General features: G+C 35.5%; 49 protein-coding genes, 2 pseudogenes and 2 riboswitches (2 of these 53 running past the window's edge). Of the genes and pseudogenes, 9 read left to right on the forward strand and 42 right to left on the reverse strand.

Annotated features, from left to right (window positions below):
* The 5 genes from A5866_RS04255 to A5866_RS04275 all read right to left on the reverse strand — a co-directional run.
* Positions 1-53: the 5' portion of an aldo/keto reductase gene (locus A5866_RS04255; protein ID WP_086279179.1), read on the reverse strand. The gene continues 859 nt to the left of window position 1, outside the view; 53 of the gene's 912 nt are visible here — the first part of the coding sequence; it begins with the start codon at positions 51-53; its stop codon lies beyond the left edge, outside the window.
* Between the two features lie 60 nt (positions 54-113).
* Complete coding sequence (locus A5866_RS04260; protein ID WP_254907546.1) at positions 114-1,061, reverse strand: hypothetical protein; 948 nt, start codon at positions 1,059-1,061, stop codon at positions 114-116.
* The gene (locus A5866_RS04265) at positions 1,046-1,591 is read right to left on the reverse strand and encodes a helix-turn-helix domain-containing protein (protein WP_254907545.1); all 546 of its coding nucleotides are present in this window, start codon (positions 1,589-1,591) and stop codon (positions 1,046-1,048) included. The genes A5866_RS04260 and A5866_RS04265 overlap by 16 nt, the downstream gene beginning before the upstream one ends.
* Before the next feature lie 110 nt (positions 1,592-1,701).
* Positions 1,702-3,768 (reverse strand): heavy metal translocating P-type ATPase, encoded by a 2,067-nt coding sequence (locus A5866_RS04270; protein WP_086444287.1) that lies wholly within the window; start codon positions 3,766-3,768, stop codon positions 1,702-1,704.
* A 181-nt stretch (positions 3,769-3,949) separates the two neighbouring features.
* Entirely contained in the window at positions 3,950-4,513 is a 564-nt protein-coding gene (locus A5866_RS04275) for a hypothetical protein (RefSeq protein ID WP_086279176.1), read from the reverse strand.
* A 282-nt stretch (positions 4,514-4,795) separates the two neighbouring features.
* Here A5866_RS04275 and A5866_RS04280 point away from each other — a divergent pair, with 282 nt between their 5' ends.
* The 3 genes from A5866_RS04280 (at position 4,796) to A5866_RS04290 (ending at position 7,745) form a co-directional block, all read left to right on the forward strand.
* Positions 4,796-5,623, forward strand: a complete 828-nt coding sequence (locus tag A5866_RS04280; protein ID WP_086279175.1) for a helix-turn-helix domain-containing protein — start codon at positions 4,796-4,798, stop codon at positions 5,621-5,623.
* A 258-nt stretch (positions 5,624-5,881) separates the two neighbouring features.
* Positions 5,882-7,183 carry a murein hydrolase activator EnvC family protein gene (locus A5866_RS04285; protein ID WP_086279174.1) on the forward strand — a complete coding sequence of 434 codons (1,302 nt, stop codon included), beginning with the start codon at positions 5,882-5,884 and terminating at the stop codon, positions 7,181-7,183.
* A gap of 127 nt (positions 7,184-7,310) precedes the next feature.
* Positions 7,311-7,745: a universal stress protein gene (locus A5866_RS04290; RefSeq protein WP_086444286.1), complete on the forward strand. Its 435-nt coding sequence runs from the start codon at positions 7,311-7,313 to the stop codon at positions 7,743-7,745.
* Positions 7,746-7,831: 86 nt separating this feature from the next.
* Here A5866_RS04290 and A5866_RS04295 read toward each other — a convergent pair whose 3' ends face one another.
* The 17 genes from A5866_RS04295 to A5866_RS04375 all read right to left on the reverse strand — a co-directional run bounded on the left by A5866_RS04295 (position 7,832) and on the right by A5866_RS04375 (position 28,487).
* Positions 7,832-8,590, reverse strand: coding sequence for a class I SAM-dependent methyltransferase (locus A5866_RS04295; protein WP_086279172.1), 759 nt, complete (start codon positions 8,588-8,590; stop codon positions 7,832-7,834).
* A 156-nt stretch (positions 8,591-8,746) separates the two neighbouring features.
* Complete coding sequence (locus A5866_RS04300; RefSeq protein WP_086444285.1) at positions 8,747-9,109, reverse strand: hypothetical protein; 363 nt, start codon at positions 9,107-9,109, stop codon at positions 8,747-8,749.
* Between the two features lie 107 nt (positions 9,110-9,216).
* The gene (locus tag A5866_RS04305; protein ID WP_086279170.1) at positions 9,217-10,590 is read right to left on the reverse strand and encodes a glycoside hydrolase family 1 protein; all 1,374 of its coding nucleotides are present in this window, start codon (positions 10,588-10,590) and stop codon (positions 9,217-9,219) included.
* 11 nt (positions 10,591-10,601) lie between these two features.
* Positions 10,602-11,873: a glycoside hydrolase family 125 protein gene (locus tag A5866_RS04310; protein ID WP_086444284.1), complete on the reverse strand. Its 1,272-nt coding sequence runs from the start codon at positions 11,871-11,873 to the stop codon at positions 10,602-10,604.
* 14 nt (positions 11,874-11,887) lie between these two features.
* Positions 11,888-12,685 carry a MurR/RpiR family transcriptional regulator gene (locus A5866_RS04315; RefSeq protein WP_086444283.1) on the reverse strand — a complete coding sequence of 266 codons (798 nt, stop codon included), beginning with the start codon at positions 12,683-12,685 and terminating at the stop codon, positions 11,888-11,890.
* A 291-nt stretch (positions 12,686-12,976) separates the two neighbouring features.
* Positions 12,977-14,299 carry a PTS sugar transporter subunit IIC gene (locus A5866_RS04320; protein WP_086444282.1) on the reverse strand — a complete coding sequence of 441 codons (1,323 nt, stop codon included), beginning with the start codon at positions 14,297-14,299 and terminating at the stop codon, positions 12,977-12,979.
* A gap of 21 nt (positions 14,300-14,320) precedes the next feature.
* Positions 14,321-16,948: a glycoside hydrolase family 38 C-terminal domain-containing protein gene (locus A5866_RS04325; RefSeq protein ID WP_086444281.1), complete on the reverse strand. Its 2,628-nt coding sequence runs from the start codon at positions 16,946-16,948 to the stop codon at positions 14,321-14,323.
* A 241-nt stretch (positions 16,949-17,189) separates the two neighbouring features.
* A complete protein-coding gene (locus A5866_RS04330) occupies positions 17,190-17,525 on the reverse strand; it encodes an antibiotic biosynthesis monooxygenase (protein WP_086279164.1) in 336 nt (111 codons plus the stop codon).
* A gap of 13 nt (positions 17,526-17,538) precedes the next feature.
* The gene (locus A5866_RS04335; RefSeq protein ID WP_086444280.1) at positions 17,539-18,966 is read right to left on the reverse strand and encodes an ABC transporter ATP-binding protein; all 1,428 of its coding nucleotides are present in this window, start codon (positions 18,964-18,966) and stop codon (positions 17,539-17,541) included.
* Positions 18,966-19,661, reverse strand: a complete 696-nt coding sequence (locus tag A5866_RS04340) for an energy-coupling factor transporter transmembrane component T (RefSeq protein WP_086444279.1) — start codon at positions 19,659-19,661, stop codon at positions 18,966-18,968. The genes A5866_RS04335 and A5866_RS04340 overlap by 1 nt, the downstream gene beginning before the upstream one ends.
* Positions 19,636-20,253, reverse strand: coding sequence for an MptD family putative ECF transporter S component (locus A5866_RS04345; protein WP_086279161.1), 618 nt, complete (start codon positions 20,251-20,253; stop codon positions 19,636-19,638). Before A5866_RS04345 ends, A5866_RS04340 begins: the two co-directional genes overlap by 26 nt.
* Entirely contained in the window at positions 20,250-21,422 is a 1,173-nt protein-coding gene (locus A5866_RS04350; RefSeq protein WP_086444278.1) for a hypothetical protein, read from the reverse strand. The genes A5866_RS04345 and A5866_RS04350 overlap by 4 nt, the downstream gene beginning before the upstream one ends.
* 153 nt (positions 21,423-21,575) lie before the next feature.
* Complete coding sequence (gene pcp / locus A5866_RS04355; RefSeq protein ID WP_086279159.1) at positions 21,576-22,220, reverse strand: pyroglutamyl-peptidase I; 645 nt, start codon at positions 22,218-22,220, stop codon at positions 21,576-21,578.
* A gap of 403 nt (positions 22,221-22,623) precedes the next feature.
* Positions 22,624-23,568, reverse strand: a complete 945-nt coding sequence (locus tag A5866_RS04360; protein WP_086279158.1) for a DUF979 domain-containing protein — start codon at positions 23,566-23,568, stop codon at positions 22,624-22,626.
* Positions 23,565-24,266 carry a 5-oxoproline transporter, DUF969 family subunit gene (locus tag A5866_RS04365; protein ID WP_086279157.1) on the reverse strand — a complete coding sequence of 234 codons (702 nt, stop codon included), beginning with the start codon at positions 24,264-24,266 and terminating at the stop codon, positions 23,565-23,567. Before A5866_RS04365 ends, A5866_RS04360 begins: the two co-directional genes overlap by 4 nt.
* Before the next feature lie 311 nt (positions 24,267-24,577).
* Positions 24,578-26,656 (reverse strand): hypothetical protein, encoded by a 2,079-nt coding sequence (locus tag A5866_RS04370; RefSeq protein ID WP_086444277.1) that lies wholly within the window; start codon positions 26,654-26,656, stop codon positions 24,578-24,580.
* A 331-nt stretch (positions 26,657-26,987) separates the two neighbouring features.
* Positions 26,988-28,487, reverse strand: coding sequence for an Lsa family ABC-F type ribosomal protection protein (locus A5866_RS04375; protein ID WP_086279155.1), 1,500 nt, complete (start codon positions 28,485-28,487; stop codon positions 26,988-26,990).
* 615 nt (positions 28,488-29,102) lie between these two features.
* Here A5866_RS04375 and A5866_RS04380 point away from each other — a divergent pair.
* The 3 genes from A5866_RS04380 (at position 29,103) to A5866_RS04390 (ending at position 31,311) form a co-directional block, all read left to right on the forward strand.
* Complete coding sequence (locus A5866_RS04380; RefSeq protein WP_086444276.1) at positions 29,103-29,486, forward strand: VOC family protein; 384 nt, start codon at positions 29,103-29,105, stop codon at positions 29,484-29,486.
* Positions 29,487-29,512: 26 nt separating this feature from the next.
* A complete protein-coding gene (locus A5866_RS04385; protein WP_086279153.1) occupies positions 29,513-30,352 on the forward strand; it encodes a Cof-type HAD-IIB family hydrolase in 840 nt (279 codons plus the stop codon).
* Between the two features lie 107 nt (positions 30,353-30,459).
* Complete coding sequence (locus A5866_RS04390) at positions 30,460-31,311, forward strand: MurR/RpiR family transcriptional regulator (protein ID WP_086444275.1); 852 nt, start codon at positions 30,460-30,462, stop codon at positions 31,309-31,311.
* Between the two features lie 51 nt (positions 31,312-31,362).
* Here the strand turns inward: A5866_RS04390 and A5866_RS04395 are convergent, their stop codons facing one another.
* The 3 genes from A5866_RS04395 to A5866_RS04405 all read right to left on the reverse strand — a co-directional run bounded on the left by A5866_RS04395 (position 31,363) and on the right by A5866_RS04405 (position 35,113).
* Positions 31,363-32,136: a zinc ribbon domain-containing protein gene (locus A5866_RS04395; protein WP_086444274.1), complete on the reverse strand. Its 774-nt coding sequence runs from the start codon at positions 32,134-32,136 to the stop codon at positions 31,363-31,365.
* A gap of 10 nt (positions 32,137-32,146) precedes the next feature.
* Complete coding sequence (locus tag A5866_RS04400; protein ID WP_086444273.1) at positions 32,147-33,337, reverse strand: glycoside hydrolase family 3 N-terminal domain-containing protein; 1,191 nt, start codon at positions 33,335-33,337, stop codon at positions 32,147-32,149.
* Between the two features lie 237 nt (positions 33,338-33,574).
* Positions 33,575-35,113 carry a zinc ribbon domain-containing protein gene (locus A5866_RS04405; RefSeq protein ID WP_086444272.1) on the reverse strand — a complete coding sequence of 513 codons (1,539 nt, stop codon included), beginning with the start codon at positions 35,111-35,113 and terminating at the stop codon, positions 33,575-33,577.
* Positions 35,114-35,350: 237 nt separating this feature from the next.
* Between A5866_RS04405 and A5866_RS04410 the strand changes: the two genes are divergently transcribed.
* A complete protein-coding gene (locus A5866_RS04410; RefSeq protein ID WP_086444271.1) occupies positions 35,351-35,749 on the forward strand; it encodes a VOC family protein in 399 nt (132 codons plus the stop codon).
* Between the two features lie 78 nt (positions 35,750-35,827).
* Here the strand turns inward: A5866_RS04410 and A5866_RS04415 are convergent, their stop codons facing one another.
* The 6 genes and pseudogenes from A5866_RS04415 to thiT all read right to left on the reverse strand — a co-directional run bounded on the left by A5866_RS04415 (position 35,828) and on the right by thiT (position 41,920).
* The gene (locus tag A5866_RS04415) at positions 35,828-37,384 is read right to left on the reverse strand and encodes a hypothetical protein (protein WP_339099744.1); all 1,557 of its coding nucleotides are present in this window, start codon (positions 37,382-37,384) and stop codon (positions 35,828-35,830) included.
* Between the two features lie 106 nt (positions 37,385-37,490).
* A pseudogene (locus tag A5866_RS04420) lies at positions 37,491-38,779 on the reverse strand (MFS transporter).
* Between the two features lie 247 nt (positions 38,780-39,026).
* A complete protein-coding gene (locus A5866_RS04430) occupies positions 39,027-39,698 on the reverse strand; it encodes a hypothetical protein (RefSeq protein ID WP_086444268.1) in 672 nt (223 codons plus the stop codon).
* Between the two features lie 37 nt (positions 39,699-39,735).
* Positions 39,736-40,662: a hypothetical protein gene (locus A5866_RS04435; protein WP_086279146.1), complete on the reverse strand. Its 927-nt coding sequence runs from the start codon at positions 40,660-40,662 to the stop codon at positions 39,736-39,738.
* Complete coding sequence (locus A5866_RS04440; protein WP_086444267.1) at positions 40,655-41,194, reverse strand: sigma-70 family RNA polymerase sigma factor; 540 nt, start codon at positions 41,192-41,194, stop codon at positions 40,655-40,657. The genes A5866_RS04435 and A5866_RS04440 overlap by 8 nt, the downstream gene beginning before the upstream one ends.
* A 123-nt stretch (positions 41,195-41,317) precedes the next feature.
* Entirely contained in the window at positions 41,318-41,920 is a 603-nt protein-coding gene (gene thiT / locus A5866_RS04445) for an energy-coupled thiamine transporter ThiT (protein ID WP_086444266.1), read from the reverse strand.
* A gap of 53 nt (positions 41,921-41,973) precedes the next feature.
* Positions 41,974-42,072, reverse strand: a riboswitch (TPP riboswitch).
* A 150-nt stretch (positions 42,073-42,222) separates the two neighbouring features.
* Between thiT and A5866_RS04450 the strand changes: the two genes are divergently transcribed.
* Positions 42,223-43,332 carry a M50 family metallopeptidase gene (locus A5866_RS04450; RefSeq protein WP_086444265.1) on the forward strand — a complete coding sequence of 370 codons (1,110 nt, stop codon included), beginning with the start codon at positions 42,223-42,225 and terminating at the stop codon, positions 43,330-43,332.
* Positions 43,333-43,567: 235 nt separating this feature from the next.
* Here the strand turns inward: A5866_RS04450 and A5866_RS04455 are convergent.
* Positions 43,568-44,007, reverse strand: a pseudogene (locus A5866_RS04455) (phage tail protein).
* Between the two features lie 220 nt (positions 44,008-44,227).
* Between A5866_RS04455 and nrdI the strand changes: the two are divergent.
* Positions 44,228-44,680: a class Ib ribonucleoside-diphosphate reductase assembly flavoprotein NrdI gene (gene nrdI / locus A5866_RS04460; protein WP_086444264.1), complete on the forward strand. Its 453-nt coding sequence runs from the start codon at positions 44,228-44,230 to the stop codon at positions 44,678-44,680.
* Positions 44,681-44,917: 237 nt separating this feature from the next.
* Here nrdI and A5866_RS04465 read toward each other — a convergent pair whose 3' ends face one another.
* The 10 genes from A5866_RS04465 to A5866_RS04510 all read right to left on the reverse strand — a co-directional run.
* Entirely contained in the window at positions 44,918-45,889 is a 972-nt protein-coding gene (locus A5866_RS04465) for a diaminopimelate dehydrogenase (protein WP_086279141.1), read from the reverse strand.
* A 94-nt stretch (positions 45,890-45,983) separates the two neighbouring features.
* The gene (locus A5866_RS04470; RefSeq protein WP_086444263.1) at positions 45,984-47,564 is read right to left on the reverse strand and encodes a phosphatase PAP2/LCP family protein; all 1,581 of its coding nucleotides are present in this window, start codon (positions 47,562-47,564) and stop codon (positions 45,984-45,986) included.
* A 256-nt stretch (positions 47,565-47,820) separates the two neighbouring features.
* A riboswitch (M-box (ykoK) riboswitch) is annotated at positions 47,821-47,988 on the reverse strand.
* A gap of 270 nt (positions 47,989-48,258) precedes the next feature.
* Positions 48,259-50,100, reverse strand: a complete 1,842-nt coding sequence (locus tag A5866_RS04475) for an ABC transporter ATP-binding protein (RefSeq protein WP_086279139.1) — start codon at positions 50,098-50,100, stop codon at positions 48,259-48,261.
* 15 nt (positions 50,101-50,115) lie between these two features.
* Positions 50,116-52,497 carry an ABC transporter ATP-binding protein gene (locus A5866_RS04480; protein WP_086279138.1) on the reverse strand — a complete coding sequence of 794 codons (2,382 nt, stop codon included), beginning with the start codon at positions 52,495-52,497 and terminating at the stop codon, positions 50,116-50,118.
* A complete protein-coding gene (locus A5866_RS04485; protein ID WP_086279137.1) occupies positions 52,497-52,943 on the reverse strand; it encodes a MarR family winged helix-turn-helix transcriptional regulator in 447 nt (148 codons plus the stop codon). Before A5866_RS04485 ends, A5866_RS04480 begins: the two co-directional genes overlap by 1 nt.
* A gap of 236 nt (positions 52,944-53,179) precedes the next feature.
* Positions 53,180-53,614, reverse strand: coding sequence for an Lrp/AsnC family transcriptional regulator (locus A5866_RS04490; protein ID WP_254907544.1), 435 nt, complete (start codon positions 53,612-53,614; stop codon positions 53,180-53,182).
* A 394-nt stretch (positions 53,615-54,008) separates the two neighbouring features.
* Positions 54,009-55,001 (reverse strand): alpha/beta hydrolase, encoded by a 993-nt coding sequence (locus tag A5866_RS04495; protein WP_086444262.1) that lies wholly within the window; start codon positions 54,999-55,001, stop codon positions 54,009-54,011.
* A gap of 185 nt (positions 55,002-55,186) precedes the next feature.
* Complete coding sequence (locus A5866_RS04500) at positions 55,187-56,293, reverse strand: radical SAM/SPASM domain-containing protein (RefSeq protein ID WP_086444261.1); 1,107 nt, start codon at positions 56,291-56,293, stop codon at positions 55,187-55,189.
* A 29-nt stretch (positions 56,294-56,322) separates the two neighbouring features.
* Positions 56,323-57,162 carry a formylglycine-generating enzyme family protein gene (locus tag A5866_RS04505; protein ID WP_086444260.1) on the reverse strand — a complete coding sequence of 280 codons (840 nt, stop codon included), beginning with the start codon at positions 57,160-57,162 and terminating at the stop codon, positions 56,323-56,325.
* 100 nt (positions 57,163-57,262) lie between these two features.
* Positions 57,263-57,671 carry the 3' end of a sulfatase gene (locus A5866_RS04510; RefSeq protein WP_086444259.1) on the reverse strand. Its footprint extends 1,088 nt past the window's final position, so only the last 409 of its 1,497 coding nucleotides appear in the window; its start codon lies off the right edge, out of view; its stop codon occupies positions 57,263-57,265.

The raw sequence follows: 57,671 nt of genomic DNA on the forward strand, positions 1-57,671 counted from the left end.
AGAATCACTGATGCCGCTTGTAAATCACTTGTCCCAAATTGAATTTTTTTCACAGGAAACCCTCCTAAAATTGTATTCACTTATTTAGTTTAACACATTTTCTTGAAAGGGCTTCATTTCATCACTTTTTTTATTAGTTTTTCGACCTGGTAAAGTGTTTTTTCTGAAAAACCTGCTTCAATTAATAACGTAGGCTGAGGATATTTCCGATGTAAAGATTGATATACAACTGTGGTTAAAATAATATCCGCATATGAAATAGATTTCGAAGTTCTTGCGTAGATTATAGTTAAATTGAATTTATGCATAAAAAAGTGAGTGATTCTTTTCCCTAGTTTTGTTTCCATCTCAAGTGGTAAATCAGTCATTAAACAGATAAAAATTCTTTTTTCAAAAGAGACTGGAGAAATGAGCGAGCTTACAATCATAAAATAACGATACCATATTGTATCTTTGGGAATCCGCTGATAATAGTCGTTTTCTTGCATCAATTCATTTACAGCTAAACTAAGTTTACGAGTAAAATTAGGATAATTCTCTGTAAAAAGCATTTTTAAATATTTTTTTTCAAAAGGAAAACCTGAAAGTAATTCATAATATAAATGAAAGCTTAAAAATGCTACCAAGCTCTCTTTTGAGTGACTTAATTTTCCTCCGAAAGAGATGTGTCTCAATTTACTATTTGCTGTCAGCGTCCGTAAATAACAAGTTGTTTTCTTTAAATAATGTTCCCCAATAAGAAATATCTGGTTGTTTGATCCAAAATATGGTAAAAAATAGGCTTGGATCATTAAATACAAATAGACCAACTCTTCAAAATCTAAATTAGTAGCACTGCCTTCTGAATCCATAACAGCCATAAATTTAGAAAAAGTAGCGCTATTTTCGATATACTGCTTCCAACTCTTTTTGATCCAAACTTTATTGCCACCTTGATAACGCCAAAAAGCTATTTGAGTGATTCGAGTTATCGTTTCTTTTTGCAGATCATTGATTTTCATATTAAAAAAAGAAATAAATTTAATAGCAAGTTCGCGACTATTTTCTATTGTACATAACAAAGATTGTGGTTTCGTTTCTTGGTAAGCAAACCAATAAAATGGAAAACCAATGCTCTAATTTGTTCTTCTTCTCCTATAAGCTCCCAGGTTCCTCGCTTTAAATGTAAGTTAAATTTTTTCAACCAGCCATTTATTTTCTTTGCTCGCCTTCTAAGGCTAGACTCACTCACTAACATACTACCTATTAGTTGTTTTGTAGTAACATTTTTCTCTTCAATAATTGTTTTTAGAAAAATGATTTCGGGAAGATCATTTAAATATTGAACTAAAAAAAACTCCAAATATTGGTCATCCTGCCTTTTCAAATAGAATTGGTTTCTATCACGACAGCCAATGGCTAATTGCTGTTCTAATTGATAGCGTTTGAATAGCTTTTTCAATTTTTTTATTGCCCTTATTATTGTTTTTGAATTTATTCCTAATTCTTTTGACAGTGTATCTAGTGACTTGCTATTATCCGTATATCTTAACGCATTAAACAAGCCAAGTAATTTCTTTGATTCAACATCAAAAATTTCATTATAATCCATTCCAAACCTCCACCATAAAGATTAAAATAGTATTTTATTCATTAGCTGTACAAAAAAAGTAATGAGTTATGCATAGAAAATATACGCATAATTCATTACTTTTCATTTTTTTAATTATGAATTCTTAGTGTCATTGCATTAGCTGCCACAATCACTGTGCTTAGAGACATCAAAATCGCCCCTACTGCTGGGTTCAACAAAATTCCCCATGGAGCTAAAATACCTGCAGCAAGTGGAATCGCAATAATATTGTAGCCCGCTCCCCACCAAAGATTTTGAATCATTTTACGTCGTGTTTGCTTTGCTAAATCAAGGAATCGAAGAATATCTTTGGGATCACTATCCGTTAAAACAACATCAGCTGAATCAATGGCCACATCGGTTCCAGCTCCAATGGCAACACCAATTGTGGCTCTGACTAAGCTTGGTGCATCATTGATTCCATCACCGACCATCATTACTTTCTCACCTTTTGCTGTGTACGTTTGAATGATTTTTTCTTTATCTTCTGGTAATAGCTCGCCATGATAATCATCTATTCCTAAATAATGAGCGACCGATTCTGCAGCAACTTTATTATCACCAGTCAACATTACCGGCACGATTCCCTGCGCTTTTAAATCGGTTATGAATTGTTTTGCTTCTGGTTTCACTATATCGCCTAGGGCTATCATTGCTAGTAACTTCTTATCAATAATTAAGTAGCTTAATGTATTTCCCTGTTCTTGGTATTGTCGTTTCATTGATTCATCGAACGAAAACGCAAGATGTTCTACTTCTTTCTCATTTACAATTTTGACGTTTTTTCCGTTGACCACACCTGTCAAACCTATTCCAGCAAGACTTTGAAGATTTTCAGCTTTATAAGGTGAAATTTTTTTCTCCGTCAAATAGTTCATGATTCCGATTGCCAAGGGATGATTTGCATTACTTTCTAAAGCGCCGATCACTTTTAAGGCCTCTTCTTGAGTTGTATCTGGATCGATCATTTCAACTCCAGTAACTGTAAATTTCCCTTCTGTTAAGGTTCCAGTTTTATCTAACATTATATAGCGAATATCGTTGGCTTGTTCTAGTGCATTTCGGTTTTTTAACAATAAACCGTGTTTTGCTGCAATAGACGTAGAACGAGCTATAACTAGCGGGATTGCTAACCCCAATGCATGAGGACACGCAATAATGAAGACTGTTACCATACGCTCAAATGCAATACTGATATTTTTATCGACCATCCACCAAATAATAAAGGCTAAAAGCCCAGCACCAAGTGCAATATAAAATAACCATTTGGCCACTCGATCAGAAAGTGATTCAAGATTTGATTTTTCAGTCTGCGCCTTTTTAACCATCTCCATCACTTTGGAAAGATACCCAGTTTCTCCTGTACCTGTCACCAGTATCTCAATTGTTCCACTACCGTTGACGGCCCCACCGATCACCTTATCTTTTTCGTTTTTTTTGACTGTTTTTGATTCTCCCGTAACCATCGATTCATCTACAGAAGTGCTTCCTTTAATAATCACACCATCAGCCGGAATTTTATCACCAGCTCGTACAACTAGATGGTCATTTTCTTGGACTTGCTTTAAGGATACTTCTTCTTCCGTTCCATCTTTATTTAAGCGTTTCACTTTATCAGGTAGTAATTCCGCCATTTTTTGTAACGCATCACTAGCATTGGATACAGCATTCATTTCGATCCAATGTCCTAACAGCATAATAACGATCAAGGTTGCAAGCTCCCAGAAAAAGTCCATCACATGATTTTGCGGCATCAGTTTATTCATAATAAAAGCATAAATACTATAGAAATATGAAACAGAAATCCCCATCGCAATCAATGTCATCATCGCTGGACTTTTCTGCTTAAGCTCCATTTTAGCCCCATTTAAAAAAGGCTCTCCGCCATAAAAAAAGAGAATCGAAGCCAAGATCAATACTAACCAATCTGAACCTGGAAATGTGAACTGAAATGGAAGATCAACCCCCATCATCGGAGACAGAAAAATGATTGGAATGGCGAGAACTAGTGAAAACCAGAATTTTTGTTTAAAGTTTCCCATGTGCATACCATGATCCATCCCACTCATCTGATCGTCACCGTGCATTGTGCTATGATCCATCCCTTCCATTTGATGAGCTTGATGATTCATATGCTTTTCTTCATTATGATTCATTTGAATTCCTTCTTTCTCGAATTATAGAATGTTTAAAAATATGCTGACTTTCAAACAACGAAGTACAGAAGAAAGTGCTATCCTCATTCAAGCATAGCACAACAAATCTTTCGGTAAAAATAAAGTCTCTTAATTCATGGAAATAAGGAAATTTTGCGTATTTAACACTAAGCAGGCTGACTCAATGCCAAGTATAGCTCTTTAACAACCATAATGCGTGATTCTTTTTCTCTTTGATTCTATTCATTTTTCTTATACAAGAATCTTTAAAATATCTGTGTAGGCTCTTTTTTGACTCACGTTTTATTTCCAGATACATCTGCTGAATTGCTTTACGATTCGATTGGTATTTTTTTCGTTTGCCTCCAGTAAATTCATAGAAAATATCAATACCTCCTGACTCCTTAGTAATAGGTGACTGAAGAAATAATTCATTTTGTGTTTTCTTTAATCGCTTCAGTAATTCTTCTGTAACCTTTTTATCGAAATTTTGTTTGATAATCATTTTACAAAGTCTTGTATATTCGATTTTAGCAACATGATTGTACACTTTGCTTGCATAATCCACCCCTCTGTGTAAAACATTTGCGCTAAAAGACATATTTACTAGTAACTTATACTGATGAACACAGCTTTCTGCCATTTTTTGCTTATTTTCCTGATAAGGGATCTCGTTGTTCAACCTTGCTAAAAATTGATATAAAAAATCATTTTTTTGCTCTTCAATTCTAATTATCCTTTTCATTACTATTTCTCCTCCTTAAATAATGAATGAATTTCGGCATTTAAAAATTAAACAAAACAATACGAACGTCAAATCGAACATATTATAATGAATGTATTTCGGTAAACCTATAATATCATTTGGATCAAGAAAATACAATAACAAAAAGAATAAATAACAATACAATAATAATAATAAAAATGATATAGTAGAAGAAAGATAGTTAGACTATTAAGGATAAAGAGATCCATTAGCACTCAAACATCGTAAGCTCATCTATTGAAAAATTAGGAGGTAAATTTTTTGGAAATCAATTTAAAAGCTGTTGGACTGAGAGTCAAACAAATCAGAAAACAGCATAACTATTCAATGGCTCGTTTTGCCAAATTAGTTGGAAATTCGAGTGCTAGCACTGTCAATAATTGGGAAAAAGGCAATAATTTACCAAAACAAGATCGGTTAGAAAAAATAGCGATCCTAGGAAGTACAACAGCTGATTGGATACGCTATGGCGATTTTGAAGACTATGTAACTCAATTATTAAACGAAGCTAATTTACAGCATGAACTTAACATAGAACAACTGCAACAATTGATGCTCACCTTAAAAAAACAAAAAATCAGCTATACTCAAGATTTAAAAATATTGACTACTGCAAGCAAACTGTTTCCAGTTTATTTTGAAAAAAACTATCAGTTCGATCTTTCTAAACCTCATGCTTTACTTATTTCAGAAGACTCAACGACGTATAGCATTGAGCAAAATGATCGATACAGAACTAGCTTTTTGCCAATGATCGAAGCTTTGTTGCATGACTCTGACCAAAAAGAAGTCAATGCTTCTGTCTTGTTTTTAGTATTCGACTTATTGAAACGAACTGAATCAAACAAACATTATTTAAGCATTCTACCCCTCTTTAAAATGATCAGTGATATCGTCACAAATGATATTACTTATCGCAATAAACCAATAGCGAAAATAGTGAATTATGATGATCTCACAAAAAAATATACGGCTAATAAAGGAAAGCCTTTATCTGAGAAAACAGTACTAAAAAAATATTCACAAACAAAAAAAGAGTTGCTCGATATTTTAGATGAGTTTTATTCGGAGTTTAATAATCTTCAATAGTTCCCTGTCTATCCGCTCTTTATTTCCTGTTACAAACGTATTTTCTTATTAAAAGTAAGTTTCATATATTACAATTAGATGATACCTTTATTGCCAGATTTTAAATTTCGCCATTTTCCATTAATCTTGCTCTTTAAACATGATTATTCTTCTTAGACTATGGTATACTTTGTCTTGTGTTATTTAAGAATAGTAACGGTGCCTTTTTAACCAAAAGCCATCCGTTTAAAATGATAAATATAAAGCGAGGAACGTCACTTGAAGAAAAAACTACTCATTACACTTTCATTTGTTTTATTAGTAAATGCTGCGCCCTTGAGCGTATTAGCCGATGATATCGATCAAAAAATAGAAACTCAAACAAAAAAAATTGAAGATATCGTCAAAAATGAAAATGATGCGAAAGATTACTTAGCAACTCTAGAAACAGAAATTGCGACAATCGAAACGGAGTATCAGACAGTCCTTTCTGAGAAACAGAAACATGAAAAAGAAATGAACAAGCTAAATACTGACATTGCTAATTTAGAAGAAAAAATTGAAAAAAGAAATGAGCAATTACAAGCGCAAGCACGAGTTACACAAACGAATCATGAACAAGAATCCATGCTAGCTGTTTTGTTAAGTGCAGATTCGATCTCTGACGCTATTTCAAAAGCTTTAGCAGTTAATACATTAGTTACTGCAAATAATGATATTTTAACCGCTCAAAAAGAGGATAAAAAAGAACTTGATACGTTAAAAGTCAACTTAACCGCAACTCTAAAAGCACTTGAGAAGAAAACTGAGGAACTTGAAGAAAAGGAAGCTGCTTTGGCAGAAGCTAAACTTGAGCAGAATGTAAAAATCAACGAAATTGCTGCAAGTCTTGCAACTGAAAAAGCTGAAAAAGATAAATTTGTAAAACAAAAAGAAGAAGCAGCTAAAAGAAAAGAAGCACAATTAAAAGCAATTGCTGAAGAAAAGAAAAAAGAAGCTGAAGCAAAAGCTGCTGCTGAAAAACAGGCGAAAGAAGTGGCGAAAACAAAGCAAGCACAAGCTACTGCCGCTCCAACAAAAACAATAGAAAAAGAACAAGCCACACCTGTCCCTGATACAAATACAGGTACTAATAATAACGAGGTTCCTGCAAATGCCTCAACACCTACTCCACCAGCATCATCTGGAGGTTGGTCTGCTCCTGTAGCAAGTATGACGATCACTAGTGGTTTCGGTGTCCGTGAAGATCCAACGGGTATCTCAGGATCTTTTCATGATGGTATTGACTTTGGTGGAGCCAGCGGCACACCAATCATGGCTGCCCGCTCTGGCGAAGTTGTCAGCGCAAATTATAGTGGTATGGCTGGAAATCACGTTGTGATCAAGCACGACAATGGTTATTACTCCTATTATTTACACATGAGCAGCTTAAGCGTTGCAGCTGGACAAAGTGTTAGTGCCGGACAGATGTTAGGTGGTATGGGGACTACAGGTAATTCAACTGGGGTTCATTTACATTTTAGTATTTCAACAGGTCTGTGGAGCGGTTTTGTTAACCCTGCACCGTTCATCGGATTATAGAAAATCTAGTAAAGATAGCAAGTCAAAAATTACTGACTTGCTATCTTTTTTTGCGCCTGTCAATTCGTTTACCCTCTACTGGCAAACATGTTATAATAAGCATAGATAAAGAAAGGTGTTGATTAAGATGATCAATAACTACTCAAATATCCTCGTTGCTGTCGATGGTTCAAAAAATGCTGAGTTGGCTTTACAACATGGCGTTGCGATTGCAAAAGAAAAAAATGCTACCTTGTACTTATTGTCTGTCGTTGATGAAAATGCAATCAGTCATAGTTCTTATGCCTATTCAAAAGTCCTTGCTGAGGAAAAGGAAGCTATCGAAAAAGAATTATTAAAAAATATTTATTATGCTACTGAGCAAGGATTGGATGACATTATACCGCTTGTTGAAATTGGCAATCCAAAAGAAATGATTTCTACAATTGTTCCAACAAATCAAGCAATCGATTTGATTATCGTGGGTGCAACGGGTAAAGGGATGATCCAATCAAACCAATTAGGTACCACAACCAGTTATGTCGTACAATATGCTCCTTGTAACGTGCTTGTCGTAAAATAATTAGTTGATATATACTAAAAAAAGCAGCCCCTTCTTATTCCCGAAGGGGCTGCTTTTTTTCTCGCCGTTTATCCGCTCTTTTTTAATTACTCTCTTAACTTTCCAATTAGCACAAATCGATGTTGTTGATTCCGAAGGTAACCTTTTTTTGACAATTCCTTTTGAATCTCAAGTAATTGAGTAAAATGCGTTTCTACTGAAACATCAGGATACTCCCACGGAATTCTTTTAACGTAATAAATCAACCCTTCCATATCTAAAAAGTCTTGATACGGAAAATACTCATCAGCAAATAAGATATCCATATTTTCTTTGACTAAAGCTTCTTGTGCTACCTCTTTTGACCATTCAAAAGAATTTCTTCGACGCTTTGTATCTAATTTTTCTGAGAGGAGCATTCCGTTTTGATCACCAACTTGCTGTGTAATGAATAGGCCGCCTAGCTTCAATACTCTAGAAACTTCTTTTGGATCATATGACTCATGGCTATTCAATATTATATCAAATGAGTCATTTGAAAAATTTAAATAATTCGTCTGATCGACAAACGTAACTGTTACACCTTGTGGTTTTAGCTTCTTTTTTAGCAGTTCATAATTAGGTTTCCAGCCTTCGGTAACGGATGTCTGACCAAACGGATGAGCAAATGTCAATAATAACTCTCCTCCACCAGTCCCCATATCCAATAAATGCATCTCACTAGACAAATGGGTACGAACAAGCTCATCATAACGCCACGGTAAGGCTTCTTGTCGCCAACGTCCTTCCAAATATGAAAAATCCCAACCTTTAAACTCCAATGCTTCAATAGTCTGCCAATATTTTTTTAATTCTATTTTTTCCATAACGAACTCTCCCTTATACTTAATTGTTGTCTGATTATAAGTTAGATACAGTTATGGTCGATCTGATAGTTCTAAATTTACTCAATACAACCCTATCAGAGCATTATAACTGTATCGAGTTGTTACTTCGTTGCATCACCTTGAAAATCATGTCAGTCATCTCCTACTTTTTTTCATTACTGTTGAGCCAATATATACCCATAAATACCCCATCAACATGCAAAACAACAAAGCACATAATAGAAATAGGGAGCCTTTATAAAATGTTGGCGAAACAATCAGCTCAACATAAGGAATCACATAAATGAATAACACAATGGCAACTACTACACCCGTAAAATAAAGCACCCCAGTTGAAACATAGCCCCCAAGGCCTCTAGATTGATCTCGCTCAGTAGGTAAAACATTTTTTCCTTGGCCATTGGAATAACGCGTTTGATTTGTATTCATTGCATCAAACGTACTATTGTTGACATTACTTCTTTCGGCAAATTTTCTTTGTTGTTCTCGCTGATTCACTTTTATCACTTCTTTTCTCTTTAATCCGGTTAGTCTTTAGACTATTATAGCATCACAAAAAAGAATAAAGCCAGACCTATTTCTGTCTTTATTCTTTCCTTCACTATTTATACCAAGCCATTTCGATCGATCAACTCTTTAAACCAAATACCACTTTTCTTTAAAGAGCGTTGATCATTTTCTAAATCCAAGCGATAAAATCCATAGCGATTCTTATATCCGTTCAGCCAAGACCAACAATCGATAAACGTCCATGAATGGTACCCAAAACAATTACTGCCTGCTTGAATTCCTTTATGTAACTGATTAAGATGTTCTTCCATAAATTCAATCCGATAATCATCTTGAATCATACCTGTTTGATCTAAGAACCGTTCTTCATCTGCCACACCCATACCATTTTCTGAAACGTACCAGGGAATATTGTTGTAGTCATTTTTGATCATCAGCGCAACATCATATAACGCCTCTGGATAAATTTCCCAACCACGATACGGATTTATTTTTTTATCCGGCCAATCATAATGATCGTAAAAATCAGCAGGAGAAACTGCAGGTTTATTGACTTTGGCAGGCGCTTGAACACGGCGTGGCTGATAATAATTCATGCCAATAAAATCAACTGTATTCTTTTTAATCAGCTCTAAATCATTCTCTGCAACATCAGGCAATAATTCATTTTCAGCTAAACGATCAATTAATTTTGCTGGAATCGTTCCTAAAACTGTAGGGTCTAAAAAGCTTTTGGTATTTAATAAATCAGCAAACTCAGCTGCTTCCAAGTCTTCTTGCGCCTGACTTTTGGGATAACACGGCGAAACGTTTAAAATGATTCCGATTGTGCCTTGATACTTTCTCTCTTTAAAGCTTTTAACAGCCATTGTATGAGCCATCAACGTGTTAAATCCAACTTGAACTGCTTTTTTCAGATCATGAATTGCGGGATAATGATACCCATATAGATAGCCGCACTCCACATGGACCATCGGCTCGTTAAATGTTGTCCATTGCTCAACTAAATCACCAAATAGTTCAAAACAAGTATCGGCATAAAAAGCAAATGCCTCCACCGATTCTCTAGTTTCCCAGCCGCCTTTTTCCATTAACCACCAAGGCATATCAAAATGAAATAAATTAATAATTGGTTTGACACCATTAGCAATTAACTCAGCGAAATAATGACGATAAAACGTAACAGCTTCTGGATTAACTGTTTTTCCATCCGGTAACAAACGAGTCCAAGCAATCGATGTTCTAAAGGAATTCATATTGATCTCTTTCATTCTTTTAGCATCATCCTTGAAATACTCATACATCTTAGTCGTATCTTCAGGTCCTTGGTTTAATTGGAATTTTTCTGGATTCAGTTCATACCATTTATCCCAAGTTGAAGGAGATTTTCCATTTAGCGAACCATGCCCTTCAGATTGGGGAGCAGATGTTGCTGCGCCCCATAGAAAATATTCTGGAAATTTTTTCATTTGCTTTACACCTATTTTCCTATTTTTAAATAATCTAACAGTAACGTACAAAACATCATATTCGCCCAGGAAAACCATTCACGGGTATATTGATTGGGGTCGTTCACATTAACACCTTCATGCATATGATTAGTGCCAGCATCGGTTTTAACTAAAATGTCTAACAACTCAGCCTTTTCAACTTGGCTAGTCGTCGTTAAACCTTGGATAGATAATGCGATCGGCCAAACGTACTCTTTTGGCGTATGCTCACTTCCGATTCCTTTTAACTTTATTCCTTCATAATAATATGGATTAACATCAGATAAAATTAAGGCACGTGTATTTTGATAAATTTCATCATCGATCGAACAATACCCTAGATAAGGAGCTGCTAATAGACTAGGTACGTTGGCATCATCCATTAAAAGATAATTTCCTAATCCGTCTACCTCATAAGCATAAACTTTTTGCCCCTGATGTTCAACGATACCCCATTTTTCTATGCCTTGATTGATTTCATTTTTTAATTGATTTGCTTGTTCAACCAGTAATTTATCGTAGAAAATCTCTGTAAAAATTTCCTTAAGATAGCCTAAAATAACAACAGCAAACATATTGGCAGGAACTAAATAATTATATGTACAGCTGTCATCACTTGGACGAAAACCAGACCAAGTCATCCCTGTGTACCCACAAGGTTCTCCTAAGCCGTGATTTGAAAGTGTATCTTCTGGTCTTTCATCAAAACGCTCAAAACGATAAGAAGAATTTTCATGTCGTTGCTCTATTTTAAAAACCTTGATAATAGATTCTGCAGCACGTTTAAACTCTTTTGAAAATTGTTTGGTCTCACCTGTTTGTTTCCATAACAAATAAGCTAATTCGATTGGATAACATAACGAATCTATTTCATATTTCCGTTCCCAGATCCAACCATTCATCTCTGTAAGATCTTGGTGGTAGCAATGACCATTCTCAGTTTGGTTAAAGGCATTTGCATAAGGATCGATCAAAATACATTTTATTTGGCGGTCAACTAATCCCCGTATCAATTGTTTGATGTTTTCATCTTCATTTGCAATTGCTAAGTAGGGTTTGATTTGAGCGGATGAATCTCGCAGCCACATTGCCGGAATATCACCAGTGATTACAAACACATCATCCTCTGAGCTTTTGACTGTGGTTTCCAAAGTATTGTCAAAACAATTTGAAAATACTTCACTCCATCTAGGATTACTGGACTGTTCTGATACCAATGTTTTCATTTTTTCGATGACTGATTTTGAATAGTTTACACTCATGATGATTCCCCTTTTTACTTTCCTTTTAAAATTACTTCTGATTTAATCCAAGACTTGATCGTATCTTCATGATACATGGCTAAAATTTCTGTATATAAGATATCAATCACTGTTAATACGGGAATTTGTGGTGAAATCCCCCCCATATCCTTCTTTCCCATTGAGCTTGTTAAACAAAACGCTTCAGAGAACTCTTTATATGGACTTTTTTCGTTGGCAGTAATTACGATTACCTTTGCATTTTTTTCAGAAACTATTTTTACCGCTTCTTGGATTGCTTCATTATTGCCGGAAATCGATGAGACAACAACAAGATCACCTTGTTGCACACCATGAGCCATCATCACAATTGAATGTTCGTCCTTGATCACGTTGACAATTTTTCCAAGCCGTGAAAATTTAAATTGAAAATCTTCACCGCAAAAAGCGTTGTAACCTGTTCCCCAGTAATGAATGATCCGCCCGCTATCGATCATTAAAGCTGCTTTTTTAACTTCATCTTTATCTAATTTTTCGATAATGTCATTGAGCAACAAAGAGTAATTTAGATTGACGTAGCTAATACTAGAATCTGCTTGCTTTTTAGTGCTTTTACTAGAATATTTATATAAGTAAATCAGTTCTTTATAATTAGCTAAACCAATTTTTTTACAAAAGCGCGTGATTGAAGAATTGGATACACTAAGCTTCTTAGCCAATTCTTGAATTCCTAATTCCTTATTCCCATCAAGAAAGTATTGAGCGATCACTCGTTCAACATCCGTAAACTTTTTTTGATTTGCTTGAATGATTAGTTCGATGTAACTTTCCATGATTAGCACTCCTTTCACTATAGTAAAGAAAACAAGGAGGTTGGGACAGAAGTGTTTAATCCCGAGAAATAAGAAAGAATTCACGAAAATTGCTCTTCAAATTTTTGTAAATTCTGGCTTATTTCCGATGGGATTGCTTCTGCTCCCACCGTTTGTCCGGATTCCAGGTGTCTGGGATATAACTCGCAGAGTTATGTCTCAAACACTGCTCCCTTTATTTTATCTGTGCTAAAGCACTAAGACTTGAAGCGTTCTGTCCCAACCTCTTGCCTCTTGTTACGGTTTCCACGACTAGTCTTGTGCGTTCAGTAATTGGCTTTCGTCAAATTTCATATTCATTCGTACAAACGGTGCATAAATGAAGACATCCAAAACAACTAAAACGGCTGTTAAGATCACTGGGCTAAGATGGAATGCGCCTAAGATCCAGGTGCTGATGAAAATTGGTTCATTTCCTGAATTTAAGACGACCAATGGAACGACCCAACCAATTTTAGTCACAATATAAGCGACTACTGCATTGAAAACTGGTACAAAAACAAATGGGATAAACATCAATGGATTTAAGACAATCGGGAAGCCAAAGATAATTGGTTCGTTGATCCCGAATAGTCCTGGAATAAATGATAGTTTTGCTACTTCACGACCACTATACGTTTTTGGTGTAAAAATCAAAATTGCTAGAATCAACCCAAAAGTGGCACCAGATCCACCGATCATAGCGTACACATTTGTCATTGTATTCGGTGCAATAGAGATGTCCGCAAAGCTTTTTGTTTCAGCAAATTTCGCAACATTTTCTAAGAAAATTGGCAACCATAAAGCAGATACAACGCCCCAAACGATGTTAAAACCATGTAATCCTAAGAACCATAATATTTGTTCTAATAAGATCACTACAATAATAGCAGGTAACCCCGTTCCAACAGATGTTAGTGGTTGAACGAATAATTGACTGACCAGATCCATAAAGGAATTGAAATCAAACGCTTCAATCACGACTTTCATTACGGAACAGATCAATAATACGATCGAAATTGGAATCAAGGCAAAGAAGGAATCAAAAACATTTGGTGGAACATTCCCTGGTAGCTTGATAGCAATCTTATGTTTTGCTAAAACTGAATAAAGGAAAACAGCAAGTAAGCCTACGATCAAAGCGGTAAACATTCCTTCATAGCTAAAGAAATTATTCGCATAACCTTGAATAACTTCCGCTGAATCATCAGCAAAATTAACATTGTTTGGTACCATTACAAAATAGGCTGCAAAGGCTAATAACGTTGCCAGTAGTGGATTGATATTTGCTTCAGGATGTTTTTTCATCAATTCTTTTGCATAATTATAGGAAGTAGAAAAGACAATTAATAAAGCGACTATTCCCAATGTTCCTAGATAAACATTGCCGAAAATTGCTGATGCAGTTTGACCGATTGCTGTTTCTCCAAAAAAAGCATCGATCTGCATTTTGATCAGGTTGGAAAACGATCCTACCACAGTAAATGGAATACTGCTGATAAACGCATTTTTTATAGCTTGTAAAACGCTGTTGTTATCTACTTTATTGGCGATTTTTAATAATGGATCTTGAATTTTCTCGATATTTATTTTCATCTTAACTCGACCTTTCCCGTGTTATCTTTCTATTGAAACTGTTTTAATTTCTCCTGGCTTCACTGTACCCAACGAAACTTCCTTCAACTTACCAACTGATTCAACTAAGTCACCATTTAAATCAACAAAACGAACATTGCATTCCCTTGCTAATATGATTTTCTCATTGGTGACGCTCTTTTCAAGTGATGGGTTATACAGACGCAGATTGACCCATTGACCGTCACGACTTAATTCTAATGCACTAAACACCAAATTGGCGTTATTTAAATCAACATACTCTTTCAATTCATTCAAATGATCGACTTTATTACTTTGGAAATATTGGATTGGATTCGTAAATCGATTTAAGGTTTGAACTTGATAATATGGGCTTGTGACAGAATAGGTTTGATATTCCTTTTGGATCCTCACTGGATTAAAGTCAGCTGAAATGATTAAAGATAACTCCATCTCTAATTCACCTAATAATTGACTATCTGGAGTCGGAATATAACGGAATTGATTCCCTGAAGCATCTCCAGGTCTTCTTAATAACTCTGGTCTGCCTAAAAAGCCTACTCCTCTAAATAAAGTCATATAGATTTGGTCATCAATCACTTGATATTCTTTGATTCCTTTACTCATAATCGTCCAACTCGCGGCAGAATCATGAATGTTGGCATAGTGGATCATTGGATAAATCTCCGTTGGTTCTTCTTTCCAGCCTAGCTTTCTCCAATCCTGAATATGAGGATCTTGATTTTGTCGTTCAACGATTCCAAATAAGGTATCTGCATAACTGACTTTGTTTTTGACTGGTGTTTTAACAACCAGACGCATCCGATGATCCATTGCTTGGTTATTGATCTTGATTTTCATATCAATTCGCTTAGACTCTTTGCTTAATGATAAGCTCAAGGTGTAGTTAACTGTTGTATTTAATTCCTCAGATTTCCTAGCTTGTAGATCTTTTGGTAATGTCCAATTGCCATTCAATGTCATGGTAGATAAAAACGGTCCTGTTTGAACAGATACATCGGTTGTATCGAAAACCAATTGATGAACTTTATCATGATAGGCAGGTGAATAATCGTAGGTGTCGCCTTCATCACCTGATTCTTCCACGTATAGACAGTTCTCATAGGTTTCGCCTTGTTCTTTCGCCAAAATAGTAAATTGTCCATCTGAGAAAGTGATCTTGTACGTTTCGTTTTCAATTAGCGTACTTGCTAACATTGATGGTTTAGCGCTATTATTTGATTCTGATAACTCTTTCACCGTTATGATCGTATATGCAAGTGGCGGGGTTTCTTTGATAAAACTTACTTTGTGAATATAGTAATACTTCGCTTCATCATAATCGCTTTCTGAACGTCTAACTTCACCAGCATAAACTTTTTCAGTTGATAGAATTTGACTAGCTAATTCATGGTTATTTTTATCAAGTAGTTTGATACTTGCATGCTTTGTGCTTACCTCTACTATATACGGATCCGTTCTGGTATAAGGTACGGTATTAAATAGAATCAAATCATTTTCTTGGATACCTTTAATGGATTCTGAAATTTTTCTTACTAAATAGTCAATTGTTGAATAGGATAATTGGTCCGCTTCTTTATATCTCGCTAAGATCATTTCATTTGTTTTATCCGTATTGCAGCCACCAATACTGTCATGAGCATGATTTTTCAATAATAACGTCCAAATATAATCCAAAAGCTCCCGTTTAAAAGGAATCCCTAAATCATCTGCCATCAACATTAATGGTTCTAGTTGGAAAATCAAACGATTTTCGATAGTATCATTTAACTTTTTCAAATCATATCTTGATGAATAAATAGAGCGATGAATTTTTGAAACACTGCCACTCATAAACTCACCTTGTACTGTTGGAAGCTCAGTTGCTTTTTCTTTTAATAAATTAAATATATGCGGATAATTGCTTTCTTCGATTTTGTATTCGGTACCAAATTGTTCGTTGACCTCTTGAATGATAGCTTTTAAATCTCGATCGACTGCTCGTTGGTCTCCACCAACCGGCAATGTTACAACTTCAGTAGCGCTGTCTTCTGCTACAAGATCCAGCATCGCTTTTTTCTGATATAGTTCACCTTCAACAAGTGTTACCCCGGCATAATAACCATTGCGAATATTGATTGTTAATACTTTTGAACCATCTTCAGCTGTCCAGTAAAATTCTCGACTTTTCGTAACTTCATTTGGCATTCCTCGCCAAAAGACGGCATCTGTGATTCCAAAGCCATTATAGATTTTCGGCATATCTTTCCCCTGTCCAAATGAATCAGGTAAATATCCTAAGGGCGTATGACCGCCCAAACGTTTTGACATATGGATCCCGATTTGCAAATTCTTCACGACCGATTCACCAGCCACCACGAATTCGTCCATTTGAGTATACCAAGGTCCAATAAATAATTTATTGGCTTCCACTAATTCTTTGATTTTAGTTTCTTTTTCTGGATAAACTTTTAAATAATCATCTAGAATGCTAAGTTGACCATCCAAATAATAATAATCCAGTTCGTTATTTTCTAAGGCATAAATTACCTCATCCATATGATAAGAAAATTGGATAAATGCTTCATTATCACTAAAATACCACTCACGATCCCAATGAGTATGTGCTACGACATGTATCTTCTTCATTGTCTATTCTCCTTCCATCACTGTTCTTATTTAATATACCTCTGATTTTATAAAAAGAAAATGCATCCGGTAATATTTTCAAGTATTTTCTTTTACATCTAATAATAATGAAAATATTACCAATGTAATGCACAAAAAAGCTGAGTATAAAATGCTTTACACCTCACACTCAGCTAATTTACTTTCTATATGCAATCAAAAAATGAAGAAACTATTTTCAATAATCGTTCTCACCAATCAATTAAGTTAGCACTTCATATTCAGCAATCGTACTTGAAATAATACCAGGGCGTTTTTTCTTTTCCACCGTTTCATCCGTTGATTCTTTTCTTTGATGCATCTTTTTAAATGATTGGCTCTGCACCCAATTTTTTTGATGTTCTTTTGAAGTCCAGCGACTTAAAACAACCAATTCCGTTACTTCCAGATTATCTGGTAATGTCCGCTGCATTAATTGAAAGTTCAAGAATCCATCTACAGCTTCCATACTTTCTTTCGTATGCCCTGCTGTAAATTGTTGAATAATTTTTTGCGAGTGAGCCGTTTCTGTTTGAATCGTATTCGTTACAATATACATATTTTTTCCTCCACTATTCTATTTTTCTTGTTTCGATATGATAATCTGCAATGATTTGGCCTTGGTCGAACTGAAGCACTCGCTGACAAGTTTTGCTGAGAAATTCTTTATCGTGGGTAATCACTAAAACTAAAATATTTTCTTCGTGTAACCAACGAATGGTATTACTAACTTCTTCCATATGCACTAAATCTAATCCGCTGGTTGGCTCATCAAAGATAATCATTTTTTTTCCTGATAGCAAAGCACTAGCAATTGCCACGCGTTGTTTTTCGCCACCGGATAAGGTTTGGGGATGACGCATTAAAAGCGGTCCTAAATTCAGCATGGCGACAACTTTGTCAAACTCAGCTGTGTTCTGTGTATTTAAACTAATTTCTTTCTCTACCGTTTCAAAAAACAATTGCAAATTGACATCTTGCATCACAACAAAACTTTCTTTGATCAACTCTTTTGGTCGCATCACTTCTTGATTTAGTTTTATGACACCTGCTTTTGGCTTGATCAATCCTGACAAAAGTTTAGAAAATGTTGATTTCCCTGCACCATTATGTCCCACGATTCCGATAATATCAGCACTAGTCAATGTTAACGAAGGGATTTTGAGTACGGAAGGCTGCTTGCGATAGTGAAAATCCAGTCCATCACAGGTTAATACTAGTTTTTCTGACCCTTCAGCTTGTTTAACTTTTTTTGTAAGATGCGTTTGGTTAAGTGATCTTAATCCCAACGCCTGAATTTCGGCAACAGATTTTTCTCGCATTTCTTGACTTGTATAGTTTTCAACGATTTGACCTTTTTCCATCACTAAATAGCGATCTGCTAAATCTGTCAAATAGTATAAACGATGTTCAGAAACAATAATTGTCATACCTTGGCTTTTCAAGACCTGTAAATAGGCTTTTAACTGCTCGATCGTTGCTTCATCCAAATTACTTGAAGGTTCATCTAATAGGAATAATCGATGCTGCAACATACTAGCAGAAGCAAATGCGATCAATTGTTTTTGTCCACCAGATAAATGGAACATGCTTCGTTCTAAAAATTCTTCTAGAGAAAACAAACTCGTTATCTCATCGATTCGATCAATCATTTCTTTTCTGGATACACCATAATTTTCCATTGCAAATGCTAATTCAGAATAGACATCACTCGTAAAAAATTGGGTTTTAGGATTTTGAAATACCACGCCGATTTCTCGAACATATTCATTAAATTTTTTCGTTAGTAGCTCTTGTTCTAAAACAGAACCAGAACCCGTTAGTTCACCCAGATATAATTCAGGAATCAACCCATTTAAAATTCTTAGTAATGTTGATTTACCACACCCACTTTTGCCGCACAATACAATGAATTCGCCAGCTTTAACTTCCAACTCAACATTTTGGATAACCTTTTCCTGATCTTCATAAGCAAATGTCACATCATGTAAATCGATCATTAAATCAGCCTCCCTGCGATTCCACACAGAATCAATATACCCATCAATACATAATCTTGACTCTTTAAACGAATTTCATAAACACTTGTATGTGCTTTAGGATTGCCTAAGCCCCGAACCAGAGCTGCAGCTGATAGATCCAAAGATGTATTCTCTGCTGACATCAAGATTGGTACAATAATATATTCCATCGTTTGAAATGGATGTAGAAATAACTCAACAGTCGAAACTGCGATTCCACGGTATTTCATCGCATTACGAATACTTTTAAAATCTTGAAATAGTGTAGGAAAGAAACGAAACAAGACCGTTAGTGGAATAATCAGCCCAAAAGGCACATGACATTTCTTTAGCGCTGCGATCCATTCACTGATTTTGGTTCGATTCATCGCAAACGCCGCCGCCATGATCGTTGGTAGCATTCGACGATTTCCGACAAATAAAAAATCAAAAAAAGCGGCAAAACCATTCTCAATATGAGGAAATAATAGATAATCGCCCAGAACAAGCAACCAAAAAAGACCATAGAAAATTGTTCCTTTTTTTAAACTACCATTTAAAATAAACAAAAAATACAACAACGTTACAAACAGCACTTCTGCTTTAAATGGTAGAGGAAACATCAATAAGAAACTAGCAAATAAAATCGTACATAATTTACTTCTGGGATCAAACGTTACGTATGTTTTTTCCATAATTTTTTCCTTTAGCTTTATCAAAGTGTTTCTCATAAATCTTTTGTCCAATCATTATTCCTAAAATACTACAAATGATTACAGCCAACACACACACATAAAAAGTTGTAGTTGTGATCGGTGCAAAGACTTTATCAATGTATATGGCATCTTTACCACGAGCCACCAATGAATCGACATAGGCGTTTTTCATAAACCACAAAGGCAAAACGGGACCCATCAAGCCAAAACTAAAGACAGTATAACTAAGCATCGTTCGGATTTTTTGGGATAGCTTGGTATGATATTGAATCCAATCTGCTAGAATCGCACACAGAATATTTGGTAAAAATGACAACGGAAAATGCCCTGAAACTAGAAAGAATAAGCCCATCACACTGCCCATGATTGTAATTGCTCCAAAACGAGGAATACGATGGATCACCAATAAATAGACAATCCCCGCAAAGAGTGCTGTTGCACTAGGAATCAAAATGGAATTAAAAGCTGGGATTGTAAAACGTAAGATCAGCATCGCAATAGTCACGACTAAAAAATAAATAGCGGTATAAATACCAATTGAAATAAAATCTTGAATTTTTAACTTTTTCATTCTTGTACTAACCCTTCTTGTTTAATTGTCACTAAAAATAATAGCTGTCCATAAGTGTCACTTTTAATTTTCAACTGATAGCGGCCAGGCTTTTCAAATTGTTCACCTGATAGCACCAATTGATTTTCTGTCAATTTATACTCTAGTGAATAGCCATTTACAGAAGTTTTTTTCGTTTTGAATAATTCAAATAGTGCGTTTCCTTCTGCTAATTCTTTGATTAGTCCTTGATCAATCGATAGACAAATCTCGTCTCCCAAACTATATTCTGATTTTGAAAGTTTTGGTGGAAAACTCATTGGTTGCTTTAAGTGCGTTTCAAATCTGACATCTTCAAAACCTTCGGCCAAGATCTCGATCTTTATGGATTCATTCGCTTCCCATCGGTCAAACAAGCGATATCTTGCTTCGTCAGTATTTGCCAATAGGCCAAACTCTAAATGATTTTCAGGTTTATGGTACAAGTAATCTGGCCATAAAAGTGGAATCGTTTGTCCATTTTTTGTCATAGTAAAACTATAAACATACTTCCCATAAGCTTCGTGAAACTCATCATAAGTAGTGATTTCATATTCTGGTAAAAACTGAACCATAGCAGCGTAACTATAATGGGCAAAATAATACATCTCATTTACATATTCTAACTTCACTTGAATCGATTGAACATTCGTTTCCAGACCATCTTCAAGTAAGATTCTAGGGCCATATGTACCATCTAGATATAGACGTTTTCGTTTGTAACCAATAATTGCTGTTTGCTCGACTTCATCTATAGGAGTTAACGATTGAATTGCTGCCTGTTTCGCCCTGAAGTCTGGATAAATTGCAGGATTGCTTTTAGCAAGAATAAAATCTTTCGTATTAACATAAACAGGTACATGCATGATGCTGTAACTGCCGTATTCATTTAACATGATTTTTTGCTGATTCGTATGAGGGAATCGGCCGATGATCTGTTGGAATTTTTCAGATAATCGATAATCAGATTCTTTAAGCTCTGGGCAATCTGCGTGATAAAAATCATAAAAAGACATGGTTGCTTCACCAATAAGATAACGTGGTAATGGTATGTTTTCAATATATACTTGATCAGCAAGTTTTAACGGGCATTGTTTCGTTTGTACTGTATCATACTTTATAAAAAAATCATTGATTTTTATTTCATTCATTGAACCACTCCTTTCCTTATTGAGTTAGTATAGCATAACAAACTGATAATGAGAATCATTATCAGTAAAATGTAATGTTTCAATTTAATAACGAAAAATAGAAGCACAAAATAAACCTACTACTTTGTCCTTCTATTTTTGATAATCACTATTTTAATGGGTCGTTCCTGTATTTTCTTCAATATCTACTTCTGTTGTTATTGCCGCCTCAACTGCATAAATTAATGAATCCGCAATTGTTTGGATTGGCATAGAAGGTGTTCCTACAGGACGATCAATCACCTGTGTTGGTTCAAACGGAACATGGATAAAACCACCTTTAACACCTGAGAATTCTTTATTGATCATGTACAATAAACGGTACATGATATCATTACAGACAAATGTGCCGGCAGTATATGAAATGTACGCTGGTAAGCCATGATCCTGAATATTTTTCATCATCGCTTTGATTGGTAGCGATGTAAAATAGGCAGTCTCACCCTCCTCTTCCAGTTTGACTCCGATTGGTTGATTGCCTTTATTATCTGGAATTCTCGCTTCGGCTAAGTTGATTGCTACTCGTTCCAACGAAACAGCGCTGCGTCCGCCAGCCTGGCCAACACAAATAACAATATCAGGCTGATGTTCTTTCATTGAAGCCTCTAACACTTTAGCACTCTCTTCAAAAACAGTTGGTATTTCTATTTTGATAATTTGTGCTCCTGCTACCTCATTTGGGATCAATTTTACCGCTTCATAAGCTGGATTAACTTTGTCTCCACCAAATGGATCAAAACCTGTGATTAAAACTTTCATTACAAATTACCTCCTTATTTTAAAAGCACAGCGGGCTCGTTCAGCTCTGACTGAAAAATAGGAAATTCTAACTGAGGTGCTTTTTACCTCATTTAGAATTTATCTTTTTTCCGAAGACCTTCAATCCTTGGAGCTTTAGCTCTTAGGAATTGATGAGATCGTAGCAGAGCGTAGTGTTAACCCACGGAGCTAGATAACATTAAAAGCTGAAAGAGCTCGTTCAGCTTCGACAAGAAAATAGGAAAAAATGCCTGAGGTGCTTTTTGCCTCATTCAGTTTTTATCTTTTTCTCGAGACCTTCAATACTTAGAGCTTTAGCTCTTAGGAATTAATGAGATCGAAGCAAAGCGTAGTGGCTAGCTCTTGAAGCTAGATAGTATTACAAGTACCGTGCGTTAATCACTTATCTAAACAAAATCATATAAACAACTTGGAATACAAACATAAAAATCGCAATAAACCATTGATTTTTGATTACTCCATATTTGTCTTTCATTTCCAACATTGCGACAGGAACCACGTTAAAGTTTGCTGCCATTGGTGTCAATAATGTTCCACAGTAGCCACAAGTTAATGCCAGCATACCGATCAAAGCAGGATTTGCTCCTTGTGAAAAGACAAATGGTGCACCGATCCCAACTGTCATCACGGTAATCGCTGCAAAAGCGTTCCCCATGATGATCGTAAATAGCATCATCCCGAAAGCATAAATAATAATTCCAACTACTACATTTCCTTGCGGTACAACTTTTCCGACAGCAGAAGAAATCACCGTGCCAACACCTGCACTCGTGAACACCGCTCCTAATGAAGCTAAGAGCATCGGCAACATACTCAAAGGACCAACCGTCCCAAGCATATCTGCTGCATCATCCAAAAATGTCGTCGGCTTATTGTTTTTAGAATAGAACATCAAGATCAAAATTGCGACGAAAACACCCACTCCTACACCAACTAAGGCACCAAGTTTAGTAAATAACGCAAAAATGATCGCAAATACGCCAATACTTAGGGCGGGGATAAAAATTTTCATACCCAATTTATCTGACATTTGTTGCATGTACTCTTTTGATGGCAATTTAGTTTTCCCTTTACTCACCTTTTTCAAAACAGCAGGAACCGTCATTGAAAAAATCAAGATTCCACTGATCAATGAGGGAATAAAGCGTCCACCTGAGATCACTACTCCTAATGTACACCAAAAATAGCCAGTTCCATAGCGATGAGGATTACTTTTATCTAGAAAATTCTTAATTCCAGTATAAATCAATATCAAGCCCATCAAGATATATAAAACTTCTAATAATTTTTCACCAAGCAAGACATCTGGGTTCATAAAATAACTCATGAGCGGTCTCCTTTCTTCTCGATAGTACCATAGTATTTTTTCATCAATCGACGATCTTTAGTATAAAAATAAATACTTGCTGTGATCAACGCAACAAGTGCCACAGGAATTTCAACCGCTGCTAACTCTACTAAACTTACTTCATAGCCTAGCTCTTTTAAGGTAGATTGTACTAATAGACCACCTGCACCGCCGATAAACAATACTTGACCGAAAAACCAGCAAATATTTTCCATCGCTGAGGCCATTCCTTTAAGTTCTTCCTCATATTCTTCATTTAATTCTAAGTTTTGTGATTCAACAGCGCCAATCGACATTGGCAAAATAATTGGACGTACAAAGCCTGCTACGCCACCAAAACTAACATTGAATGCTGCAAAAATCATTCTAAAAACACCATAGATGTCAATGATCAAGCCCGCTGAAACCTTTTTAAAACGACGAATTAGAGATGCAGCTGACTCTTTTAAACCGTTTCTTTCTAATGTTCCTGTTGCCAGCATAATAATAATAAAAATAGCCATACCGCGATTACTTACAAAACTGGTCCCTAAAATATCCAGCATGCCTTCTAAACCGATACCGCCCACTAAAGCAGTAACTACTAAGGCAATCATAACAATCAAGATCGAGTCTAATTTCATAGCAAATCCGACAATCACGATCAACACACCTAATAAGCTAAGAATATTTTCCATTGCGTTCACTTCTTTCTTTTTAGTTTATTTAATTAATCATCTTAAAAATAATGACTTCTTTATTATACACAAAATTTGTTTTACTTTTAATTTTTACGATAAAATTCACAAAAAAATGGTACCGTTTGAAGAAAATAAAAAAACTAGCCTGAAACATAACTTAAAGAGTTATGTTTCAGGCTCTTCATATCCGAATAGACGGTGGAGCAAACGGTCCTCGATGCTTCAGATCGGAGTGAAGCGAGAACCGTAGATGCAGAAACAGCCCTTTGAAAATACTCTCTTCTGTCCATTCACCTTAACTCTGACAATCAATAAACACCTATCGTCTCTTCTGCATTAGCATAAATTAATTTTTGCTTTGCTTCCTCCATTTTTTCCCATTTATCACCATAAATGTGCTCTAAGCGACCATAATCATCATACGACAAGATAAAACGATGTTCGTCATTTTCATCATTGATGATCGTATACAATTTGTCCTCTTCATCTTGGCTGATTTGCCAAGTACCTGATTCAAATTCAACGGCTGTTGGCATTGAGCTATTCTTTTCCAACATCTTTTTAACACTTTCTGTTGTATACTCTGGATTGTCTTTTAGATTTTCTTTCCGTTCATCTGATAATAAATAATAAACAACAAAGAATTTTTGTGACATCATTGGACGCACTTGGATATCCGCCCACAATGCATCAAATTTATCCTTAGGTAAAATTTCCCAGCCCGTCCCAAAAATAGTTGAAATTTTTTCATCATGGTCTTCTTGTAAAATAATAAACGGTTCTTCTTCCTCTAAAAGTGTTAGTGCTGTTACAGGTCCATACTCAGCCACATTATCTGGTGAAGAATGAAAAGCATATTTGGAATCGATCGCAAGCTCAGGCAGATCAGAAATAGTTAATTTTTGAGCCATTTCTTTTGCATGTCCCGTTAAATTTGTCTCAATAAAATCAGCTTGATCTGGATCTTCACGATCAACATAGAAATAATAAACAAATTGGTCATACAGATTTTCGCTTTCTTTTAGCGCTGAAGCGCTACTTGTAACAAAACTTTTATTCACATTTTGCTCTCCGCTAAATAGACTTTTGATCTCAGAGGGCGTGGTGTACGATTTATGTTCATTATTTCTTGAAATAACGCCACCTATTTTAACTAAAGCCACGATCAATAAGAAAATAGCCCATAAATAACTGCCCGCTCCTTTTTGTTTCTTTGTTAGAATCTGGATTGGTTCTACTGGTTGCAACAAAGCTAATTCATTTTCTCTAAATAAAGAAGGATTCCTTTTTGCTAAATCTGCCCAACATTCCTTCACACGAGAATGGCGTCGCAAACTAAAATAAACATGGCCCATCAATAAGTCAATGATTGTTGTGGGTAACGTAAGCTCACTTTTGTCAAAAGTCAGTACGTCATTTGTTGCCCCATCATTTTTCACCCATTCATAGTACGTTCTAAAAAAATCAAGTTCTTGACCTTCTTTTAAAGCTTTGGCTTCATTTAACAGTTTTTTAAACGTTGTAACGGTTCGCTCCTGCTCCATTCTAAAATCATTGAGTAATAGATAGGAGATTTCTAAGGTAACAACATCATAATCTTTAGTTGTCACACTTCTACACCATTCTAAACGTTCTTGCCATGAACTCTGATTTGCAACTCCATTATCCACTATTTGAAATAGTTCATAACGATTCGTAAAATACTGAATACGTTGTTCTTTTGAAATATCACGGTAAATAGCAAAAGCAAACAGCGGTACTTGCTTGATTTCTATCCACGAATAACAGAAGTAGTCACCAGATTTATACTCTTTAACCAAGGAATCAAAATCAAAAAAAACACCTATATCGGTAATCACTTGTCGCGATAATACACGATAGTTTGCCAATAAAAACTCTTGCATTCGATCTTTGATTTGATTATGTTCATCGCTCGACCATGCCAATTGATTAGAAAATAACGGCGTCCATTTTTCAATAGTTGCAAAAAAGTCTTTCTGCTCAAAAATCTCTGTTAGTTCCTGGTCGAAAAGCTCAACATGATTTGTTGGCTTTTTTTCATAGATAGATTCTGATGTTTCATTCTCATTAAATGGCTGTAGTTCAACTTCTTCTATATCTTGTTCTTGTATGTCTTTATCTACTTCAGTTCTATCTGCTTTAGCTTGGTCTTCCTTGGCTTGTTCACTCTCAACGCTCACAATTGGTCGATTACTCTCGATAATTGTTCCTGAAAGAAATAGCGCTGAGTCAAAGGCTTCTTCTAATGTATGGAAAGCTATTGGTGCGGCTTCCACATCAATCAGTTTTACCTTTTCGTCATAGGCCTTCTTGATTCTCTTTTTATCTGAAGTTGGTTCCAACTCCAAAATCTCCCAACAATTCATAACCCCAACTCACTTTCTTATTTCCCCAACTCGTTTATTCTGATACTTTTTTTGATGCTTCATTCTTAATCTATTATGACAAAAGTAACTAAGAATAACAATACAAGAAAGAGAGAGACTGAGAAGAATGCGTTTAGATTCAAAAAGTCAGTCCTACAATTCTTAATGACATTGACACTTAGAGAGTAATGAGGGTGGAGATAATGTGCTCCAGATAATTCGACTACTTCTCCTTTATCGACATTTACTGTTTATTCACTGTGACTAAAATCTATGAAAAAAAAACGATCAAACAATTCAGAATTTCTGAATTAGTTGATCGTTTTATTTATCAATTCTTATCCAAACTAATCACTTGTGTCGCGATATTTCCCAAAAAAGCTTGGTCATGTTCTACTACTAACATGGTTGGTTTTATTGCTATAATCAGCTTTTCTAATTGTTCTTGATTAAACACATCCAGATAATTTAATGGTTCATCCCAAATATAAAGCTCGGCTGGTTGAGCTAATGATTTTGCTAGTTCAATTTTTTTGCGTTGTCCCATACTCATTTGCTCGATACGATTTTGAAATACGGTTCTTTCCATTCCTAATTTGTGCAGATTATTAAGAAATTCTTGATGATTTAGACCCTGTTCTTCAGAAAACTCTAGTAACGTTCCTTGGTTATCTTCATAATTCTGACGAACATAACTGATTTTTAAGTTTGTTGGTCGAAGAATTTCGCCTTGGCTTTCTCCCTCAAACTGATTGAGTAAAAAACGAATGATCGATGATTTTCCAGAACCATTTTGTCCTGCTAAGGCGATTCTTTGACCTTGATTTAGCTCAAAAGAGAGCTTTTGAAACAATGGTTGATCTTGATAACTTAATACTAAATCTTCAACTGTCAGTATACGTTTATGATGAGCTGGTTGATAATTCATGGTTAACGGATCTACATATTCAATATCTTTTAAGAGATTTTCTTTTTCTAACAATTGTGCATCCATCCGATGTTCGATTGTTTTAGCTCGCTTCATTGTTCGAGCTGCTCTTGCGCCGATAAAGCCTGTATCATAAATCGCACCACTGCCTTTTTCAGATGCTTTACCATATTTATCTTGCTCCTTAGAACGAGACCATTCAGCTTTTTCAGCAGCTGTTTTTTTCAGACGACTGACTTCTTTTTTTAATTTTTCATTTTGTGCTAGTTCAAATTCATCTTTTATTTTCTTTTGTTCTTCATAAACTGAAAAATTGCCTTGATAAAGCTCTAACTGACTTTTTTCAATCGATAAGACATGATCAACAACCTCATCCACAAATGAACGATCATGACTGACTACGATAAAGCCTTGACGTTTCTTTTTTAAATAGTCTGCTACTTGTTTGCGCCCAACAATATCCAAATGGTTAGTCGGCTCGTCAATCAGTGGAAAATGATGATCATCAATAAACAATAGCGCCAATAAGACTTTTGTTTGTTCGCCGCCAGAAAGAGTCTCAAAATCACGCCACAAAATCTCTGGATCGACTTGCAGAAGATTTAGCTCTCTTTCGATTTTCCATTGCTCAAAATCACTGATTTCCTGTAATACATAATAGGTTAATTGCTTTTTTTCTTTGATTGGTTGCGGGAAATACAAAAACTCTAATTGATGCAAGATTTGACCACTGTAAGCTAACCGATTCTGTAAGATATTAAGTAAGGTTGTTTTACCGCGACCATTTCTACCGATCAAGCCTAATTTCCATTGTGTATCAAAGTTTAAATTAGCTTGTTCAAATAATAATGTACCTTGAGTGTCATACCCAAAGGTAAGATTTTTTATTTCAATTTTTGACATACTATCACCTCGTTAAGAAAAGCAGAAGGACTACTTCCTTCAGTTTTTCTCAGAACTGGCTATCTATTTAGGCGTACACAAAAAGAACCATACGCTGAAAAATCAAAGCCAATCCTGAAAATCTGCACACTGCTCCCTTGATGATTCTTCAAGTTACAGTCTGAATGCAGCTTCAACAAATGGACTTAATTTTTCAACGCACGGATCCCTCACTTCGTCTTTTATTGCATCCACTATATCATGCTGATTTTAGTCTTGTCAACAACCATTTAGCGCACTGCATCAGGAGACTAGTAAAAAGAAAAAAGTAACGGACCCAAGTGATATTACTTAACCCACTGTTTCATGTCGCTCCTCTCAAAATAACAGCTAATTATTCTTGTTCCTTTCGTATTTATGAGCCTACATGCTTTAGAAACGAAGCTCAAAAATGTTTAACTATAATTAGTCGTTATTGAATAAAAATTTTCACTTTTATCTATTGATCGTTACTATTTTTGAAAAAAATCTGTCAATCTCTCTGGCATCACTCTTTCTTGCTTCATTATGCTTTATACTATAGTGAATCGGAACAATAAAATAGTTACTGTATTTGATAGAAAAGGAGATTTTACTATGAAAATTGAACACATTGGTTTATGGGTCAAAGACTTAGAAAATATGCGTACGTTTTATGAAACCTATTTTAATGCAACAGCTTCTGAGCTTTATCACAACACAAAAACAAGTTTCCATTCTTATTTTTTAACGTTTGCGGATGGCGCAAGACTTGAAATCATGCAACGAGATGATGTTATAGATCGTAATTTAGAGAACGAAATGCTTGGTTTTGCTCATTTAGCGATTTCTTTAGGCACCAAAGATAACGTTGATAATCTCACGAACATATTAGTGATGGAAGGCTATAAGCTATTAAGTCCAGTTCGGACTACTGGAGATGGTTATTACGAGTCTGTTATTGCGGATCCAGAAGGAAATCGCTTAGAATTAACTGTTTAAAATCAAGGATAGACGGAGGAAATACTATGGATGTAAAAGCGATTGTTTTAGATATTGATGGAACACTTTTGAATGATGAAAAAAAACTAACTAGCCAAACTAGAACGGCGTTGATCGATGCGCAAAAAAATGGCATTAAAGTCATTCTTGCCTCTGGCAGACCAACTCCTGGTATGCTGAAATATGTTGAAGAATTAGAGATGGATCGCTATAATGGCCTGCTTGTTTCTTATAATGGGGCCCATGTCCTGGATGTGAGCACTCAAAAAGAACTATTCAGCCAACCCCTTTCGATTGAAAGTAGTAAAAATATATTAGAGCATCTTAAACAATTTGATGTAAAACCAATGATCGCTAAAGATGACTATATGTATGTCAATAATGTCTTTGATGGGATGTTGGATCTAGGCTCGGCGGATGGGCTGTTTAACATTATCGAATACGAATCGCGTGGCGGTAATTTTCAATTATGTGAAAAAGATGATTTAGCAGCTTTTGTTGATTTTCCTTTACACAAAATTTTGGTTGCTGCTCAACCTGAGTATTTACAAGAACACTGGCAAAAAATTCTTGCACCGTTTAATCAAACCGTTAGCGGGATGTTTTCAGCACCAATGTATTTTGAATTTACGGATCAGGGTATTGATAAGGCCAATGCTTTAGAGCAAACATTAAAACCTTTAGGCATCCATAAAGAACATATCATTTCATTTGGTGACGGACATAATGATTTGTCCTTGATCCAATATGCTGGAATGGGGATAGCCATGGGGAATGCGGTTGATGAGTTGAAGAATGCTGCAGATAAAATCACATTATCTAATAATGAAGATGGCATCGCGAAAGCCTTAGCTGACTTATTATAAATAAAAAAGATCAGGAGACAATCATCCTGATCTTTTTTATTTCCCACACCTGAACAATAATCAGTTATAATGCATATATACAAACCTAACTGAAAGGTGTTTATCTAATGAATTTAATCGTAAAATTGAAAAAACTAGAGCGACTTACCACAAGTGAACAAGCACTTGTTGACTACATTCTCGATTATCCAGGCAAAGTGATTCATTTTTCACCAAAGGAATTGGCAGAACATTCTTTTGTCTCTATTTCAACGATATACCGCCTGATCAATAAACTTGATCTTGATGGACTGAACGATCTTAAACTAGCTTTAGTCAATGATCTAAATGAGCACATGACAGATCAAATTATTGATATTGATTACCCCATTTCAGCAGAAGATAATCATTATGCCATGACTAAGAAACTAAAGACAGTCTATGAACAAACGCTCCAGTCAACGATTGATATCAATAATGTTGAAATGATTGCTTCTACTAACTTACTCCTTAAAAAGGCAAAGTTTATCGATGTTTACGCTTCATCTGCGAACATTTATTTTGCCCAAAACTTTCAATTTCAAATGCTAGAAATCGGAAAAAGAATCAACGTTCCGATTGATGACTACACACAAAATTTATCCGCTGCCAATAGCACGCCTGATCATCTTGCGATTGTTGTCTCTTACGAAGGACGCGGCTCCAGCGTAAAAAAAATCTTAGACATTTTACAGAAAAATAACAGTCAGATTCTATTGATTACCTCACAAAACAGCCCACTTCTAAAAGAAAAAGTCGCTGGTATTTTACTATTTTCCTCAATGGAAAACCACTATAACAAGATTTCATCTTTCTCAACACGGATGTCCTTGATGTATCTCTTCGATCGTTTATATCTTAGTTTCTTTAATCAAGATTATGAAAAAAATCTAGCTTATAAACTAGAAAACTATCAAAAGATGAATCCAAATTTGATTTAGTTAATTAAAAAAACAGCTCATCCAATAAAGTATGAGCTGTTTTTATCTGCATTACTTAAGGTTTACCAAAAAGAGGTCAAGTAATTTCGAACCGCCTACAAGATTAAATAGTAAGAATATAACTACAAATGATACTAACAATACCAGTAAGGTTAGCCCAAAACGACTTAAGATGTCTTCTCTTTTCCACAAATGATCCGTAAATGAGAAACTAACCATCAAAGCTACTAGACACAGCAAGCCCATCACGATCATATAAAAATCTCTTGTCAAAAAAGAACAGACGAAAGCACCTAGACTAATATAAACCGCTAAGCTTGTTGAACGAAACAATTCTGAAAAATCAACCATGAATGAGCTCTTTTTCTTTGATATTTTGGTAATTGCCACAAAATAGACCGAGCCAAAAAGTGCAAAGTAAATGCCGATCACTAATAAATTTTCAATAAATAATGATAGTGCCGTTTCAGCCCCGTAACCATCCATCCTTAACATACTCCGACTAATTGCTAGGCTGTTCACAACGATTAAAATTAAAAAGTTGATAACACCAAAAATGGAACTCGCTTGTTCTGTATTAGTATTGTTTCCTTTAATTTGACTATTAAGCCAACTAAAATAATTTTTGCTTTCTTTCGTTAGCTGCTGAACCGTTTGATTGCTTTTCAGTTGCTCATTTATTGTGGATTGGATTTGTGCTCCTTTTTCTAAAACAGTCTCTACTGTGGTCGCTTCTGTTTGCTCTTGATTTTGCCTTTTACCACAAGCAGAGCAAAATTTTGCCCCAGTCTTCAGTTCTTTACCACATTGAATACAATACTTCATTTTTACACCTCTACCAATTTATTAACCCTACATCATTTTTCATTTTTAATACTCGATAAACTGATTGATTCAAAGCTTCCTCTGTATATGTTCCTGCTTCGATCCCCTGTAGAACATAAGGAATCTGTTCTTGAAAAGAGGAAGATAAAATCAAATCATTCCCTGCTTTTAATGCGGCTAGCCCTGCTTCTTCTTGAGAAATGAAATCGGCAAGACCCGCCATATCCATATCATCTGTCATAATAACTTTTTCAAAACCTAATTCATTCCTTAAAACATCATGGACGGGGCGAGAAATTGAAGCTGGCATCGTTCCATCAATACTTGTAATAATATTGTGAGAAACTAAAACACTATCTGCACCAGCATCGATCCCTGCTTTAAAAGGTAAAAAGTCGTTGCTTCTTAGTTCATCGATACTGCGCGTGTCATAAACGATTTCCACATGAGAGTCACGATTATTGCCGTAGCCGGGAAAATGTTTTAACGTAGACGTTATCTTTTGTTTTTTTAATTCTTCAACACTGATTTTAATAAACTCACTTGTTTTTTGTGCATCAAGACCTAAGGTTCGATCATAAATAAAGGCTTGTGGATCAGTCGCAACATCTGCATCAGGAAATAAGCCCCCTTGGATCCCATACGAATGGAGTATTGCTGCTTTTTTTTGAATATCCGAACGAATCCCCGGCCACCCTGATTCCTGATAGACTTCTTGTGGTGATTTAAAAACTTCCGAAACCAAGCCTGTTCCTCTGCTTAAACGAGAAACATCACCACCTTCTTCATCTGAGGCAATAAACAATGGTACTTTACTTGCAGATTGATAGGATTTTATTTTATCCTTCAGTGAGTCTGGTGTCTCAGATTCAACATCACGCCCAAAAAGAAGATAGCCGCCTAAATGATAATTTTTGATACTTTCTAACTGCTGATCAATTGGTACTCGTGCCAAGAATAATTGTCCAACTTTTTCTTCCACACTCATATTAGCGATCATTTCATTGATTATTTTCTCTGGATCTTTTATGTTATTCCCCCCTGTTTCTTTCGTTGAATCCTTTGTCTCTTTGCTAGTTGATGTCGCTTCATTATCATTACTTTTAGCAGTCTCTGTATTTTTATCTTGATTAAGAAATAAAATTATCGCTAAACTAATACCCAAAATCGTTAGTAAAACTAGTATTGCACTGACAATCATCTTTTTGTTATTGATGGTATTACCTCCTCATATGGATTACATTGTTTGGTTGGTTTTTCCTTTTCAATATAACATAGACTTATCGGTTTCACTCTATTTTAAACTAAAAATTCAGGAGAATTGCTTTATCACAACAAGATCTAAACAAGGTTTTCCAACGTTATTACTTCGTTTTTTCTGAAAGACTAGATTTTACCACCAAATCAATTGTCAAACATCACAAGCTCATTTGTTGTATCATTCAATTCCGCCATTATCAACTATTTCAAAATTCTCTTTACCACCTAGACTTTGAATAGTAAATTTCTTTGCTTCTTCGTCATAGATAAGTGTTGCTTTTTGATAGCGGAAAATTTGAGTTATATCCTTAGTTTTGTAATCTTGATAACTGGTCTCATATTTGATTAAATAGCGAACCACATAGCTATTCTTCCCATTCATTTTAACAGTTTCCACGGTTGGCGAGCCATTGACTGCGCTTTTAACCTTACTATCTCGGATAGATTGAATAAATGTATTAAAATCCTGATACTCAGCATTATTTTCTCCATCCGTAAAATAAGTAGAAAATTTTTGCTTATTGATTGCATCATAAGTTGTGTATGTTCCTGTATAGCTTGAAACTGCTGCGTAAAATCCATTTAAAAAATAGTCAACTTCTGATTTCCCTTGAATATCTGCGAAATTTAATTCAATCATCGAAGAATACGATTCTGGATCATAATTATCAGCCGCAAAGGAAGAATCTGTGATTACTTGCTGCTTTGTTTCAATGATACTTTTATCATCCAACGTTTTTTTCAATTGAACAGTCATTCCTTGATGCCATATCTGATTTTTCACTTCATATTCTTCTGATGCAAGTTGGCCGACTTTTTGATCGTCAAGAAATACTTCTGCATCTGAGATATTCGACTTCAACTTAAATGAGATTTTCCTAAAATCTAAGCTAACTTGACTCATCTGTTGCAGATCTGAATCAGAAGATTGAACTAAATCAATTGTTGTTTCACTTTTTTCTCCTGCTAACTCCCCTTTGATCCAATACTCAGCCGGTGTTAAGGGGCCCCACACAGTTTGAAACTGATTTTTGTCAGTTGTCTCTTTTTCTTGATCATCCAAAAATAGCTTCATATCTTTTTGATTTGCTGTAATGGTGATATATCTAGGCTTTAGCTCCCAGCGAAAATCATCGAATAACAAAAGTTTTTTTCCTTTTTTTACGAATACTAACTCGCTGTTTTGATTGTCTTTCGTTTTCAATTGAGTGATTAGCTGGGAAAAGGCTGCTTTGTGTTCGTTCTGACTATAATAGTCAAAATACTTTTTTAATTCTTTCTTGGTTACAGTATAGTTTGGATCGGCTGAAAACGTCAATTTTTCCATTTGATTTACATCTTTGTTTTGAACTGTCTCTACCATTCTTTTGAGCTGATTTTCCTGACTATAATAATTCTTCGTAGCAAAATAACTACCGAAAGCGATGCACAAAAGGACAGCAACTAGACCAAGTATGAGCTTTTGCTTTTTACTCATTGGTGTTTTTGCAACAGTCTGCGCTTGGTACCTACTCTCGTTAGCAACCGCTTTTCCACAAGCAGGACAGAATTTATCATCTGCTTCTAATTGTGCACCACAGGAACAGGTTGTTTTAGCTCCTTTTGCTTCTCCAAGTGTTTCTGATTGAATTGACTCTTGCTCAAATTTTTCTCCGCAATTTTCACAAAATACTGCCTCTTCTTGATTTTCATGATGACATGATCGACAAAGTTTCATTTTTCTCTCCTATTTTTATTCATTTTTATCCCCTCTCTTATCATTCTATTTTATGCACAAAAAGTCAACTATTTTTAGATTAAAACGAAATATATTTTAGTATTTACACGTAAATAGGAAGAATGATTTGCTATTTAAATAACATTTTCAATTTAATTCTTTATTTTTGACAAAAAAATAGCCACATGAGATGCTTTACTCGTATTAAACAGCAAAAAGAGAGAAGGTTGGATTTTTATGGCAACAAAGGTATTTGTAAATTTTCCAGTCACTGATGTGGTACGTTCTACAGAATTTTATGAAAAATTAGGGTTTAAAAAGAATCAAGAATTTTCAAATGAACAAACAAGCTCCATGGTTTGGGATGATAACTTTTGGATCATGTTATTGGATCATTCGTTTTATAGTCAATTTATCAAAGACAAAAAAATTGCAGACGCAAAAACAGAAAGTGGTGTTTTAGTCGCTTTCAGTATGGAAAGTGCAGATGCTGTCAAAAAATTTGCTGAAACTGCTAAAGCTAATGGTGGCGATTTTTATAAAGTAGATATGGGGATTCCGGAAGATATGATGTTTGGGTTAGAAGTACAAGATCCAGATGGAAACTCTTTGGAACCAACTTGGATGAAAATGTAGGAATAGAGAAAGAGCCTAAAGAAAAGAGAAATAGGTTAAAAAAACAAGCGGGCAATTACCTGCTTGTTTTTTACTGATTCAAAATTTATTTTTACTTTTCGGCCGTAAAATTGTTTTAACTTCTCTTTCAACAAAATCGAAACGAACTACAGTTGTCTGACGCTTCTTTCTATCTCTAATAGTCTCTTGGATGTTAATAATGGCCGCTCTCACTACTTCTTTCAACTTAGCTATGGAGGTAAGATCCGCTCTATAACCGATTCTTATACTAGACATAACTTCTGACAAATCTTCATCTGAGAAATCATTTTCAATAATGTCTTTATAAATTGGTTTTAATTTATAAACTTCTTCTAAATCTACTTTGAAAATAGCTGTTTTAAAGGAATTTAAACAAACGTTTTCAAGTTCATCAGACAAATCATCAAGTAACTGCTCATAACTAAGGTTTGCAATCATATTTTCAGCCAAGTAGTCTCCGTTTTCGTGTTTAGCTTCTATCACTGATTTGGCTTCTTCATACATACTCATTTTGTATTGTGGTAATAATGGCCATTTTGATTCCAGAATCTCATCCTCAATGGACTTCTCAGAAATAGCCTTACTTAAACTACTAAGAAGATTTTCAGCATATGCTGCTGACACTTTTTGAGCATCTATCATCATTGTGTTAAACATCAGAAATGTATATTCTTCATCTGAGAAATAGTTAGTAAAAAAATAATCCCCAATTTTTCGATTCATCAATGATTTTTTCAATAGACTTTTTTGGTGATCGGTTATTGCTCTATATTGATTGATCTTTTTAGGAAAATAATGATAAAGGCAATAATATTTTAACGCCCTAATTGCTTCGTTTCTGTTAGTGTAATCGTGGTAAAATTTCCGATTATTTTGTAACCAATGATCTAAATCCTTTTGATCGAATAGCCCATCTTTTAGTAACTTATCTGGAAGAATATTATGCGTGTAAAAGTCCTGCTTAACACGACTATTCTGGTAGCGGTAATAAAAAGTATAAACAAGGAAGACGATAACAAGAATAAATGTAAACAATAATAAATAACGTATCTTGCTATACTCTTGTTGTTTAACATATTCTTCTCTTAATTTATCACTTTCTTTAGCAATAGTTGCTAGACCTTTTCCCAAATATGCCTGTTTGACCTCTTGATAAACAATGTCAGATACTTCTATGATTGCTTCATTATAGTTATCAGACTTAACTAGGTTTAGCAATCGTGCTTTTAATTCAAGGTTTTTATTTAACGGATCAAATATAGATGTGAGCTTTTCTCCATGCGCAAACCTTATTTCATTTTGCGCCAAAACAAAGACGACAACTATGTTCACTGGTCCTTCTCTAGTCTTAAAATCAAAATTTCTAAATTTATTTTCTATATGCAAATCTATCCGATTACCCTTTGGTTCCACATCTTGTGTGATCGCCACACCATACTCAGGCTCTTCCTCTAAAATTGAAAACTTTTCTTTATTCAACGTAGAAACATAATCCTTGGTTTCTTGATTGACTTTTCCCGTTTGGTCTTCAATATATGGCTGTGCGTAGCTACTTTGTGAAAAAAATATACCTGCAAAACAAATTAAAAACAACGAATACCCCATTTTTTTCATTTTAACTTTTTCCTTTTTCCTTTTTCTAATAATTGTACCACAGTCTATTTGAACTAAAAATAAAGAAAGACAAACAATTCATTCGTCTGTCTCTCCAGCTATTTTGCTAACCTTCTACATGCCTCACTTCTTTATCCTCTTCTACTCTCGCTTTCGCTAATCGTTTCTGTAATTCTTTATCATAATTACGTGATACTGGTATCATAAAATTGATCACACCACACACCAACGTACCGATACCTGCGATCACAAACATTTTCTCTACCCCAATTCTATCTGCTAATGTTCCTACAAAGATTAGTCCAACTGGTCCTGTGATGCTCATCAAGGAATTTAGCACTCTTAACACATTTGGATCATAACTTTGTTGACTCATCGCCATCAATAAAGTAATGAAATATGGCGTTGCAAAGCCTGCAATCGAATTTAACAAAACAAAATAGATAAATCCCTTACTTGTAGCAGGTAACAATCCACTTAATCCAATTGAAGCACCAATCACTGCATAAGCCCAAAATATCAGCGTCATTCGATTTTTCCATTTCCCAAGGATTCCGATCTCAGCCCCACCAATCAGCATTCCTACAAAATAAACCACTTCGACCAATCCAGCTTGCCCAACCGATTCATTAAAATAATTCATCGTCATCAATGGATATAAGCTTGCAGCTGGCATGAATAGTAACATGAAAATCGATCCAACGATCATAATATACCATAAGCCTTTATTTTCAAATAATTTTTTAAAGCCAAACTTAGTATCTGCCAAAAGATGGATGGCCTCCCCTTTCAAGGTAACTTTGGGAATGGTAAAAAAAATCAATAAACCTACACCAAAGACAGCTCCAAGTACATCTAATAAAATCAAAAAATTCATTGGAACAATAGAATACAGCACTGCACCTAATGCTGGAGCAATAATAAAATTTGCTGATTGAACCATGCTAAATTGTCCATTGACTTTTGTTAGCTCATCTTCAGGTACCATTGTTGGTATATGGATTGAATCGTTGGCATATGAAAAGTTTGTGCAACAGAACGAACCAATAATGAGACGAACACTAACCATAAAGGAAAATCTGCTGAAATCGCTCCAACGATCGATAAAATCAAAGCAAAGATTGCGACAATAATATCTGTCACCATCAACAACACTTTTTTATTCCAACGATCAATCAATGGTCCGGCAAATGGACTTAATAGAACCATTGGCAACATGCCCAGCAGCAAAGCAAAACTTAAGACGGTTGCTGAACCCGTTGTTTTAGTCAAATACCAAATTATTGAGTATTGGACGGTCATACTTGTAATTCCTGATAAAAATTGCCCTGTTAGGAATAAATAGAAGTTCTTTTTCCAATGAATCATGTCAGATGTAGTAGAATGCTCAGACATATGTTCACTCCTCGAATGATGATTTATTTTCTGGTATTCTCTTTTTTATGTACATCATTTAATGGGTTCCTTGATTTACAACTTCATCTACATTGATTCTACTTTAGGGATTCTTTTCCTACAACTAATTAATCCAGCTAAAAAGGATATAAAAGTGTCTTGGACATAACTCTACGAGTCATATCCAAGACACTTAGAATACAAATATACGGCAGCCAAATACAGAATTTCTTAACTAATTGTTAAGCTACTTCTTTTCCACAAATTCATTTTTTTCAATAAATTCCACTGGTTGATAAATAGTTTGCCGTTCTTTCTTATGATCGTATTCATCAAATGGCGTAAAGACGATTTTATCGTCAACCCAATACACTTTACACGTTGAGCTTAGCGTTTTACCATGCATTTTGACCTCTTCTCGAAATTCATTACCCGTCATTGTGTAACCAATAATGCTTAGATCTTCGCCTGGTGGTAATTCTTTCCCAGTTTCCTTATCTAAACTGTTTAATGCCTTACCTGACTTTTTATCGAAGGTGATGATTTTCCGTTTTTGTTCTGTAAAAATATGCACTGATTCAAATTCTTTATTTTGAAAGAATTCTTCATCCATTCCCTGATCTAAGACAACCCAACTATATTTCATCAATTCTTCTTTTGTTACTTCCCCACCATGTTCTACCTTAATCGGTCTAACGATGCTATTTTCTTTAACGTTATGGACTTGTATCGTTTGTTTCGCTTCTTTGGGTAATTCATTTGGTTTATCGGATGTTTTAGTCATTTTTGCTCCGTATGACTCATCCGCTTGAACTTCTTGCGTTAGTTTGACCATTTCACATGCGAAAAAACCTATTGCTGTACAACCAATCAAGACTGCAAGTGCATTTCCCCAACGAATAACTCTTTCATTTTTCATTTTTTCATCCTTTCAACTATATGATCTAAAATAAATCCTATTCTTTATTTGGCTTAAGGAGCGTAACGATTTCCTCATTGTATTCTTCTCTGTCTTCTGATTTTGGAAGTGTACTTGAGGCTGGCCATAAAACAATATTCTCTCCATCCCAATACATATCACTGCCAATTGTATAACCACCATAGTTCACCAGTATTTGATTATCCTTTACTTCATAAGTAGTTGTCATCCATCTTTCTTCACCATCAATTTTTTCTTTTCTAAGAAATCCGTCAAACGTAACCGTACTATTTAAGCCATGATTTCCTTTTATAATTGATGTCCATGAAGCATATTTAGTGAAATCTGGTTCAACAGCTGGCTGAAGTTTTTTGATACTTTCTTCAGTATAGGGAAAAATTTCTTCGTTATGTGGCTCTAAAATGAGACGTTCTATTTCAGCTGAATTTGGTTCTAATACTAAATTTGCACCATCTCTTTTCACTTGATATGAATAGGTATCAGCAACGATCTCCCCCTGATCATTGATGACTTTGTCAAATATAATTAACTGATCTTCCTTAAATGTATATTCAGGCTCCATTCGCGTGAAATACTGGACAATCATCCGAATCTTACTTTCACTAAAACTGTAATACTTCTCTTCGTTCTTGATTTTCCAATATTTTACGGATTGTAAAATAGTCGCTGGTATTTCATTTGTATTTTCCGATGTAGAAGAAGTAGAAATGGAAGCACTTGGTTTAGTTATTTCATTATTCTTTGGCCACATTAATGCTCCTACAAAAACTAAACAGACAATGATGATACCTGATAGAATCAGCTCCCCCCATTTATATTTCAGTTTACTGAACTTCGTTTTCCTTTGGTTTGAATGTGTCTCTAAAACCGTGAGTGCGTCTTCATATGGTACTTTTATTTGCTTCATCGCTTTTTCTAAAATTTTCTTCTCGTTATCAGACATAATAATCCTCCCCCAATGTTTGTCTAAGTGCTTCACGTCCCCGTTTTAAATTTGTTTTGACTGTTCCTTGTGGCATCGCTAAAACTTCGCTGATTTCTTTGACTGACAGATCCTGATAGTAAAATAACTGTAAAACCAAACGATAGTTGTCATCTAAGCTTATTACCGCTTCTAATACGTCAATGCTTTGGTTCTTATTGAACGATGGATCTTTTGGCTCCGTATACGCGGAATTGTTCTGTAATGCTCGGATTTTAACCTTTTGATCGATCACTTTACTTGCCAGTCTTGCCATAATCGTACAAAACCAAGTTAAAAAATAGCTTGGTTCTTTTAATGAGTGAATCGATTTTATCGACTGGATTGCGGCCTCTTGCATAATATCTAACGCATCTTCCTTATTCCCAATATAGATGTACGCCATTTTATATAGATATTCATGATTTTTCTGTAATAGTTTACCTAATGCTTGGACATCTCCTTTGATCGCTTTTTTGACCAATAAACGTTCTGAATAACTAAACTTCCCCATTTCCTCACCTCTTCACCCTAATAGTGTAAAAAAATTGTATTTAGGTTTCAATCAAAATAAAAAAAGAGCTAAAACTTTCTACGTTTTAGCCCAGATACTAGAATTACATTAAATGATACCCCTTTATTCAATTTCTTTATGATGATGACGAATTCCTGTCATCGTTGTAGGGGTAAATAGCTTAGGATCGATTCTAAGAAGCAATAGCAGCACAACTGATGTTACAATTGCAGTTGCTACCCCACTTAACCCATTCATTACAAACGAAAACAACCATGGATTCATTCCCCAGAGTGCAAAGCTCCCCCAGAAAATCACGCCTGCAATAAAGTGCCAAATATAACGCATAAGTGTGCCAAAAAATGAAGCATAGATAATGATGCGGCTACTCTTCTTATATTCTTCATTTCGAATTGCTTGTTGCAATTTGTCACTATAAACGCCTGCAAAACCTGCAAAACCAAAAGCTAAAATATACTCAATGATCACTTGGGCTGGCATCAAATAATAGACTTGAGCTAAAGGAAAATGTAACAAGCCCCAAATAAATGCTGAAAAGAAGCCAGCTTTGGTTCCTCTCCGTAAAGCATAAAGCGTGATAGGGATCATCCCTAATGATATTGAAAAACTACTACCAATATTCGTTGGAATAAAGGACAACACCATTGCAATAGCTGCCACGATCGTTCCTTCGATCCAAACTCGTAACTCTGATGTTCTTTGCATAAAAAAATCCTCCCTCTAGAACGACCGATTCACAAAGGAGGAGTAAAAGTTGCTATTTACTCCATCACAATTCCTACGCTCGTACTAACGAACAGGTTCGAAGGGTTTAGAGTTATTACTCATTCTCAGCCATGGCTCCCCTTTGTGATGGGTTCTATTTAATTTTTAGTGGTCATCATTTTCTGACAACACTAAAAGAGTAACATGTTGTTCAAAAAAAGTAAAGAAGCGACTTTGATAAAAAAGGGTGAGCTTTCTCTATATCAATACGGTAAAATAGAATTAAACTAAGGAGGTCTCGTATGAAAAAAAAGGTAAAAAATGTTGGTTCTATTTTGATTTCATTAGGGTTAGGAGGCATAGGTGGCTATTTTGGGGGATATCTAATTGCAAAAAATAATCTTGATTTATCTGTTTTAGACATACTTATTTTTGTCTTTGCGCTGATTCTTTCTTATATCCTTCATATCATTATCCACGAAGCAGGTCATGGCATTTTTGGGAAATTAACTGGTTATAAAATGGTGAGTTACCGAATTTTCTCTTTTATGTGGGTTTGGCAAACGAATGGTGGAGTTGCGTATAGACGCTTCAACGTTCCCGGTACCCTTGGACAATGCTTGATGGCACCTCCAACCTATGAAAAGGGGAAGTTTCCTTTTCACCTATATTTATTAGGTGGTGTTTTAGCAAACGTGATCGCTTCTGGTATCGTTTGGATTTTATTTGGATTTCACTCGCTGATTGCTGTGGCATTTATCGTTACTGGGCTGTTAACAGCTCTTACAAATGCTGTTCCAATGGGATTTAATGATGGTATGAGCTTAAAAACAGCTACCTCTAGTGAAGAACAGCAATATTTATTATACTTGCAATTTGAAGTGAATTCTCTTTTAAATCAAGGCTTTAGTTACATTGAACTACCAAAGGCCTATTTTGAATTAGTTCCAGCTATCCCGAAGCAAACCTATTCTAATGACTACCAACAATTTTTAAAAATTGCTCGATTTTCAGAAGAACTGGATTGGAAAAGCTTAAATAAAGAGATGGAATCGTTATGGCTTCGACTAGATGAGTTAATTTCTATCTATCAAATTGAAGCGAAAAAAGAAATGATCTTTTCATTGGCGATTAATAATCCAGAAGATCAACGCCTTCCTCAATTATGGTCTGATAAAAAAGTCCAACTAAGCTTGAAACAACCTTTGATGGGGAATAAGCGTATCGAAGCTACCTATTACTATTTTGTAGAAAATGATGTTAAAACAGCTTTAGATTGCTTAAAAAAAGGGAAATCTTTCGTTAATAAAGCACCAAATCTTGGGGATGCCAAAGCCGAGCTGACGTTAAATGATTGGCTTTACAAGGAAATTTTAGCTAATAATAATAAACAATTTGATCAAAAAAAGTGATTAGAGGCTAGGACAGGAGTCGATTCTCTTTTTGTTAAACACACTGATCCCGAATAAACGGTGGAGCAGAAGCAATCCCTTCGGAAATAAGCCGAAATTCACAAAAAATTTGAAGAGCAATTTTCGTGAATTCCTTCTTATTTCTCGGGATTAAACGCTTCTGCCCCAACCTCTAATCACTTTTTTTATTAAGAGCACATCCAAACTTGTCCTTTATTTAGATGCCAAAGAACGATTAATATTCTCCTTTGATTACATAGAATGACCCACGAATCGTACCAGCTAATTTTGATTTTTGACGAGCAAATTTGAATTTCCCTTCAAACTCAGCTGGAATGTCCATACCATCCGATAATTTAAAGCCAACTGCACGTTTCCCACCATTTTCAAGGGTATACATCACGTTGACTGCTAAGCCATTTTGATGCCGTCCACTTCAAAGCTAGAAACCTCTAATGGTTTATACGGAAATTTCATCTCACGTTCTGCTAAAATCCTCTCGACCCAAGCTAAGGTTTTAGGATCATCACTTGCGGGGACAGTTACAAATTCATGTTTGTATTTATTCCAATAATAGCGAGCTTCATTCGCACGTAATACGGCTAGTGCAACGGCCACTGGAGATATTTCAAGACCAACGGTTGATACCTCTTTAAACTCTACTTTATAAGTCATTTTGGCTCCTCTTTTCTTCTTGTATAGGCCTATTATAGGAGATGAAGGAATTAGTGACAAACAATAAAGATTAAATGATATTCTTCACAAAAATGTGGGAATTTACTTTCCATTCACTATGATTAGGGTGTAAAATGATAACCAAGAACTTAATAGTTTCAATTCATCTACTATAACTCTAGATAATCTAATACGGTTCTTATTTTAAGGAGGTTTTAAAATGAACATTTTTTATATTTCAATTTCGGGTAACACTCGTTCATTTGTCCAGCGTTTAGCGATCTATGCTGCTGATAAATATAATACACAGATCAACATCAAAGAAATCCATGAAAATTCAGTTTTTGAAGACGAACATGCTCCTTTTTTCACTTTTGTCCCAACTTATTTAGACGGCGGTAACGGGGTCGATAATGGTGACACAGAAATACTGACTGAAACAATGCGGGAGTATTTAGAGTATCATGGTAACTATCGGTATTGTCTTGGTGTTGTTGGTAGTGGAAATAAAAATTTTAATCATCAATACTGTTTGACAGCAAAACAATACGCTCAAAAATTCGGCTTTCCTTTTTTAGCAGACTATGAATTACGTGGAACGCAAGAAGATTTAGAGCGTGTTTATACTGTAATGGCCGAAACCATTAAAAATCCACCAGTCTCTGATTTATGAGATTGGCGGATTTTTTAATTATTATTGAAACTGCTGTTTTGTTTGATTTTAACCACTTACTTCACCAAGATCGATATAATCTAAAATGCCACCACAAAAAAAGAGCAGCATTGTCGTTGTTATGTTTGTAATCGATCTTTTACTTTGATTTACGTTTACACATCCAATCTTCACGTTAAGCAAGTGCAAAAAAGAGAATGTTCTGATCAACATTCTCTTTAAATTCACTGTAAAAAATTACAATAACTCTTTTCTTAATTCTTCATCTGTTCGATCAGACAAATATTTAGGGGCAATATCTAAAACAGTATAGGCCCCAAATTGTTTCTCTTTTGCTAACCGAACACAAGCTCTAGCATATGCAACTAAGACACTTGCTGTAAATTCTGGATTGCTTTCCAGTTGTAAGTTATATTCAATGACTTGCTTCGTATTCTTATGAGTCGTTCCAGTATGCAAAACAGTCCCTCCATGAGGCATTGCCTTATGATTTTGGTCCAATTCTGCTTGGGTAACAAAATGAACTTCTGTGTCATACTCAACAAAGTAATTCGGCATTGAAACAATTTCTTCTCGAATTTTTTCTGGATCAATCTCATCCGCTAATACCACGAAACATTCTCTGAAGTGTTTATCCCGAGTGGTTAAAGTTAATTGTTCCCCCGCTTTAAGTTTCTCGATCACTTCACTATTGGGAATTGTATATTGCACGGCGTCTGTTACGCCTTCAATCCGTCTTAATGCATCAGAATGCCCTTGGCTAACGCCTTTTCCCCAAAAAGTATTCGTCTCTCCCACTGGTAAAATACTTTGTGCGTATAACCGATTTAAACTAAATAAGCCTGGATCCCACCCCGTTGAAATAATTGACGTCGTCTGATTTTCTTTTGCTACGCGATCTACTTTAGCAAAGTGTTCTGGAATCTTCGCGTGCGTGTCAAAACTATCGATCGTATTAAATAAATGCGTCCATTCTGGTGTTTGTACTGGTAAATCAGTTGCTGAACCACCACATAGAATACAAACATCGATCTCCTCTTTTTTCTCCTTGAGTTGATCCATAGTGAAGGCTTGTGCACCTTCTGTTTGAACCGTCTCTGGCGCTCTTCTTGTATAAACACCTACTAGTTCCATATCTTTCTGTTGTTTTAGTGATCGTTCAACCCCACGTCCCAGGTTCCCGTACCCGATAATCGCTACTTTGATCATACTTACATTCCTCCACTTCTATAAATCAGATTATACCAAAGGAGAAAATAGTCTGACAATCGGAAGCTTAGAAATAGAATTTAACCTACTATCTTTATGGTAAATTCAATTGTTGTTTTAATTCTGTTGTCACTTTCTCTTTTTCTTCATCTGAAATACTTTGATAAGAGATACCTTCTTCACCTGTATAACCATCTCCAGTAAAACCTTCGCCCTGCATCTGATAACTTTCAATGTTGTTTAAGGCTTTCTGATAATTTTTCATCAATAAAATCATTTGATCGAGTGTCATATCCGTTTGTCCGTTTTCGCCAATGACATCTAATAATTCTTGGTATCGAAGAACACTCTTCATTGAAGTTAATTCTTTCGTCAGCTGAATCGTGACCTCTCGCTGTCTTTTTTGTCTGCCGTAATCACCTAACGGATCTTCATAGCGCATTCTTGCGTATTGTAATGTTTCCCAACCGCCTAAATGCTGCTCCCCTTTTGGATAATGAATTCCTTCTGCATCAAACTCAAAATCATTATTGACTGTAACACCGCCAACAGCATCACTCAACGCAGCTAAACCATCCATATTGATCACAAAATAATGATTGATTGGGATATCTAAGTAATGCTCAACAGTCTCGATCATCATTTCATCCCCGCCAAATGAATGAGCATGATTGATTTTGTCATACACACCCTCTTTTCCAATTATTTCTACATAAGCATCTCTGGGAATACTCGTAATGGTTGTTTTCTTCAATTGATTATTAACTGTGACAACCATTATCGTATTTGCCCGAAAATCAGTTTTACGCTTTGAATCATTCGCTATTCCTAAAAGTAAAAAGCTCACTGGCTCACTCTTGTCCAACTCTACAGATTTATTTTCTCGATTTAATGGTTGATAGATCTTATCAGCTGTTTTTTGAACATTATTAAAAACCGTAGCACCATAAACCGAAGCACCTGCAACAACAAGTAAAAGTAATGTTAAAGAACTTAAAACTGTTTTTTGGATAAAGCGTTTTTTGGAGTCCGGCGTTGCAAATGTTCTATTTAGAAAAAATCGTTGAAGACAAACATACGAAAGATTTACCCAAGCAAAGCTCAAAAGAAAACCACCAATCACATCACTTGGATAATGCACTCTTAGGTAGATCCGTCCTAAACCAATCAAAAGAACATAGATAATTAGGATTTTTTTTAATCTGTTATAATTTAGGGTTTGCTCAGAGTAAATGGTTTTGACACTCAAAATAAGCGAACAAGCCAAACACATTGCTAAAAGTGAATGTCCACTCGGAAAGCTATAGGACGTTTTTTCCACTAATTGTGCAACATCAGGTCTCGTCCGTGCAACGAAATGCTTCAGCACAAACCCCAATACACTAACGACTAAAACATTACTACTCATCCAGACTGCCAACAATTTATGCTTATTTCGCCATAACCCAAATGAAACCAGTAAACTTATGATAAAAACTGGAATGATCGTAGCAGTTTTAGCAATCAACGCCACAACATTCGTGATAAACCCATTAGGTTTCCAATCAAATCGGTAGATTGCTGAATCTAAATCGCTAAACCACTGAACATTACTGACAATTAAAAAAGTTAGCGCAGTAAACAGTACGATACTTAAAACAGCTGGAGTGAATTTCTTTTCTTTCAACGTATTCATGTAATAAATCCCTTCATTTTCATATTCAAGCCGGTCGTTGGCTCAAAGTTATTCCTTTGATCCTTAGAGCAAAGAAAAAACCACTAAACTCACGCTCCTAAGTAAAATAGCAGCGAAACATCTAGCGGTCATTTCCGTCAAACTACACTCCTAAAATACACAGGCAGGTACTACGACGGTAAAAATGAAGTAAACAGGCAAGCCATCTACTCAACTAAAAAAAGCCAAACATTTTTTTCCTAGACGTTTGACTTTTAATCAATCTCATCGTCTGAGTTTTAGCACTATACAACGTAAAGAAAATCTCTTAGCTATTTTATGAAAAGCCTTAATTCGACAATTCCTGTTTTACACATTGGCGTCTTTCGACGTTTCTGCGCAATAGCCTGTGTTTGTATAGGAGCCTCACCTAACAAGGTTATTTTTCTATTTATTTTTCTAAATAATAACGCTAGCATAAATCTTTTTCAAGTTGTTTTATGACTCTTTAACTTTTCTTAATTTAAAGTCAATTATTTTAAACTGACAAACAGTTATCATCTTTCTTCAACTACAAGAGATAACTATCGTTAGACTTTAACTATTTAAACACTTCCAGCAACGAAAAAAAGCTAGAAAAGACTAACTACGCCTTTTCTAACTTTTTTATAAGATAATCGAATTTCGCTTAACTTAAATGACTAAACTGCGTTGCTTACTCATCCAACTCTTCAAATTGTGAGTTGTAAAGTGAGGCATAATAGCCACCTTCAGCGAGTAATTCTTCATGTGTTCCTTGTTCTTTAATATCTCCATCTTGCATGTAAAGAATCTTATCTGCATCTTTGATGGTTGATAAACGGTGAGCGATAACGAATGACGTACGACCTGCCATTAAGTTATTCATTGCTCCTTGGATCAATCCTTCCGTTCTTGTATCAACAGATGAGGTTGCTTCATCAAGGATCAAAATTGGTTTATCTGCTAAAATTGCACGAGCAATTGTTAATAGTTGTTTTTGACCTTGCGAAATATTGGAAGATTCTTCATTTAATTCCATGTTGTAGCCGCCAGGCAAGGTTTGAATAAAGTGATGTACGTGAGCCGCTTTTGCTGCTTCGTAAACTTCTTCGTCTGTTGCATCTAAACGACCATAACGAAGGTTTTCCATAATGGTTCCTTTAAATAACCATGTATCCTGTAAAACCATTCCGATATTTTTACGTAAATCTGCACGATTAAAGTCTTTGATATTGTGTCCGTCGATTTTAATCGCGCCAGACGTTACATCATAAAAGCGCATCAATAGTTTGACCATCGTCGTTTTACCGGCTCCCGTTGGTCCAACAATCGCCACCGTTTGGCCTGGATCAACATGTGAACTGAAATCATTGATAATGATTTTATCTGGTGTGTAACCAAAACGTACGTGTTCAAAATCAACCATACCTTTGGCTTTATCGATTTTAACTGGATTTGGTACAGTTTGTGCTTCTTCATCTTCTTCAAGAAATTCAAAGACGCGTTCTGCAGCCGCAGCCATTGATTGCAGCAAGTTAGATACTTGTGCTAATTGTGCAATTGGTTGTGTCAAGTTACGTACATATTGGATAAAGGCTTGAATATCCCCTACTGTGATCGTACCATTGTAGGCTAAAATCCCACCGAAGATCGCAACAGCAACATAGCCTAGATTTCCAACAAAGTTCATGATTGGCTGCATCAAACCAGAAAGAAATTGAGACTTCCAAGCTGATTTGAATAAAACATCATTTTGCGTTTTAAATTCTTTTAAAGAATTTTCTTCATCATTGAATAGACGAACGATATTGTAACCACCAATTGTTTCTTCCACTTTACCGTTAATTACACCAAGGTATTCTTGTTGTGTTTTAAAATATTTTTGTGAATTTTTTACAACGATCATAATCAAAATCATTGAAATAGGTACGATCAAAATAGCGATACCTGTCATTTGTACCGAGATCGATAACATCATGACAATAACCCCAATGATCGTGAATACGGAAGTGATCAGTTGTGTGATCGATTGGTTTAGTGATTGGCCTAAGGTATCTACGTCATTGGTGATTCGTGACAATACTTCACCGGTTGTCCGACTTTCAAAATAATTCATTGGCATGCGATTGATTTTTTCTGAAATTTCTTTCCGCATCCGATACGTGATTTTTTGCGAAATCGTTGACATGATCCAGCCTTGGATGATCCCAAAAGCAGATGCCACCAAGTACAGTCCTAGCATGAATAGTAAAATCCCGCCGATTTTATTAAAATCGATCCCACCAGTTCCTTGATATTTTTTGATCAAGCCATCAAATAATTCTGTAATAGCACTAGATAAGATTTTTGGTCCCCAAATGTTGAAGACGGTTGAAGCAATCGCAAAGATCATTACAAAGAAAACAGGTATTTTATAAGCACCAATATAGGAGATTAATTTTTTTAGTGTTCCTTTAAAATCTTTGGCTTTCTCTACTGGAGCGCCTTGTCCAGGTCCGCGTCCGCCACGAGGGCGATTTTGTGTTTGTTCTGCCATTATTTTCGCTCCTCCCTACTCAGCTTCTTCTATGCCTAATTCAGCATTGCTCAATTGTGACTGAGCAATTTCTTGATAGACAGTGGATGATTTCATTAACTCGTCGTGCGTTCCATGATCGACTACACGTCCTTCATTTAATACAATGATGTTATCCGCATGAAGGATCGTTGAGATTTTTTGAGCGACGATGATTTGAGTTGCACCTTTGATATTTTCAGATAAAGCTTTACGTAATGCCACATCAGTCTTATTATCCAGTGCTGAAAATGAATCATCGAAGATCAAGATTTTAGGATTTTTCGCTAAGGCACGAGCAATGGACAAACGTTGTTTTTGTCCGCCGGAAACATTGGTTCCACCTTGAGAAATTTCTCGTTCATACCCCTTTTCATTAGAATCGATAAATTCTTCTGCTTGGGCAATTTCAGCTGCTTTTCTCATACGTTCATCAGTTATATCTGCATCGCCAAATTTAATATTTGAGGCAATATCCCCTGAGAATAGAACACCTTTTTGCGGGACAAATCCAATGATTTCATGTAATTTGTGTAAGCTCATTTCACGTACATCGATCCCATCGATCGTGATTCTACCACCTGTTACATCAAACAGTCGAGGAATCAAGTTAACGATCGTTGATTTACCTGAACCGGTTGAGCCGATCAAAGCGGTCGTTTGACCTGGTTTGGCTGTGAAATTGATATGGTGTAAGACATCTTCATCAGCATCCCCATAACGGAATTCAACTGCTTCAAATTTCACTTCACCTTTAAAGTCATGATCATCTTTTGGATGTTCTGGGTCTTTGATCGTTGGTTCTGTTTCAAGCACTTCTTCAACTCGACCTGCTGCGACATTGGCACGAGGTAAAATAATTGAAACCATTGATAACATCATAAAGGCCATTACAATTTGCATTGTGTATGTGATGAAGGCCATCATATCACCGACTTGCAATTGCCCGTTGTTCATATTATGTCCGCCGACCCAAACGATCAAAACAGAAATACCATTCATCAATAACATCATTACTGGCATCATAATCGACATTGCTCGGTTAACAAATAATTGTGTTTTCATTAAATCAGTATTGGCACGATCAAAGCGTTTTTCTTCAAATTTTTCACGAGAAAAAGCTCGAATAACTGGCAAACCTGTGATGATTTCACGAGAAACCAAGTTCACTCTATCCACTAGGTTTTGTAAGGCTTTAAACTTAGGCATCGTTGTTAATAGTAGGCTTAAGACTAAAACCAAAACAGCCGCTACAGCAACGCCTACGATCCAGCCCATACCTGTTCCTGTTTGGTAAACATTATAGATCCCGCCAATACCTAAGATCGGCGCATATAACACAATACGCATGATCATAACGATCCCCATTTGCATTTGTTGGATATCATTAGTATTACGTGTGATCAACGAAGCAGGTGAGAATTTTTCCATTTCGGTATTTGAAAATTGTAACGTACGTTCATACTGTCCAACGCGTAGATTTCGACCAACCGATGCTGCTACTAATGAAGCAATCAATCCGACAATGATTGCAGCTACGGCTGAAACAAGTGTTAACAGAACCATTTTGGTTCCTGTTTTAACCATATAATCTGTTTGAATTTGCTGGGTATTCATGTCCAGTGCTTTATATTCAGCCAGTGTTAATTGAATCCCTACCGTTTTCATTGAATCTTCGCCAAGATCCCCTAAGCTTTTCTTCGTCTCTTTACGAGCTGATTCGACTCTTTCCGGCATAGCGTCAGTCGTTGTTTGAATTGAGGCAGCTAAGGCTTTGGCTTCAGCACCTTTGGCTTGTGCTTGAGCAGCCAGATCCTGCGCTTTTTGCCCTTGTTCCATTGCTGTCGCCGCATCTGTTGCAGAGGCAGCTGCACTTCCAGCCGCTTGGGCTTGCTCCCCTAAAGTCGTAGCCTCTTCTCCAAGTTGTTTGGCTTTTGTAGCATCTTCTCCAACTTTTTTATAGTCTTCGATAATTGCTTTGGCTTCACTTCCACTTGATGAATCTTTTGATTGAGAAGACGCTAGCATCATCATTGGCAGATTAAAAATATCTGCTAGTTTTGCTTCTGTCATCCCGTCTTGAAGATTTAACTTATACACTTCAACTTCTTTACCATCGATTTTTTCAGTTGTTAGTTTATAGTTGTCTTCAATTGTTTTTTTCTCATCATCTGTCATGAACATTTCGATTCCCTGAAGAGTTGTTTTCCTGATTTTTTCAGGTGTGGAGTATTCAAGCCCTCCTTGTTGAATACCGACATCGACGATACCCGATGTTAATTTTGGTAAGCTTAAATCACTATTTGCCTGTACAACTAAAAGCACAAGAACTGCGATGACCGCATACCAGTATTTGCCAAGATATTTAAAAATCTTCACTATTGGTCACCTTCCTCTTTCTGGGAAATTTGTTGAGAGTAGTCCACGAATTTCGCAGTTAGCTCGATAAAGACTTTTGTATCAGCTTCTCCCATTAGTTTAAAAATCTGCACGATTTTATCACGCATTTCTTTCTTTTGCAGCTTAGCAACTTTCTTGCCGCACTCGGTCAAGGTAACATGAATGCGTCGACGGTCGTCTGGATCCATCTTACGTTCGATTTGTCCCTTTTTTTCTAAACTCCCTAAAACAACAGCAATCCGAGCGCTGGACAAGTTCAATGACTCAGCTAGATGTTTGGGACTAGTTGGTTCGCCGTAACGTGCGAGAAATTTGATGACAATACTTTCACCTTGATTACTCTTTTCTAGTCTGCTAAATGCGCTATGTCGATTTTGAACCATTAGACGCATCAGCTCTTGTTCGGCTTCTTCTGCGTATGACATGTGACTCCTCCTTTTTTCAAAATAATTACTTCTACCATTAATAGCTAACAGCGTTAGTAACTAATGCTGTTTGATATTAACGCAAATAGCTTTCGATGTCAATAGTCTTGGTTCAAAAAAAATAATGAATACGGTTTTATTGCTAAATCTTAAAAAAGTGTTCTGAAAATGAAACCACGACTTAAGTTTTCGCAAAAAAATATAGTTTAGTAATGTCAAAGAGTAACATTACTAAACTATATTTTTTTGCGACTTCCCACGACTGAATCTACGCTACAACGAGCCCATTTGGATATTTTTTCAATAAATACTTTTAATCGAGGTTGGTTAAAATACGCTACTACTAGATAACAAGCGTGACCACTCACTTTGTAAAACTCATCAATCTCTTTAAATTCATTGATGACTCTCTCAATAGTAGCAAATTGATTCGTCTCCATAAAGATACGGATAAATTGTTTCTCATCCTGTTTGATTGTAATCGTGTAGTTCTCGATAATGTCTTGGTCTTTTAAATAGGCGATTCGTTTTCCTACTGCTTGTCCTGTTAAATGAATTTTTTCTCCAAATTTTTTATTTGATAGTTTTGAATTTTCATTTAGTAAATACAAAATCTGTTGATCTAATTCATCCATCTGATTTTTCCTTTCAGCTTGAAAATAATTTTGCACGTATTCTTTCACCAGATTATGTCACTAGGTTCTTAGACTGATTATAATAAATTTAGCAAATAAAAACGAGGTGCTAAAAAATGAAGACTAATTACCAGAACACTCCTGAACAACATAAACAAGTAGCATTTATCATTCAGCATCTTTTAGACTAATTAATTGATGACAATAAACGACCTTTGCGGGACATACTTACTCGGTTTCAAGCGAAACTTTTGTCTACCCCAGTCGAACCTCAGCTTCTAAACCGAATGGTACTTGAAATTACTGGTTGTCTGATTACTTATAACATACTTTTGTCATGGGAAGAATCACGTTTATTTAAAAATCTTTTTAAACTGATTTGACCTATATACCTTCTTCTTTGCAATAGTTTTTTAGCTCAACGCTACTGCTATTTAGAATGATAATTCTCTAAAAACCAAATTGTTTTTTCGACAGCTTGACTTGAAGCCTTTGTTTCCATGTTTAATTGATAGCCATGTCCAACTGTTTCTTGACCATCAAAAAATAACGAAGCAACAGGTACCTCTGCTTTTTTCAACTCACCAACATATTGCTTGGCTTGTTTTGTAAATGTTTTAGTATTCCCATCCGTAATGAATATGGGTGGGAAATCTTTACTGATCAGCTTTCTAAGATCAAGTAACTGACCTAATCTGTGATCCTCTTTCCAATTCTTTTCTCCTGTCAGTCCCCAACCCATTTTACTTAGTAGATAATTCGTTGCTAGATTCCCTTGGTATGTTTGAAATTCGGATAGATCGAATACTGCACTATATAGTAATAAACTATTGATTTTAAGGTTTTCTACAGGTTGAATTGCGATTTGTTTAGCATACTCTTTATTATGATAGGCTGACAATAATTGTAATGCTAAGAATCCACCTGCTGATGATCCAGATAGGTTGATTTGTGTTGGATCAAACTGATACTTTTCAGCATTTTTGGTTACAAATGTTAGGGCTTGATTGACTTGCCTTACTTGATCAAAAATAGTTGCATTAGGCACTAGATGATAGTTAATGCTGATAAAAGCATAGTTACCATTAGTTACAGTTGGTCCGAAGTACTTAGCCATCTTTTTATCTCCTTTAAAAAAGCCACCCCCATGAACAAAAACGATCACTGGTATTTTTGAGTTCATTTTTTTAGGAAGATAGAGATCTAAAGTACTTTCAGGATATTCCTTTGAGTATGAAAGGTCATTAATCGTTTTTACACGATCTTCAATTTGTTGATAATCATTCGGTTTGGTAAGCTTAGCTTCGATTGGCAAGCCTTGGATCAACTTAAATAATGGCTTAGGAGTAAAATATAAAGTACCTAGGCAAATAATAATAATAGCGAAGATACTACCGAGTATTACTAATACAAACTTTTTCATTTCTAACCTCCATAATAATCATAGCTAAATTATACCTGTTAATTAGCATCACAACAATCATTGGCCTGTTGTTTTAATGAACATTTTTTTGCTCCGAAACTATTTTAATTAAAAAGACTTTCTAAATAATCATTTAAGTATGAATGTCTTCTAAAAATAAACGAACCGATACAAACTCGCCATACTTAAACAGGATGATTATGACAAAAATGAATAAGTTCTTGACCATGTTGACTCAAAAAAGTTTGGAAGCCACAATAAGTCTCTTTTTTATCAAGATACATTGAATGTTTCATTCGTTTACATCCACCCATACACATTGAGCGAAAAGGACAGTCTTGGCACTTTTGCGGAAACTGTTTTGGTTCAAATAAAAAATGCTTCATTACGTAACTTTTATACAATTCTATCAACGAGTATTCCGTGATATTGCCCATCAAGTATTGATCTAAAACGTAAAAATCACAGGGATAAACATTTCCATTAGACTCTATCACGTATTGTGGCTGACATTGTCCGATCAAGCCACAAGCTGTCACTCGTTGTGCTTTAAATAAATGGACTAAATCATCAAAAAACTTAATGCTACGATAGTTACCCGTTGCATATTCTTTTATCCATAAATCCCAGAGTACGTGGTAGAAGTGATAAAAGCGTTGTGGGGTTAACGCATAAACGGACTTTACACCGTTTAAATCGCCTAAACAAGGTATGAATTGGATATATTGAATTTTTTCTTGTTTCATAAATTGATACATTTTTTGTGGATGACGAGCCAGTTCATTTGTCAATACACATAATACATTATACTGAACCTGATATTTTTCAAATAGCTGCTTTGTTTTGATCACCCGATGAAAGGTTCCTTTACTTTTAGGATCAATACGATTTCGATCATGAATCGACTGATAGCCGTCGATAGACAGTCCAACTAAGAAATGATGCTCATAAAAAAAACGACACCACTTTTCATTGATTAAAAGACCATTGGTTTGAATCGCATATTGAATCGTTACTTTTTTCGTATTTTTTTCCGTCATATAGGTAACAAAAGACTGAAAATAAGTGAAACCAGCCAGAGTTGGTTCTCCGCCTTGAAACGTAATTGTTAATTGGTCTTGATTAGTTAAATCCAATAGTAAATGATCAATCATTTTTCTCATGATTTCAGGCGTCATCTTCCCATAAGAGTTAACCGCTCGACTGTCGGCTACATCTGCATAGAAACAGTACTTACAGCGTATATTACACAAGGCAGAAGCAGGTTTGATCATAACAGCTATTTTTCGCATTGTCTTTGCTCCTTTCAGTCGGCTTTATCTCAGCAATCTTTGGCACAGCGAAACCCCATATTGCTTGTTGTATTTTCTCGATAAGATCCATTTCTGGAAAACACTCGATATCGTTTACAATAACTTTGGTGACATAAAAATGAGCCTCCTCGAATGGCGAACTCATCTTTGATTGGTCCAGTTTTAGACTGCTCAGTTGCTAATTCTGACAATGGAATTTTACTTGGATTCGCACACCATTCCCAGATATTGCCGATCATTTGATATATTCCGTATTGATTTACTTCAAAAGATTTGACAGGTGCCGTCCCAAGAAAACCATCTTCTTGCGTATTTTCAAACGGAAAATTTCCTTGCCAAATATTGCAATGATGTTGATTTCCTTTTAGCAGCTCCTCTCCCCACGGATACAGCGAATCTTGTTTATTTCTAGCAACATATTCCCATTCTACTTCTGTTGGTAATCGTTTATTTGCCCACTTACAATATGCACTGGCATCATCATAAGAGACATGAACAACAGGATGATCCATTCTTTCTTTAATATCACTTGTCGGTCCTTCTGGATGCTTCCAAGACGCTCCGGGTACGGTCAACCACCAAAACATTTTTCCGACGCTTTGGTAATCTTTTCTGTTTACCTCTGGAATCAGTAGATAAAAAACACTTGAGTTTCCAAATCGTTCGGCATCAGTCTGATATCCCGTTTCGTTAATAAAAGTTTGAAAGCATTTATTTGTCACACTTGTTTCATCCATATCAAAACAAGCGACTGTCATTAGCTGTACCGGCGTTTCAGCATCTTCAAAAAAACCATTTTCTAAGCTCGTATTACCCATGATAAAGCTACCGCTTGGAATCCGTTTCATTCTTATTTCCTCCAAATTCTAAGAGCTTGGGACAGAAGCGTTCATTCGGGATCAGCGTGTTTAATAAAAAGAGAACCGACTTTTGTCCCAAATTCTTTTTTTAAATAGTGTCCTCGTAGCCTAATCTAATAAATTCTTCTAGCGGTGCATCGACATCTTTCATTTTTTGAACTAATTTTTGATCTAATTGTTTTTGCAGTTCTTGATCTTTTATCGGCGAATCTTGCTCTGGATCTGTTTGATGATCAAAAATCAATGAGCCGATTTCGTAAGAATTGCTAAACGAAGTGTTCAAGGGAACTTTTAAGCAGGGGAAACCATTAGTGAACGAATCCCCTTCATACAACACTAGATTTTTTAATGAATTTTCTGGATAAAAACCTCTAATCACTGTTGGCATCAATGTATAATTGACTAAAGGCTGGTTTTCTTTATTTGCGGAGGCTTTCATATAGGTATATCGTCCATCAAACAAATTAACATGTCCACCATTTGTGCCGAATAAAATA

Source organism: Enterococcus sp. 12C11_DIV0727, from assembly GCF_002148425.2.
GTDB lineage: Bacteria > Bacillota > Bacilli > Lactobacillales > Enterococcaceae > Enterococcus_L > Enterococcus_L lemimoniae.

Coding starts and splice junctions, on each gene's coding strand:
- A5866_RS04310 (WP_086444284.1), bottom strand. CDS start 11,873: ATGAGTGTAAACTATTCAAAATCAGTCATCGAAAAAATGAAAACATTG.
- A5866_RS04340 (WP_086444279.1), bottom strand. CDS start 19,661: ATGGAAAAAACATACGTAACGTTTGATCCCAGAAGTAAATTATGTACG.
- A5866_RS04395 (WP_086444274.1), bottom strand. CDS start 32,136: ATGAAGTATTGTATTCAATGTGGTAAAGAACTGAAGACTGGGGCAAAA.
- A5866_RS04305 (WP_086279170.1), bottom strand. CDS start 10,590: ATGAAAAAATTTCCAGAATATTTTCTATGGGGCGCAGCAACATCTGCT.
- A5866_RS04500 (WP_086444261.1), bottom strand. CDS start 56,293: ATGCGAAAAATAGCTGTTATGATCAAACCTGCTTCTGCCTTGTGTAAT.
- A5866_RS04335 (WP_086444280.1), bottom strand. CDS start 18,966: ATGATCGATTTACATGATGTGACATTTGCTTATGAAGATCAGGAAAAG.
- A5866_RS04270 (WP_086444287.1), bottom strand. CDS start 3,768: ATGAATCATAATGAAGAAAAGCATATGAATCATCAAGCTCATCAAATG.
- A5866_RS04485 (WP_086279137.1), bottom strand. CDS start 52,943: ATGTCATACGCAGAAGAAGCCGAACAAGAGCTGATGCGTCTAATGGTT.
- A5866_RS04495 (WP_086444262.1), bottom strand. CDS start 55,001: ATGAAAAAGTTTGTATTAGTAATACTCGGTAGTATCTTCGCTATTATT.
- A5866_RS04370 (WP_086444277.1), bottom strand. CDS start 26,656: ATGAATTGTTGGGAGATTTTGGAGTTGGAACCAACTTCAGATAAAAAG.
- A5866_RS04410 (WP_086444271.1), top strand. CDS start 35,351: ATGGCAACAAAGGTATTTGTAAATTTTCCAGTCACTGATGTGGTACGT.
- A5866_RS04350 (WP_086444278.1), bottom strand. CDS start 21,422: ATGAATGAAATAAAAATCAATGATTTTTTTATAAAGTATGATACAGTA.
- A5866_RS04385 (WP_086279153.1), top strand. CDS start 29,513: ATGGATGTAAAAGCGATTGTTTTAGATATTGATGGAACACTTTTGAAT.
- A5866_RS04290 (WP_086444286.1), top strand. CDS start 7,311: ATGATCAATAACTACTCAAATATCCTCGTTGCTGTCGATGGTTCAAAA.
- A5866_RS04475 (WP_086279139.1), bottom strand. CDS start 50,100: ATGGCAGAACAAACACAAAATCGCCCTCGTGGCGGACGCGGACCTGGA.
- A5866_RS04345 (WP_086279161.1), bottom strand. CDS start 20,253: ATGAAAAAGTTAAAAATTCAAGATTTTATTTCAATTGGTATTTATACC.
- thiT (WP_086444266.1), bottom strand. CDS start 41,920: ATGCAAAGAACATCAGAGTTACGAGTTTGGATCGAAGGAACGATCGTG.
- pcp (WP_086279159.1), bottom strand. CDS start 22,220: ATGAAAGTTTTAATCACAGGTTTTGATCCATTTGGTGGAGACAAAGTT.
- A5866_RS04375 (WP_086279155.1), bottom strand. CDS start 28,487: ATGTCAAAAATTGAAATAAAAAATCTTACCTTTGGGTATGACACTCAA.
- A5866_RS04405 (WP_086444272.1), bottom strand. CDS start 35,113: ATGAAACTTTGTCGATCATGTCATCATGAAAATCAAGAAGAGGCAGTA.
- A5866_RS04505 (WP_086444260.1), bottom strand. CDS start 57,162: ATGAAACGGATTCCAAGCGGTAGCTTTATCATGGGTAATACGAGCTTA.
- A5866_RS04415 (WP_339099744.1), bottom strand. CDS start 37,384: ATGAAAAAAATGGGGTATTCGTTGTTTTTAATTTGTTTTGCAGGTATA.
- A5866_RS04330 (WP_086279164.1), bottom strand. CDS start 17,525: ATGTATATTGTAACGAATACGATTCAAACAGAAACGGCTCACTCGCAA.
- A5866_RS04320 (WP_086444282.1), bottom strand. CDS start 14,299: ATGAAAATAAATATCGAGAAAATTCAAGATCCATTATTAAAAATCGCC.
- A5866_RS04360 (WP_086279158.1), bottom strand. CDS start 23,568: ATGAGTTATTTTATGAACCCAGATGTCTTGCTTGGTGAAAAATTATTA.
- A5866_RS04325 (WP_086444281.1), bottom strand. CDS start 16,948: ATGAAGAAGATACATGTCGTAGCACATACTCATTGGGATCGTGAGTGG.
- A5866_RS04450 (WP_086444265.1), top strand. CDS start 42,223: ATGAAAAAAAAGGTAAAAAATGTTGGTTCTATTTTGATTTCATTAGGG.
- A5866_RS04380 (WP_086444276.1), top strand. CDS start 29,103: ATGAAAATTGAACACATTGGTTTATGGGTCAAAGACTTAGAAAATATG.
- A5866_RS04275 (WP_086279176.1), bottom strand. CDS start 4,513: ATGAAAAGGATAATTAGAATTGAAGAGCAAAAAAATGATTTTTTATAT.
- A5866_RS04390 (WP_086444275.1), top strand. CDS start 30,460: ATGAATTTAATCGTAAAATTGAAAAAACTAGAGCGACTTACCACAAGT.
- A5866_RS04400 (WP_086444273.1), bottom strand. CDS start 33,337: ATGATTGTCAGTGCAATACTAGTTTTACTAACGATTTTGGGTATTAGT.
- A5866_RS04365 (WP_086279157.1), bottom strand. CDS start 24,266: ATGGAAAATATTCTTAGCTTATTAGGTGTGTTGATCGTGATTGTCGGA.
- A5866_RS04430 (WP_086444268.1), bottom strand. CDS start 39,698: ATGAAAAATGAAAGAGTTATTCGTTGGGGAAATGCACTTGCAGTCTTG.
- A5866_RS04315 (WP_086444283.1), bottom strand. CDS start 12,685: ATGGAAAGTTACATCGAACTAATCATTCAAGCAAATCAAAAAAAGTTT.
- A5866_RS04435 (WP_086279146.1), bottom strand. CDS start 40,662: ATGTCTGATAACGAGAAGAAAATTTTAGAAAAAGCGATGAAGCAAATA.
- A5866_RS04295 (WP_086279172.1), bottom strand. CDS start 8,590: ATGGAAAAAATAGAATTAAAAAAATATTGGCAGACTATTGAAGCATTG.
- A5866_RS04440 (WP_086444267.1), bottom strand. CDS start 41,194: ATGGGGAAGTTTAGTTATTCAGAACGTTTATTGGTCAAAAAAGCGATC.
- A5866_RS04265 (WP_254907545.1), bottom strand. CDS start 1,591: ATGGATTATAATGAAATTTTTGATGTTGAATCAAAGAAATTACTTGGC.
- nrdI (WP_086444264.1), top strand. CDS start 44,228: ATGAACATTTTTTATATTTCAATTTCGGGTAACACTCGTTCATTTGTC.
- A5866_RS04465 (WP_086279141.1), bottom strand. CDS start 45,889: ATGATCAAAGTAGCGATTATCGGGTACGGGAACCTGGGACGTGGGGTT.
- A5866_RS04470 (WP_086444263.1), bottom strand. CDS start 47,564: ATGAATACGTTGAAAGAAAAGAAATTCACTCCAGCTGTTTTAAGTATC.